Annotated in this window: 54 protein-coding genes and 1 tRNA gene (2 of these 55 running past the window's edge); 29 read left to right on the forward strand and 26 right to left on the reverse strand. The window is 70.3% G+C overall.

The features are described from left to right. The 5 genes from AB0J78_RS31005 to AB0J78_RS31025 all read left to right on the forward strand — a co-directional run. Positions 1-286: the end of an ABC transporter permease gene (locus AB0J78_RS31005; protein WP_363795187.1), read on the forward strand. The gene continues 725 nt to the left of window position 1, outside the view; the window shows 286 of its 1,011 coding nt (coding positions 726-1,011); the start codon falls outside the window, past its left edge; its stop codon occupies positions 284-286. Between the two features lie 6 nt (positions 287-292). Then, the gene (locus tag AB0J78_RS31010) at positions 293-1,225 is read left to right on the forward strand and encodes an ABC transporter permease (RefSeq protein WP_363795189.1); all 933 of its coding nucleotides are present in this window, start codon (positions 293-295) and stop codon (positions 1,223-1,225) included. A gap of 12 nt (positions 1,226-1,237) precedes the next feature. Further along, positions 1,238-2,236 carry an ABC transporter ATP-binding protein gene (locus AB0J78_RS31015; RefSeq protein WP_363795191.1) on the forward strand — a complete coding sequence of 333 codons (999 nt, stop codon included), beginning with the start codon at positions 1,238-1,240 and terminating at the stop codon, positions 2,234-2,236. Between the two features lie 144 nt (positions 2,237-2,380). Then, positions 2,381-3,463 carry an ABC transporter ATP-binding protein gene (locus AB0J78_RS31020; protein ID WP_363795193.1) on the forward strand — a complete coding sequence of 361 codons (1,083 nt, stop codon included), beginning with the start codon at positions 2,381-2,383 and terminating at the stop codon, positions 3,461-3,463. 79 nt (positions 3,464-3,542) lie between these two features. Continuing rightward, positions 3,543-3,719, forward strand: a complete 177-nt coding sequence (locus AB0J78_RS31025) for a hypothetical protein (protein WP_363795195.1) — start codon at positions 3,543-3,545, stop codon at positions 3,717-3,719. Between the two features lie 46 nt (positions 3,720-3,765). On the opposite strand, the gene AB0J78_RS31030 is transcribed toward AB0J78_RS31025, so the two are convergent. Next, positions 3,766-4,665: an EamA family transporter gene (locus AB0J78_RS31030; protein ID WP_363795197.1), complete on the reverse strand. Its 900-nt coding sequence runs from the start codon at positions 4,663-4,665 to the stop codon at positions 3,766-3,768. A gap of 72 nt (positions 4,666-4,737) precedes the next feature. On the opposite strand from AB0J78_RS31030, the gene AB0J78_RS31035 reads away from it, so the two are divergent. Then, the gene (locus AB0J78_RS31035) at positions 4,738-5,649 is read left to right on the forward strand and encodes a LysR substrate-binding domain-containing protein (protein ID WP_363795199.1); all 912 of its coding nucleotides are present in this window, start codon (positions 4,738-4,740) and stop codon (positions 5,647-5,649) included. Here the strand turns inward: AB0J78_RS31035 and AB0J78_RS31040 are convergent. Together AB0J78_RS31040 and AB0J78_RS31045 are read right to left on the reverse strand one after the other, a co-directional pair. Beyond that, positions 5,638-7,254: a hypothetical protein gene (locus AB0J78_RS31040; protein ID WP_363795201.1), complete on the reverse strand. Its 1,617-nt coding sequence runs from the start codon at positions 7,252-7,254 to the stop codon at positions 5,638-5,640. The two genes, AB0J78_RS31035 and AB0J78_RS31040, sit on opposite strands and share 12 nt — an antisense overlap. Further along, positions 7,251-7,463, reverse strand: coding sequence for a hypothetical protein (locus AB0J78_RS31045; protein ID WP_363795301.1), 213 nt, complete (start codon positions 7,461-7,463; stop codon positions 7,251-7,253). The genes AB0J78_RS31040 and AB0J78_RS31045 overlap by 4 nt, the downstream gene beginning before the upstream one ends. A gap of 434 nt (positions 7,464-7,897) precedes the next feature. Here AB0J78_RS31045 and AB0J78_RS31050 point away from each other — a divergent pair, with 434 nt between their 5' ends. Then, a complete protein-coding gene (locus AB0J78_RS31050) occupies positions 7,898-8,527 on the forward strand; it encodes a DedA family protein (RefSeq protein WP_363795203.1) in 630 nt (209 codons plus the stop codon). 214 nt (positions 8,528-8,741) lie between these two features. Here the strand turns inward: AB0J78_RS31050 and leuA are convergent, their stop codons facing one another. Continuing rightward, positions 8,742-10,535 (reverse strand): 2-isopropylmalate synthase, encoded by a 1,794-nt coding sequence (gene leuA / locus AB0J78_RS31055; RefSeq protein ID WP_363795205.1) that lies wholly within the window; start codon positions 10,533-10,535, stop codon positions 8,742-8,744. 250 nt (positions 10,536-10,785) lie between these two features. On the opposite strand from leuA, the gene AB0J78_RS31060 reads away from it, so the two are divergent. Both AB0J78_RS31060 and AB0J78_RS31065 read left to right on the forward strand, forming a co-directional pair. Further along, positions 10,786-11,136, forward strand: coding sequence for a hypothetical protein (locus AB0J78_RS31060; protein WP_363795207.1), 351 nt, complete (start codon positions 10,786-10,788; stop codon positions 11,134-11,136). 86 nt (positions 11,137-11,222) lie between these two features. Then, positions 11,223-13,082: an FUSC family protein gene (locus AB0J78_RS31065; protein WP_363795209.1), complete on the forward strand. Its 1,860-nt coding sequence runs from the start codon at positions 11,223-11,225 to the stop codon at positions 13,080-13,082. A 13-nt stretch (positions 13,083-13,095) separates the two neighbouring features. Here the strand turns inward: AB0J78_RS31065 and AB0J78_RS31070 are convergent, their stop codons facing one another. The 3 genes from AB0J78_RS31070 to AB0J78_RS31080 form a co-directional block, all read right to left on the reverse strand. Further along, positions 13,096-14,190: an aminotransferase class V-fold PLP-dependent enzyme gene (locus tag AB0J78_RS31070; protein ID WP_363795211.1), complete on the reverse strand. Its 1,095-nt coding sequence runs from the start codon at positions 14,188-14,190 to the stop codon at positions 13,096-13,098. A 223-nt stretch (positions 14,191-14,413) separates the two neighbouring features. Next, the gene (locus tag AB0J78_RS31075) at positions 14,414-15,037 is read right to left on the reverse strand and encodes a permease prefix domain 1-containing protein (protein WP_363795213.1); all 624 of its coding nucleotides are present in this window, start codon (positions 15,035-15,037) and stop codon (positions 14,414-14,416) included. Then, positions 15,034-15,363, reverse strand: a complete 330-nt coding sequence (locus AB0J78_RS31080) for a helix-turn-helix transcriptional regulator (protein WP_363795215.1) — start codon at positions 15,361-15,363, stop codon at positions 15,034-15,036. The genes AB0J78_RS31075 and AB0J78_RS31080 overlap by 4 nt, the downstream gene beginning before the upstream one ends. An 85-nt stretch (positions 15,364-15,448) precedes the next feature. On the opposite strand from AB0J78_RS31080, the gene AB0J78_RS31085 reads away from it, so the two are divergent. Then, positions 15,449-15,874, forward strand: coding sequence for a DUF2269 family protein (locus AB0J78_RS31085; RefSeq protein WP_363795217.1), 426 nt, complete (start codon positions 15,449-15,451; stop codon positions 15,872-15,874). Positions 15,875-15,877: 3 nt separating this feature from the next. Further along, a complete protein-coding gene (locus AB0J78_RS31090; protein ID WP_363795219.1) occupies positions 15,878-16,114 on the forward strand; it encodes a DUF3817 domain-containing protein in 237 nt (78 codons plus the stop codon). Positions 16,115-16,201: 87 nt separating this feature from the next. Here AB0J78_RS31090 and AB0J78_RS31095 read toward each other — a convergent pair whose 3' ends face one another. Beyond that, positions 16,202-16,792, reverse strand: coding sequence for a nitroreductase family protein (locus AB0J78_RS31095; protein WP_363795303.1), 591 nt, complete (start codon positions 16,790-16,792; stop codon positions 16,202-16,204). A 109-nt stretch (positions 16,793-16,901) separates the two neighbouring features. Next, complete coding sequence (locus AB0J78_RS31100; protein ID WP_363795221.1) at positions 16,902-18,014, reverse strand: hypothetical protein; 1,113 nt, start codon at positions 18,012-18,014, stop codon at positions 16,902-16,904. A 404-nt stretch (positions 18,015-18,418) separates the two neighbouring features. Between AB0J78_RS31100 and AB0J78_RS31105 the strand changes: the two genes are divergently transcribed. The 4 genes from AB0J78_RS31105 (at position 18,419) to AB0J78_RS31120 (ending at position 23,012) form a co-directional block, all read left to right on the forward strand. Further along, on the forward strand, positions 18,419-19,684 hold the full coding sequence (locus AB0J78_RS31105) for an aspartate kinase (RefSeq protein ID WP_363795223.1): 1,266 nt from the start codon (positions 18,419-18,421) through the stop codon (positions 19,682-19,684). Beyond that, positions 19,684-20,751, forward strand: a complete 1,068-nt coding sequence (locus AB0J78_RS31110) for an aspartate-semialdehyde dehydrogenase (RefSeq protein ID WP_363795225.1) — start codon at positions 19,684-19,686, stop codon at positions 20,749-20,751. Before AB0J78_RS31105 ends, AB0J78_RS31110 begins: the two co-directional genes overlap by 1 nt. 153 nt (positions 20,752-20,904) lie before the next feature. Then, positions 20,905-21,483: a Uma2 family endonuclease gene (locus tag AB0J78_RS31115; protein WP_363795227.1), complete on the forward strand. Its 579-nt coding sequence runs from the start codon at positions 20,905-20,907 to the stop codon at positions 21,481-21,483. Positions 21,484-21,539: 56 nt separating this feature from the next. Continuing rightward, on the forward strand, positions 21,540-23,012 hold the full coding sequence (locus AB0J78_RS31120; RefSeq protein ID WP_363795229.1) for a gluconokinase: 1,473 nt from the start codon (positions 21,540-21,542) through the stop codon (positions 23,010-23,012). 29 nt (positions 23,013-23,041) lie between these two features. On the opposite strand, the gene AB0J78_RS31125 is transcribed toward AB0J78_RS31120, so the two are convergent. The 3 genes from AB0J78_RS31125 to AB0J78_RS31135 all read right to left on the reverse strand — a co-directional run bounded on the left by AB0J78_RS31125 (position 23,042) and on the right by AB0J78_RS31135 (position 28,992). Continuing rightward, on the reverse strand, positions 23,042-25,174 hold the full coding sequence (locus AB0J78_RS31125) for a dynamin family protein (protein ID WP_363795231.1): 2,133 nt from the start codon (positions 25,172-25,174) through the stop codon (positions 23,042-23,044). Continuing rightward, entirely contained in the window at positions 25,171-26,982 is a 1,812-nt protein-coding gene (locus AB0J78_RS31130; protein WP_363795233.1) for a dynamin family protein, read from the reverse strand. The genes AB0J78_RS31125 and AB0J78_RS31130 overlap by 4 nt, the downstream gene beginning before the upstream one ends. A gap of 174 nt (positions 26,983-27,156) precedes the next feature. Next, positions 27,157-28,992 carry an IniB N-terminal domain-containing protein gene (locus AB0J78_RS31135; RefSeq protein ID WP_363795235.1) on the reverse strand — a complete coding sequence of 612 codons (1,836 nt, stop codon included), beginning with the start codon at positions 28,990-28,992 and terminating at the stop codon, positions 27,157-27,159. A gap of 301 nt (positions 28,993-29,293) precedes the next feature. Here AB0J78_RS31135 and AB0J78_RS31140 point away from each other — a divergent pair, with 301 nt between their 5' ends. Next, entirely contained in the window at positions 29,294-30,649 is a 1,356-nt protein-coding gene (locus AB0J78_RS31140; protein WP_363795237.1) for an Hsp70 family protein, read from the forward strand. Between the two features lie 121 nt (positions 30,650-30,770). Next, positions 30,771-33,230 carry a LuxR C-terminal-related transcriptional regulator gene (locus tag AB0J78_RS31145; protein ID WP_363795239.1) on the forward strand — a complete coding sequence of 820 codons (2,460 nt, stop codon included), beginning with the start codon at positions 30,771-30,773 and terminating at the stop codon, positions 33,228-33,230. Positions 33,231-33,356: 126 nt separating this feature from the next. Here the strand turns inward: AB0J78_RS31145 and AB0J78_RS31150 are convergent, their stop codons facing one another. Continuing rightward, on the reverse strand, positions 33,357-34,424 hold the full coding sequence (locus AB0J78_RS31150; RefSeq protein WP_363795241.1) for an alpha/beta hydrolase: 1,068 nt from the start codon (positions 34,422-34,424) through the stop codon (positions 33,357-33,359). Positions 34,425-34,595: 171 nt separating this feature from the next. On the opposite strand from AB0J78_RS31150, the gene AB0J78_RS31155 reads away from it, so the two are divergent. Both AB0J78_RS31155 and AB0J78_RS31160 read left to right on the forward strand, forming a co-directional pair. Continuing rightward, positions 34,596-35,153, forward strand: coding sequence for an NADPH-dependent FMN reductase (locus tag AB0J78_RS31155; RefSeq protein WP_363795243.1), 558 nt, complete (start codon positions 34,596-34,598; stop codon positions 35,151-35,153). Positions 35,154-35,235: 82 nt separating this feature from the next. Further along, a complete protein-coding gene (locus AB0J78_RS31160) occupies positions 35,236-35,775 on the forward strand; it encodes a DNA starvation/stationary phase protection protein (protein ID WP_363795245.1) in 540 nt (179 codons plus the stop codon). 43 nt (positions 35,776-35,818) lie between these two features. Here AB0J78_RS31160 and AB0J78_RS31165 read toward each other — a convergent pair whose 3' ends face one another. The 3 genes from AB0J78_RS31165 to AB0J78_RS31175 form a co-directional block, all read right to left on the reverse strand. Next, positions 35,819-36,886 carry an NADH:flavin oxidoreductase/NADH oxidase gene (locus AB0J78_RS31165; RefSeq protein WP_363795247.1) on the reverse strand — a complete coding sequence of 356 codons (1,068 nt, stop codon included), beginning with the start codon at positions 36,884-36,886 and terminating at the stop codon, positions 35,819-35,821. 159 nt (positions 36,887-37,045) lie between these two features. Continuing rightward, positions 37,046-38,881 (reverse strand): prolyl oligopeptidase family serine peptidase, encoded by a 1,836-nt coding sequence (locus AB0J78_RS31170; protein WP_363795249.1) that lies wholly within the window; start codon positions 38,879-38,881, stop codon positions 37,046-37,048. Positions 38,882-38,927: 46 nt separating this feature from the next. Further along, positions 38,928-39,464, reverse strand: coding sequence for a CGNR zinc finger domain-containing protein (locus tag AB0J78_RS31175; protein WP_363795251.1), 537 nt, complete (start codon positions 39,462-39,464; stop codon positions 38,928-38,930). A gap of 38 nt (positions 39,465-39,502) precedes the next feature. Here AB0J78_RS31175 and AB0J78_RS31180 point away from each other — a divergent pair, with 38 nt between their 5' ends. Continuing rightward, a complete protein-coding gene (locus AB0J78_RS31180; protein WP_363795253.1) occupies positions 39,503-40,450 on the forward strand; it encodes an EamA family transporter in 948 nt (315 codons plus the stop codon). Here the strand turns inward: AB0J78_RS31180 and AB0J78_RS31185 are convergent, their stop codons facing one another. From AB0J78_RS31185 to AB0J78_RS31200, 4 genes are read right to left on the reverse strand one after another with little or no spacing between them, the layout of a single operon-like run. Beyond that, complete coding sequence (locus AB0J78_RS31185; RefSeq protein ID WP_363795255.1) at positions 40,451-40,930, reverse strand: DUF1203 domain-containing protein; 480 nt, start codon at positions 40,928-40,930, stop codon at positions 40,451-40,453. 59 nt (positions 40,931-40,989) lie between these two features. Continuing rightward, complete coding sequence (locus tag AB0J78_RS31190) at positions 40,990-41,448, reverse strand: TspO/MBR family protein (RefSeq protein ID WP_363795257.1); 459 nt, start codon at positions 41,446-41,448, stop codon at positions 40,990-40,992. 48 nt (positions 41,449-41,496) lie between these two features. After that, positions 41,497-41,625 carry a hypothetical protein gene (locus AB0J78_RS31195; RefSeq protein WP_363795259.1) on the reverse strand — a complete coding sequence of 43 codons (129 nt, stop codon included), beginning with the start codon at positions 41,623-41,625 and terminating at the stop codon, positions 41,497-41,499. Positions 41,626-41,678: 53 nt separating this feature from the next. Next, complete coding sequence (locus tag AB0J78_RS31200) at positions 41,679-43,091, reverse strand: bifunctional diguanylate cyclase/phosphodiesterase (RefSeq protein ID WP_363795261.1); 1,413 nt, start codon at positions 43,089-43,091, stop codon at positions 41,679-41,681. A gap of 284 nt (positions 43,092-43,375) precedes the next feature. Here AB0J78_RS31200 and AB0J78_RS31205 point away from each other — a divergent pair, with 284 nt between their 5' ends. Further along, entirely contained in the window at positions 43,376-44,299 is a 924-nt protein-coding gene (locus AB0J78_RS31205; protein ID WP_363795263.1) for an AraC family transcriptional regulator, read from the forward strand. A 110-nt stretch (positions 44,300-44,409) separates the two neighbouring features. On the opposite strand, the gene AB0J78_RS31210 is transcribed toward AB0J78_RS31205, so the two are convergent. Then, a tRNA-Pro gene (locus AB0J78_RS31210) sits at positions 44,410-44,483 on the reverse strand. A 50-nt stretch (positions 44,484-44,533) separates the two neighbouring features. Continuing rightward, positions 44,534-45,496, reverse strand: a complete 963-nt coding sequence (locus AB0J78_RS31215) for a metallophosphoesterase (protein WP_363795265.1) — start codon at positions 45,494-45,496, stop codon at positions 44,534-44,536. A 69-nt stretch (positions 45,497-45,565) separates the two neighbouring features. On the opposite strand from AB0J78_RS31215, the gene AB0J78_RS31220 reads away from it, so the two are divergent. Next, positions 45,566-46,036, forward strand: coding sequence for a GatB/YqeY domain-containing protein (locus tag AB0J78_RS31220; protein ID WP_363795267.1), 471 nt, complete (start codon positions 45,566-45,568; stop codon positions 46,034-46,036). Between the two features lie 10 nt (positions 46,037-46,046). On the opposite strand, the gene AB0J78_RS31225 is transcribed toward AB0J78_RS31220, so the two are convergent. Both AB0J78_RS31225 and AB0J78_RS31230 read right to left on the reverse strand, forming a co-directional pair. Further along, the gene (locus AB0J78_RS31225) at positions 46,047-46,832 is read right to left on the reverse strand and encodes a siderophore-interacting protein (RefSeq protein WP_363795269.1); all 786 of its coding nucleotides are present in this window, start codon (positions 46,830-46,832) and stop codon (positions 46,047-46,049) included. 33 nt (positions 46,833-46,865) lie between these two features. Then, positions 46,866-49,274: a transglycosylase domain-containing protein gene (locus tag AB0J78_RS31230; protein WP_363795271.1), complete on the reverse strand. Its 2,409-nt coding sequence runs from the start codon at positions 49,272-49,274 to the stop codon at positions 46,866-46,868. A 252-nt stretch (positions 49,275-49,526) separates the two neighbouring features. Between AB0J78_RS31230 and AB0J78_RS31235 the strand changes: the two genes are divergently transcribed. After that, the gene (locus AB0J78_RS31235; RefSeq protein WP_363795273.1) at positions 49,527-49,826 is read left to right on the forward strand and encodes a WhiB family transcriptional regulator; all 300 of its coding nucleotides are present in this window, start codon (positions 49,527-49,529) and stop codon (positions 49,824-49,826) included. Positions 49,827-49,891: 65 nt separating this feature from the next. Here the strand turns inward: AB0J78_RS31235 and AB0J78_RS31240 are convergent, their stop codons facing one another. Together AB0J78_RS31240 and AB0J78_RS31245 are read right to left on the reverse strand one after the other, a co-directional pair. Next, positions 49,892-51,031: an ArsA-related P-loop ATPase gene (locus AB0J78_RS31240; protein ID WP_363795275.1), complete on the reverse strand. Its 1,140-nt coding sequence runs from the start codon at positions 51,029-51,031 to the stop codon at positions 49,892-49,894. Then, a complete protein-coding gene (locus AB0J78_RS31245) occupies positions 51,028-52,029 on the reverse strand; it encodes an ArsA-related P-loop ATPase (protein ID WP_363795277.1) in 1,002 nt (333 codons plus the stop codon). The genes AB0J78_RS31240 and AB0J78_RS31245 overlap by 4 nt, the downstream gene beginning before the upstream one ends. A 233-nt stretch (positions 52,030-52,262) precedes the next feature. Between AB0J78_RS31245 and AB0J78_RS31250 the strand changes: the two genes are divergently transcribed. The 6 genes from AB0J78_RS31250 to AB0J78_RS31275 all read left to right on the forward strand — a co-directional run. Next, positions 52,263-52,421, forward strand: coding sequence for a DUF4177 domain-containing protein (locus tag AB0J78_RS31250; protein WP_179717060.1), 159 nt, complete (start codon positions 52,263-52,265; stop codon positions 52,419-52,421). Between the two features lies 1 nt (position 52,422). After that, positions 52,423-52,881, forward strand: a complete 459-nt coding sequence (locus tag AB0J78_RS31255) for a RidA family protein (protein ID WP_363795279.1) — start codon at positions 52,423-52,425, stop codon at positions 52,879-52,881. 344 nt (positions 52,882-53,225) lie between these two features. Beyond that, positions 53,226-53,840 carry a hypothetical protein gene (locus AB0J78_RS31260; RefSeq protein WP_363795281.1) on the forward strand — a complete coding sequence of 205 codons (615 nt, stop codon included), beginning with the start codon at positions 53,226-53,228 and terminating at the stop codon, positions 53,838-53,840. Between the two features lie 26 nt (positions 53,841-53,866). Next, positions 53,867-54,922 carry a hypothetical protein gene (locus AB0J78_RS31265; RefSeq protein WP_363795283.1) on the forward strand — a complete coding sequence of 352 codons (1,056 nt, stop codon included), beginning with the start codon at positions 53,867-53,869 and terminating at the stop codon, positions 54,920-54,922. 48 nt (positions 54,923-54,970) lie between these two features. Then, the gene (locus AB0J78_RS31270; RefSeq protein ID WP_363795285.1) at positions 54,971-55,783 is read left to right on the forward strand and encodes an NUDIX hydrolase; all 813 of its coding nucleotides are present in this window, start codon (positions 54,971-54,973) and stop codon (positions 55,781-55,783) included. Further along, on the forward strand, positions 55,783-55,892 hold the 5' end (the start) of the coding sequence (locus AB0J78_RS31275; RefSeq protein ID WP_363795287.1) for an MBL fold metallo-hydrolase. Its footprint extends 682 nt past the window's final position; 110 of the gene's 792 nt are visible here — the first part of the coding sequence; its start codon is at positions 55,783-55,785; its stop codon lies off the right edge, out of view. Before AB0J78_RS31270 ends, AB0J78_RS31275 begins: the two co-directional genes overlap by 1 nt.

The raw sequence follows: 55,892 nt of genomic DNA on the forward strand, positions 1-55,892 counted from the left end.
CCTGGGGCAGATGGTGATCCGGCGCAGGCACATCCTGCACAACGCGATGCTGCCGGTGGTCACCACCATCGGTCTGCAGACCGGTGCGCTGCTCGCGGGCGCGGTGCTGACCGAGCGGGTGTTCAACATCGCCGGCATCGGGCAGGCCGTCGCGATCGGCTTCGAACGCAAGGACTTCCCGGTGCTGCAGGTGGTCATCCTGGCCTCCGCGATGGTCTACGTGCTGGTCAACCTCGTCGTCGACCTCTCGTACGCGTTGATCGACCCACGACTGCGGACACGGTGAGGGACGATGGTGCTCAACACGCAGCGCAAGGACAAGCTCGACGCGCTGGCGGAATCGGCCTCCGACGCCGGCGTCAGCCTCGCCGCGTCGGCCTGGCGGAGGTTGCGCCGCAACCCGGTCTTCATCGTCGGTTCCCTGGTCATCGTGGCGTTCGTGCTGCTGGCCCTGCTGGCGCCGGTGCTCGCGCCGCACGACCCGGCGCAACGCCTGCTGGAATCGCAGGTCTCCCGCGCGGAGAACACGATTCCGCCGTCGCAGCCCGGGTTCCCGCTCGGCGGTGACCAGTACGGCCGCGACCTGCTCTCCCGGCTGCTGCTGGGTTCCCAGCAGACGCTGCTGGTGGCGGTGCTGGCCACCGTCATCGGTCTCGGCGGCGGTCTGGTGCTCGGCTTGCTCGCCGGCGCCTTCGGTGGCTGGGTGGACGCGCTGGTCATGCGCATCGCCGACGTGATGCTGTCGGTGCCGTCGCTGCTGCTGGCGGTCTCGATCGGCGCGCTGTTCGCCGAGCAGACCCAGTTCACCGTGATCCTCGCGGTGGCGATCGTGCAGGTGCCGATCTTCGGGCGGCTGCTGCGCGGCACGATGCTGGCGCAGCGCAGCAGCGACCACGTGCTGGCGGCGCGGGCGCTCGGCGTGAAGGAGAGCGCGATCGTGTTCCGGCACATGCTGCCCAACGCGCTGGGACCGGTGATCGTGCAGGCCACGCTGGTGCTGGCGGTGGCCATCATCGACGCCGCGGCGCTGTCCTTCCTGGGGCTGGGCGCGGCCGACGACTCGGTGCCGGAATGGGGCCAGATGCTCGGCGGCGCGCAGGACATCATCGACTCGCATCCGCAGCTGGCGTTCTGGCCCGCGGGGTGCATCATCCTGGTCGCCTTCGGGTTCACGCTGGTCGGCGAGTCGCTGCGCGACGCGCTGGACCCCAAGCGACGCCGGTAAGGGGAGTTGGCAATGGCACTGCTGGAAGTTCGCGACCTCTCCGTGGTCTTCGCCCGCAAGGGCGAGCCGCCGGTGACCGCGGTGGACGGGATCTCCTTCGACGTCGAACCGGGCAAGACCGTCGGCCTGGTCGGCGAGTCCGGCTGCGGCAAGTCGGTGACCTCGCTGGCGATCATGGGTTTGCTGCCGCCGCGCGGAGCGGAGGTGTCCGGCTCGGTTACCTTCGACGGCACCGACCTGCTGACGCTGCCGAAGAAGGAGCTCGACGCTCGGCGCGGCAAGGACCTGAGCATGGTGTTCCAGGATCCGCTGACCTCGCTGAACCCGGTGGTGCCCATCGGGTTGCAGGTCTCCGAGGTCATCGAGCGGCACCGCGGTCTGCCCCGCAAGCAGGCGATGCCCGAGGCCGAGGAACTGCTGCGCAAGGTGGGCATCCCGGACCCGAACCGGCGGCTCAAGGAGTACCCGCACCAGCTCTCCGGCGGGATGCGGCAGCGGGCCCTGATCGCGATGGCGCTGGCCTGCAAGCCGCGGCTGCTCATCGCCGACGAGCCGACGACGGCGCTGGACGTGACGATCCAGGCGCAGATCCTCAAGCTGCTCTCGGAACTGGTCGCCGAGACCGACACCGCGCTGATCATGATCACCCACGATCTCGGCGTGGTGGCGGGGCTCTGCGACGAGGTGAACGTGCTCTACGCCGGTCGCGTGGTGGAACGCGCGGCGCGGCACGAGCTGTTCGCCCGGCCCAAGCACCCCTACACCGCCGGCCTGCTGGCCTCGATCCCGCGACTGGACTCGCCCCGAGGGCAACGCCTGTCGCCGATCACGGGTTCGGTCGCCGACAACATCCCGTGGGACACCGGGTGCGCGTTCTGCCCGCGCTGCCCGAACGCCATCGAGGTGTGCGAGCGCGAGACCCCCGAGGTCAGCGTCGACGCGGCAGCGCGCTTGCTGCGCTGCCACAACCCGGTTCGCGATCCGATCACGAACAGCATGGAGGCGTCATGAGCGAAAATCCTGTCCCCGGCGCTCGTGTAAGCCGACCGGGTGCGGGTGGCCCGCAGAACGGAGTGGCGTGATGAGCGAAAGTCCTGTCCTCGGCGCTCGTGTAAGCCGACCGGGTGCGGGTGGCCCGCAGAACGGAGTGGCGTGATGAGCGAAAGTTCTGCCCCCGGCGCTCAGGGCGTGAGCGAGGACGTGCTCGTCGAACTGAACGACGTGAAGGTGCACTTCCCGATCAAGAAGGGCGTGGTGCTGGACCGGACCGTCGGTCACGTCTACGCCGTGGACGGGGTGTCGCTGAGCATCAAGCGCGGTGAGACCTACGGTCTCGTCGGGGAATCCGGTTGCGGCAAGTCGACCCTGGGCCGCGCGGTGCTCCGGTTGGAGAAGCCGACCGGCGGTGAGGTCGTCTTCGACGGCACCGACCTGTCCGGCATGAGGGGCGAGAAGCTGCGCAAGATGCGGCAGCGGATGCAGATGGTCTTCCAGGACCCGCTGTCCTCGCTCGACCCGCGCCAGTCGGTGGAATCGCTGCTGGTGGAGGGCATGCGGGCGCACGGCCTGGCCGAGGACAAGGCGTCCACCGACGAGCGGCTGCGGGAACTGCTCGACGCAGTCGGGCTGCCGCCGACCGCGCTGCGCAAGTACCCGCACGAGTTCTCCGGCGGGCAGCGCCAGCGCGTCGGCATCGCCCGCGCGCTGTCGGTCGGCCCGGAGCTCGTGGTGGCCGACGAACCCGTTTCGGCCTTGGACGTCTCGGTGCAGGCGCAGGTGCTCAACCTGCTGGAGGACCTGCAGGAGGAGTTCGGCCTGACCTACCTGGTGATCGCGCACGACCTCGCCGTGGTGCGGCACATCGCCGACCGGGTGGGCGTGATGTACCTGGGCGGCATCGTCGAGGAGTCCACATCGGACGATCTCTACGAACAGCCGCTGCACCCCTACTCCAGGGCGCTGCTGTCTGCGGTTCCGGTGCCGGACCCGCAGGTCGAGGACGGTCGCGAGCAGATCCTGCTCACCGGCGACCTGCCCTCACCGGCGAACCCGCCGTCGGGCTGCCGGTTCCACACCCGCTGCCCGTGGCGGCAGGAGGAGCGCTGCGACACCGAACGCCCGGTCCTGCGGGAGATCGGAACGGGTCACCGGGTCGCCTGCCACTTCGCCGAGGAGATCCGCGACGGCGAGCTCCAGCCCCGCTCGGTGACGCCGGAGGCGGTCGTCCCGACGGCATGATCCTGGCTGTTTCCCGCGAGCCCGTTCCCTCGCGGTCGACGTCCACATAGGATCTCCGGCTGGGGAAGGGAGGTCGCGCGTGAGGTACAGCAGCGCGCTCCGGTGCTCGGCCTGCGAGCACCGGGCGATTCTGGACCGAACCGTCGCCACCCGGCTCGTCGCCGAGACCAACCAGGCGCTGGTGCTCTACGACTGCCCGGTGGGCAACGGCGTGCACGTCAAGAATCCAGGCTTCGAGAAGGGCCCGACCGCTTAGCGCGAAGTGGGAAATCGCTTCGCTCGGCGGTGCGGGCTTCCGACCGTCACACCGGTGTCGGCTCCAGCGCCGGTCGGCGACGGGCGATCCGCATGCTGCCCAGCAGCACCCCGCCGACGACCACCGCCCCGGCGGCGAGCTCGAACGGGTGCGGCCGCTCGCCGAGGATCAGCCACGCGGTGCTGAACCCGACCACCGGCACCAGCAGCGAGAACGGAGCCACCGTGCTCGCCGGGTACCTGCCGAGCAGCGTCGTCCACAGGCCGGAGCCCACCACGGTGGCCAGCAGCGACGTGTAGGCGAGACCGGCGAGCGCGGCCGTTCCGGTCGGGGAGTCCAGCACCGTCGCGACCGCGTGCCAGCCGGTCGTCGGCCCCTCGAACAGCGCGGACGCCGCGAACATCGGCAGCGGCGGCACGATCGCGATCCACAGCGAGAGGTGCAGCGGGTTCGGCGCTTCGGCCTTGCGGCTGCACAGGTTGCCCAGCGCCCACGAGAACGCGCCGCACAGCGTGATCAGCATCGGCAGCAGCGTCGCGGTCTGCGCGCGGTGCCAACCGATGGCGACCATGCCCAGCACCGCCGTGGTGATGCCCAGCACCTGCACCGGCGTGAGCTTCTCGCGCAGCAGCAACGCGCCCAGCAGGACGGTGAACGGCGCCGAGCCCTGCTGCACCAGCGAGGCCAGCCCGGTCGGCATGCCGATCTTCATCGCGACGAACAGGAACGCGAACTGCAAGGTCCCGAAGAACAGGCCGTAGCCGATCAGCCAGCGCCACTTCACCTGCGGGAACGGCACGAAGAACAGGATCGGCAGCAGCACGGCGAAGCGCAGCCCGGCGAAGAAGAACGGCGGGAAGTGCCCCAGACCCTGGTCCAACGCGATGAAGTTGCCGCCCCAGAACACTGCGACGACCACCGCCAGCAGGCGATCTCTCGTGGTCATACCGCTCAGCCTGCTGGGGCCGTCTGTGAAGAACAAGCAATACTATTTTCAAGTACTGTGTAGTATTCCTCTATGGACGTTCGCAGGTTGAGACTCCTGCGCGAGCTGGCCGATCGCGGCACGGTCACCGCGGTCGCCAATGCGCTGTCCTACACGCCCTCTTCGGTGTCGCAGCAGATCCGGGCCCTGCAGGCCGAGGTCGGGGTGCGGCTGACCGAACCGGCCGGACGCGGCCTGCGCCTCACCGACGCCGGCTGGGCGCTGGCCACCCGCGCCGACGAGGTGCTGGCCGCGCTGGACCGCGCCGAGGCCGAGCTCGACGCCCACCGCTCATCACCGCGCGGCGTGGTGCGCGTCGCGATGTTCCCCTCCGGCGCGTTCCTGCTGCTTCCGGGCGTGCTGCGGCGCATCGCCGAGCACCCGGAGGTCCGGCTGGAGGCTCGCGACGTCGACATGGTGCCGTCGGAGGTCCCCCGCCTCACGGCCGACTTCGACCTGGTCGTCACGCACCGGGACGACCAGGCCCCGCCGCACGACGGCGAGCGGGTCGCGGTCACGCCGCTGCTGCGCGAGCCGCTGGACGTGGCGATGCCGCTCGGGCACCCGCTGGCCGGCCGCGAACGCGTCGAGCTCACCGAGCTGGTCGGCGAACCCTGGCTCAGCGTCGACATCGGTTTCCCGGTCGACGACGTGCTGCGCTCGCTGGCGGTGCGCACCGGTGTGCGCCCGACCGTCGTCCAGCGCATCAACGACTTCCGGGTCACCGAAGCACTCGTCGCCGCAGGTCACGGCATCGCGCTGCTGCCCAGGTACACGGTGAACAGCTCGCAGCTCGTGATGCGCCCGCTCGCCGGGGTCCGCGCGGGCCGCAACATCGAGGTCGTCTCCCGCAAGGGCGCCACCGAGCGCCCGGCGGTGCAGGTCGCCCTCGACGCGCTCACCGCCGAAGCCCGCGCGCGGACGGAGGCCAACTCACCGGGGTGAGTTGGCGGCCGCCCAGCGGCAGATCGCGGCGAGTTCGTCGCCGTGCTCGGCGAGCGTGTCGTCCACGACGCCCACGACGGGCAGGTGGCCTTCGCGCACCACGTCCGGCGGCCGCGGGATGTAGCCCTTCTCGTGCACACCCGTGCTCCCCGGTCCCGGGGTGCCCTCGGCGAGGTGTCCGGTGGTGCGGGCGTAGCGCGACAGGACCCGGGGTTCGCGCAGGTCGCGGTCGGTGCCGAACCACTGTTGGCTCAACGGGAACAGCGCGCTGAGCGCGTCCCACCAGCCCTCGGCGGCCAGCACCAGCCAGGGATGCCGCCGGTGCAGCTCCTCGACCAGCAGCCGGTACCCGCCGAACACGTCGTGGCGGGGGTCGTTGAAGTAGTAGCCCACGGTGTCCAGGAACGCCGCGTCCACGCCGAACTCGTCGACCAGCGCGGAGATCGACTCCACCAGGTGCGCGCGGAACCCGGGCTCGGCGGGGTTGAGGAAGACCTGATCGCCCTCGCCGGAGCGGTCGGAGTCCCAGTCGGGCCGGTTGAGCAGCTCCACGTAACGGTCGGAGTCGTTGCGCATCACCGCCCGCTCCCAGTCCGGGTACTGCGTGACGTTGGCGCCGTGCCCGCCGAACATCGGCATCAACCGGAACCCCAGCTCGTGCGCGGTGCGGACGAGCTCGGCGAACCCCTCGTCGCCGCCGAGATCCGCCCCGGGCCGGTAGCGCGGGTAGGCGTAGTAGTAGCGGCCTTCCCAACCGGGCAGGTAGGCGAGCGCGCGACGCGGGTCGATGTGCTGCGCTATGAAGCGAAGGGCCTCGCCCATCTGCGGAAACGTGTTGAACACGTGGCCGGTCCAGTGCTGGCCGTGCAGCGTCACGACCAGCGCTGTGTCGCGCAGCCAGTCCGGCACGTCCGGCCGCGACTCCCACGGCCGCAGGCCGTGCGCGTCCTCGACGAACCGCAGGTGCTCGTCCAGGTCCTGGTCCGGCGACGAGGCGTCCTGGCGCAGCCGGATCTCCGGGACCCGGCACGTCGTCGCGCGCACCGACGCGGCAGGCACGTGCAGCAGCTCCACGATCGGCTCGGGGGAGTGGGCGGGTGTGTTGACGTGCAGCACGTGCCTGCGCACCGACGGGTCCCGGACGCTCAGCAGCGAGCAGTCGGACTCGGCACCGACGGCGACCCACGGCGTCGCCCAGTCCGGGCTCGGGTACTCCAGCTGGAAGCGCTCGTGGTGGCTGTGCGAGCGGCCGGTGTTCGGCGCCCACCAGCCGGCGCTCAGCTGCCGCTCCGGCAGACCGCGCAGCAGCAGCTTGACGGCCTTGATCGGCTCGGTGTGCTCCGCGATGATCGACCAGGTCAGGACACCGTCCCGGAGCGCGACGTCGACCTCGACGACACCGGCGTCGACGTGTTGCTGCTGCCCGAGCGCGGCGTAGCCGGTGCGCAGGTGCACTCGACCGGAGTCGACGAGCGGTTCGGCGGGCCGCAGGCCGTAGCCGTTGGTCGTGGTGAACACCTGCACCGACCAGCTCAGCGGCCCGCCCGGCACGGGGAAGCGCGGATCGCGGGGATCGAAGCTCAGATCGGTGTCGATCAGGCTCAAGTCGGCACCGACGCGTAGCCGGTCGCCTTCTCCACCAGGTAGGCCAGGCTGTCGGCTTCCTCAGCGGTGAAGATCAGGGTGTCCCCGGGCGGGAGCACGATTCCGACGCGGTCACCCATGACCAGCACGGTCACGTTCCCGCAGCCGTTCGACGTGGCGCACTCGATGCGCCACCGCAGCTGCTCCGTCGGATCTTCGGTCGGCCACATAGCCACATCACTGAACCGTGCGAACTCTCGAACATCAAGTTTCATAGACCGTTCGAGTGATGGTCTGCTGGAGGAAATAGAAGAGGAGAAGCGGCTGTGCCCCGACGTTTCCCCCGTCTGCGCCGCTTCTCCTCAACTAGTTCTCCCCCAGGGGGCCGTCTGCATCCCTGCGACGTGACTCCATGATGCCCGTTCGCGGCGGCGGGCAATACCGACTTTGGTCGAGTCCGTTCCCCGATTTAGCGTGAGGGTGGGCCTCGGCCGTTGGACCGTGCGGGCTAATGGGCCCCCGGGTCCGGCCCGCTCTGCCCTGTTGCCGGAGTCGTGCCCGTGACCGGCGATTTTCCGCCACCCGGTGCCCGGTGGCGGTCGAGCGGCAGTCCGTACCCTTGCAGGAGCCGAACTGCGCTTGCCCCCGACCAGAACGGATTTCCATGATCGAGTGGCTGAACACGATCCCAGCCGGGGTGATCTACCTGGTGGTCGCGGGGATCATCGGGCTGGAGAGCGTGGGAATCCCACTGCCCGGTGAGATCTTGCTGGTCAGCGCCGGTGTCGCGGCCTCGCACGGGGTCATCAACCCGATCCTGCTCGCCACCTTCGCCTCGATCGGGGCGATCGTCGGCGACTCGATCGGCTACGCCATCGGCAAGCGCTTCGGCCGCAAGCTGCTGACCTGGCTGGGCACCAAGCTGCCGAAGCACTTCGGTCCCAAGCCGCTGGCCCAGGCGGAGAAGCTCTTCGAGCGCTGGGGCGCCTGGACGGTGTTCGGCGGCCGGTTCGTGGCGCTGCTGCGCATCCTCGCCGGGCCGCTCGCGGGCAGCCTCGGCATGCCGTACCGCAAGTTCCTGCTGGCCAACGCGACCGGCGGCATCGCGTGGGCGGGCCTGGTGACCGCCATGTCCTACGGGTTCGGCCTGGTCGCGGGCCAGTGGTTCCACCGCTTCTCGTGGATCGGCCTGGTCATCGCCGTCGCCTTCGCCTGGTGGAGCACCCGCATCATCCAGAAGCGAGTGGAACGAGCCGAAGCAGCGGAAGAACCCCACCCGGCCCAATCCACCTGACCAGGCCACCGGCCGAGCGCCCACCCCTCCCGGGATCACCACCCGACCCCGGCACGGAGCTACCCGGAACACCCCGGTACTCGGTCCCCCGATCACGGCGGTGATCCGGCTGATGACCGGAACACCGCCGTGATCAGGACCCGGAACACCGCAGTATTCGGGTGCCGGATACGGCGGTATTCCCGGGTTGCCGAGCCGGGGACGGCTGGGTCGGTCAGCGAGAGGCCCGGTTGGCGGCCGAGACGACTGCGCGGAGCATGGCCGTGATGGTGGAGGTGTCCACTCCGACGCCCCAGAAGACGTCGTCGCCGACGGCGCACTCCAGGTAGGCCGCCGCACGCGCGTCGTCGCCCGAGGTGAGCGCGTGCTGGTGGTAGTCCAGGACGCGGATGTCGTAGCCCACCGTGCTCAAGGCGTCGACGAACGCCGATACCGGCCCGTTGCCGCGACCGGTGATCTCGCGCTGCTCGCCGTCCACGACCACCGACGCGGTGATCGTCTCGTCGCCGGACTCACCCGACGAGCTCTGCCGGACCAGCTTCAGCGGAGCGTTGGCCTCCAGGTACTCGGCGGAGAACGCCGTCCACATGTCGGCCGGGCTGACCTCGCCGCCCTCGCCGTCGGTGTGGGCCTGCACGGCCTTGGAGAACTCGATCTGCAGCTTGCGCGGCAGCTCCAGCTGGTGCTCGGTCTTCATCACGTAGGCCACGCCGCCCTTGCCGGACTGCGAGTTGACCCGGATGACGGCCTCGTAGCTGCGGCCCACGTCCTTGGGATCGATGGGCAGGTACGGGACCTCCCACGGGTGCTCGTCGACGGACCTGCCCGCCTTCTCGGCCTCGGCGCCCAGCGCGTCCAGGCCCTTGTTGATGGCGTCCTGGTGGCTGCCGGAGAACGCGGTGTAGACGAGCTCGCCGCCCCACGGGTGCCGCTCGGCGACCGGCAGCTGGTTGCAGTGCTCGACGGTGCGCTTGACGTAGTCGATGTCGGAGAAGTCGATCTGCGGGTCGATGCCCTGGCTGAACAGGTTCATGCCCAGCGCGACCAGGTCGACGTTGCCGGTGCGCTCACCGTTGCCGAACAGGCATCCCTCGATGCGGTCGGCGCCGGCCTGGTAGCCCAGCTCCGCGGCGGCGATGCCGGTGCCGCGGTCGTTGTGCGGGTGCAGCGACAGGATCACCGAGTCGCGGCGGGCCAGGTTGCGGTGCATCCACTCGATGGAGTCCGCGTAGACGTTCGGGGTGGCCATCTCGACGGTGGCGGGCAGGTTCAGGATGACCGGCCGCTCCGGGGTGGGCTGCCAGATCTCGGTGACCGCGTCGCACACCTCGACGGCGTAGGACAGCTCGGTGCCGGTGTAGGACTCCGGCGAGTACTGGAACCGGAAGTCGGTGTCCGGGTACTTGCCCGCCAGCTCCAGGGCCAGTTCGGCGCCCATCTTGGCGATCTTCTTGATGCCTTCGCGCTCCTCGCGGAACACCACGCGGCGCTGCAGGATCGACGTCGAGTTGTAGATGTGCACGACGGCCTTCGGCGCGCCCTCCAGGGCCTGGAAGGTGCGCTCGATCAGCTCCGGCCGGCACTGGGTCAGCACCTGGATGCGCACGTCTTCGGGGATGGCGCCGTCCTCGATGATCTCGCGGACGAAGTCGAAGTCGGTCTGGCTGGCCGCCGGGAACCCGACCTCGATCTCCTTGTAGCCCATCTGCACGAGCAGCTCGAACATGCGGCGCTTGCGGGCGGGCGACATCGGGTCGATCAGCGCCTGGTTGCCGTCGCGCAGGTCGACGGCGCACCACAGCGGGGCCTGGGTGATCCGCTTGTCCGGCCAGGTGCGGTCGGGCAGCGAGACGTCCTCGACGAGCTCGTGGAACGGCTTGTACCGGTGGAAGGGCATCGAGCTGCCCCGCTGCGGGTTCCACGAGGGCTGGCCGGCGGGCGCGGGCTTGGACGGCTTGCGCACTCGGCCGGTGAACGGGGCCTGCGCGTCGGGGGTGTTGCTGCTCATGAGAGGCGTTCTCCTGGTCGCTACCGGTTCTCGGACTGCATGGGAGACCGGCGCGTTCGTACCCCGCGACGAGGGGCCGGTCTAGGAGACCCCGTCGCGGCGGCGAAGCAGGAGAACGCGAGCCACGGAGCAAGGCTAACCGCAACAAGGGCCTGCAACGCAAGCGGCCTTTCCAGATCGTGGGACCAGGTGGCCGGTCGCGGGCGAAGAAGCTTGCCGATTTCGCCGGTTCTCGTGCCACACTGTGATCGTGACCGAGGAAGTTCGTACCGGCGCCCACGAGAGCGGTGTGCGACGCGCTGACCTGCGACGCGGGTGGGGCCGATTCGTCGACGTGCTGATCCTGGTGGTGCGCTGGGCCGGGCTGGTGTGCGCCTCGCTGCTGGCGATCCATGTGATCCTCACCATCGGCAACGCGAACCCGGACAACGGGATCACCCAGTTCGTGGCCTCCGTCGCCGATCCGCTCGCCCTCGGCTTCCAGGACCTGTTCACCCCGGCCGACCCGCAGCTGGCGGTCCTGCTCAACTACGGCATCGCGGCCCTCTTCTGGCTGGTCATCACCTCCATCGCCAGGCGGATCCTCGCCGCCCTGCGCTGATCCGCGCCGGCGCGGTGTGACGCACACCGTCATGTGATCCCGTCTTCGCGGAGACCGTCGCGGCGGCTCGGCTTGGCAGGATCGGGGTGGCCCCCGGTCGCTCGGCGTGGAGCGCAGGCCCCGCCGACCCGAAGGGATTGCGGTTGAACAGCGGCGCGCTCCCGAGACTCGAAGCACCTCCCTGGCTGCGGCGGATGCTGCGCCCGATCGCCATCCCGACGGACTGGACCCGCGTCGTCGCGGCGGCCGTCGGAGTCGGGGGCCCGCAGGTGGTCGGCCTGCTCACCGGACGCATCGACGAAGCCGTGCTGGCCTCGGTCGGCGCGTTGTGCGCGAGCTTCTCCGACGTCACCGGCTCCTACCGGTTCCGGCTGCGGCGGCTGGCGATCGCCGTGGTGCTCGGCGCGATCGGTTTCGCCGCGGGCGCGCTCGCCCCCGATCCGCTGTGGGCGATGGTGGCCGTGCTGGCGGTGTCGGTGCCGTCGGTGCTGGCCAGCAGGCTGGGGGAGCTGTGGTCCTCCGGCGGGGCGCACATGCTGACCTTCTGCGTGGTGGCGACCGGGCAGCGCTCCCAGGTGCTCCCGCTGCACGACCAGGTCGCCTGGTTCCTGGCCGGTGAACTGCTGGTCCTGGCGCTGGCGGCGGCGACCTGGCCGCTGCGCGGAACGGCCCCGGCCAGGGACGCGGTCGCGGAGGTCTTCACCGCGATCCTGCGGATGTTCGGGCCCGGCGAGACGGCCACCGCCCGGCAGCGGCTGACCAAGGCGCTCGACACCGCGCACGACGTGCTCATCGGTGGCGCGTCGATGTCGCGCAGCCGGGTGCGCGACCGGCTGCACCTGATCTACCTGCGCGCGACCCCGGTGGTGGAGGCCGCGGTGTCGGTCGCGCACGCCGGGATCACCCCGCCGCTGCGCACCCGCGAGGCGCTGGCGGGACTGGCCCGCTGCGTCCGCACCGGGGAGATCCCTCCCCGATTCGAACCGGGCTCGACCGAATCAGCACTGGTCAGGGCGCTGGACGAGGGGATCGCCGAGCTCGTCGACGCGTTCCGCGACGCCAAGCGCTCCCCGGCCCCGGGCAGGCAGCGGAAGCGGCTGAGCATCGGTGCCACGACCTGGTGGCAGGTGCTGCGGATGCTGCTGTGCCTGGCGCTGGCCGAGGGGTTCGCGCTGATCGCGGGCCTGGAGCAGGGCTACTGGATCGCGCTGACGGTCGCGCTCGTGCTGCGCCCCAACTCCGGATCGGTGTTCGCCCGGACCGTGCTGCGCGCGCTCGGCACGATCCTCGGCGTGCTGGTGGCGTGGGCGCTGCTGGCGCTGCTCCCGGCCGGTTGGTGGCTGGTGCCGTTCATCGTCGCCCTGGCCGGGAAGCTGCCGGTCGCGCTGAGCAGGCACTACGGGTTGTTCAGCGCGGTGGTGACGGCGCTGGTGCTGCTGCAGATGAGCCAGCAGGCGCAGTTCTACCCCGCGGCCAGGCTGGTGGACACCTTCGTCGGCTGCGCGATCGTGCTGGTGGTCGGGTTCCTGCTGCGCGGCGTGCGGGGCGGACCGTCGTTGCGGGACGGTGTCGCCGACGCGGTCGAGTCGGTGGCCGACTACCTGTCCCGCTCGCTGTCGGGCGCCGAGCACGGCCGTCCCGCGCTGCGCCGCCGCACCTACCGGCAACTCGCCGACCTGCGCTCTCGACTGCAGCAGCTGCTGATGAGCCCGGATCGCCACGCCGAGGCCGAGGCGTGGTGGCCGACCATCGCCGTGCTGGAGCGGGTCGTCGACGCGGCCACCGAGCAGGCGGTCCGGGCCGACGACACCGACCTGCAGCAGGCGCAGCGCCTGGTTTCCGCGATGCGCACGGTCAACCGCCGCCTGCGCGGGGACCCCGAGGTCCGCCCGGATTCCCTGCACGCCGAGATCGACGCGATCTACCAACACCTCGCCACGAGGTGACCGGGATTCCGGGTCAGGCGATCTCGTGGAGGGTGGCGTGCAGGCGTTCCGCGGCTTGCCAGACGTCGACGTGCGAGAGCCAGGCCGGGGCGAAGTTGAACCGGATCAGGTCGGGCTCGGCGAACTCCACCAGCACGCTGCGGTCCGACAGCAGATCGGTGATGCGCTGCGCCTGCTCGTGCCGCAGGCAGACCTGGGCGCCGCGCGGGGAACCGGCGGTGCGCACCTCGATCGCGGCCTCCGGGCAGAACTCGCCGATGCGCTCCAGGAACAGCTCCACCAGGCCCGACGTCTTCGCCGCGAGCGCTCCGACCGGGACGCCGTCGAGGTTGGCCAGCACGTCCCGCAGTTCGGCCGCCGCGAGGGTCGCGGCCGGCCCGGCGAAGCCGTCGGCGAGCGGGTGCCGCAGGCCGCCGGTCGGGGAGGACGCCATGTGCGGTTCGGCCACGAAGCCGAAGGACGGCGCGGTCGTGCTCCCGCCCAGGAACTTGTGCCCGCATCCGATCGCGAAGTCCGCGTCCCACCCGTGCAGGTCGACGTCCAGCGCTCCGGCCGAGTGGCTGAGGTCCCACAGCGTCAGCGCTCCGCCCCCGTGGATCCGGGCGGTGATCGAGCCGGCGTCGCGCACGGCGCCGGTGCGCAGGTCCACGTGCGACAGCGCGACCACCGCGATCTGATCCAGCGGCAGCGAGGCGAGCTCGTCGATGCCGTCGATCAGCTGCAACCGGCCGCCGATGTGGTCGGCGGCGGACTGGGCGAGGCAGCGGTCGATGCCGAAGCAGTCGCGTCCGACGGCGAGCACCGGCCGTCCGGGGCGGAGTTCGGCGGCTGCGACCAGGGCCTTGAACAGGTTGATCGAGGTCGATTCGGCGACGGTGAGCTCGCCGGCGGCCGAGCCGACCAGCGGGGCCAGGGCGTCCGCCGCGAGCCGCGCCTCGCGGCGCCACTCCGGCTCGCCGGAGGTGCGGCCGCTGCGCGGTTCCCAGCGGTGCTGGACGAACCGGCGCAGCCGCGCGGGCGAGGTGCGGGGCATCGGACCACCGCTGTGGCCGTCGAGGCGGATGACTCCGGGGACGAGGTCGTAGCGCAGGCGCAGTCCAGCGATCACGTCGGCGTCATCAAGCGCTTCCGCAGTCGTTCTGATACTCGTCCACACGAGTGAAGTCATACCGCATTACAGAACCACATGTAACCAAAGTGGTGATCGATTGCCGAAAATGGAAGCGGACATAATGCGACCGGACCATTGTTCTGGTCCGTTCAGCTCCGGTCAGTCGCAGTGGGGGATGTTCCCGTTGAACTCCCGCCGGTTCCGGGAACTCGCTACCTGCTCAGCGCGCTTGCTCCGCGCATTCCCGGCACGTCTTCGCCGAGTTCGCCAGCGCCGAGTGCGCGGCGACGGTCCCCGCGGCGATGATCAGCAGCAGCGGCCAGTTGTCGGCCAGCGGTAGTGCGGTGGCCAGGGCGATCGTGGTCAGCTGCATCGCGATGCTGGTCGCGGTTCCGGTCCAGGCCATGATCAGCGGCAGCCGGTCCGGCACCGAGAGTCGCCGGGTGATCAGCAGCGCGGCGCAGCCGACGACGGCGGCGGTGCCGGCGATGGTGGCCAGCAGTTGCGCGGTCTGCGACGGCGGGATGCCCTGATCGCGGCCGATCGTCCACGCCAGGTGCCAGCAGCCGAGCAGCACCGGCACGGTAGCCAGCAGCGCGAACGCGGTGTGCCGGGTCTGGGCGACGGTGAGCTCCCGCTGGCAGCTGGGCGCGACCTCGGCGGGCGTGCCGAACTCGCGCATCGCGTCCCGCACGGCCTCCTCGGGAGGCAGTCCGGCTTCGACGCGCGCGGCCGCGGTGTCGGACAGGCCGTCGCGGATCTCCTGCACCATGCGCGCCTTGGCGCGCGCGGGCCCGCGCAGTTCGGCGGCGAGCTCGTCGGCGTAGCTCTCGATCGCGTTCACGCGTTGCTCCCGGGATTGAGCACGGCGCCGATCGCGGCGGTGAACTGCCGCCACTCGGCGCGCTCCCCGGCCAGGCTGCGCCTGCCTTCGTCGGTGAGCCGGTAGCAACGCCGACGCCGTTCGCCGATCGATTCCCAGCTGCTGGTCAGCAGGCCGAGTCGTTCGAGGCGCTTGAGGGCGGGGTAGATGGTCCCGGTGCGCAGTTCGAGCGCACCGCCGCTGCGGTTCATGACCGCGGTGATGATCGCGTAGCCGTGCAGCGGTCCGGTTTCGAGCACGGCGAGCAGCAGTCCGTCCAGGTGCCCTCGAACCGCGTCCGCCTTCATGCGCCTCATCATATCGGGTGAAGGTAGGCAGGGTATATATTGCCTGCCAACCTATTGGTGCGCGATGACCCACGGAGGTCCTGAGATGACCGCGCTGCTGCTGTCCGTGCACGTCCTGGCGGCGATCGTGCTGATCGGTCCGATCGCCGTCGCCGCCTCGCTGTTCCCGCGTCACGCCCGCACCGAACCGGACTCGGGCGTTCCCCGGCTGCTGCACCGGATCTGCCGCGGCTACGCGCTGGCCGGTATCGCCGTCCCGGTGTTCGGCCTGGCCACCGGCCTGCAGATGGGCGTCCTGGGAGACCCGTGGCTGCTGATCTCGATCGTCCTGACGGTGATCGCGGCGGCCCTGCTGGCGCTGGTGATCCTGCCCGCGCAGGCGGCGATGCTCGCCGAACCGGTCGCTGCCGCCGCCAAGCGGCTGACCATGACCACCGGCGTCTTCAACCTGCTGTGGGCGGCCGTGGTCGTGCTCATGATCGTCCGCCCCGGCTCGTCGACGGGAGCCTGAGGCGTGCGCGTCCTCAAGATCGCCGCGGCGGTGGAAGCCCTGACCCTCGTGCTCCTGCTGGGCAACCTCGTCACGGTCCACGTGCCGGAGCTCAGCTCGCTGCTCGGCCCCGTGCACGGCACGGCCTACCTGATCACCATCGCAGCGGCCCTCGCCGCGATCCCCACCCGAGCCCGCTGGTTGTCCCTCATCCCCGGGATCGGCGGTCTCCTAGCCCTCTCCCGTCCCTCGGCCGGGTGAGGAATTCGAATTTCGCGCGAAATTGGAGTCGAATCTTCCGGGCTCGAACTTCGCGCGAAATTCGAATCCCACCTCGAAAACCGCAGGTCAGAAGAGGGGGGTGCCCCACGATTCGGTGAAGACGAGGTCGGTGAGCGGCTTGCGGACTCGGGGGCGGAGCTCCTTCTCCACGAGGCGTTCCGGCATGTCGTCCAGGTTGCCGAGGTCGCCGATCGCGATCGCCACCACGGGCTCGAAGTCGTCCGGGACCGCGAACTCCACGCGGGCCGCGTCGCGGTCGAAACCGGCCATCTGGTGCGCGTGCCAGCCCTCCGCCACGGCCTGCAGGACCAGGTTCTGAGCGGCCAGCGCGAGCCCGTACTCGCCGTAGGGCATCGGTTCGCCGTCGGAGTTGACCGACTGCGCGACGCCGATCGCGAGCGCGGCCGCGTCGCCGGCCCAGCCCTTGTTGCCGCGCGAGAGGGTGCCGTGGATGCGGTCGAACGTCGACTCACCGCGGCGCGCGGCGATGAACCGCGCGGGCTGCGTGTTGCCCCAGGACGGAGCCCACCGGGCGGCCTCGAACAGCGCCGTGAACTGCTCGTCGTCGATCGTCGCCGCCGGGTTCAGCGCGCGCGGGCTCCAGCGCTTCGCCAGCAGCGGGTGCAACGGAACCGAGGTGTCCGCGGTCTTGTCCAGTTCGGTCACCGAAACCTCCCGGCAGCAGAGTTCGTTCCTTGAACCGCGAGGACCAGCCTTGCAGCTTGGCCGCTGAGGTTCCACCACCCGCACCGCCGGGCGGGACGGGTCAGATGGCGTAGTCCCAGGCGGTCAGCGAGTAGGCGCCGAGCCAGGAGCCGAAGAACACCAGCAGCACCGCTGTGGTGACGGCCGTGGCCGGAGTCCTCTTGCTCAGTCCGATCGCGACCGGGATGAGCAGCGGGAACGCGGGCAACATCAACCGCACCTTGGAGTACATCAGGCCGTCCGAGCCCAGGTCCAGCACCAGCACGGCGGCGGCGAACAGGACCAGCGGCCACGGCAGCCGGTGCCAGACGCACAGCGCCAGCAGCACGATCGCCGCCAGCACCACCCAGACCGTGAAGGTCTCGAAGACCGACTTGTCCTCGGTCAGCGCCTCGACCACGAACTGCGCGGTCTTCGCGCCCCCGTCGAACGCCGACGACCAGCCGCGGGCCTGCAGCTCGAAGTAGCCGTTGATCTTGCCGGTCTGCAGCCCCACCCAGCCGATGTAGGCGATCATGCCCAGCGGTGCGAGCAGCACGGCCAGCCACGGCCGCCAGGAGTCCCGGCGCTGGACGATCGCGATCATCGCGGCCAGCCCGATCACCCCGACCAGGGCGGCGGCGGTGGGCCGGATCAGGCCGGCCGCCACGCAGCACAGCCCGGCCAGCGGCCAGTTGCGCTCGATCACGCCGATCAGCGCCCAGATCGACAGCGCGCAGAACAGCGCCTCCGAGTAGGCCATCGACAGCACCACCGACATGGGCGCTGCGGCGAACAGCACCACCAGCAGCAGCCCGACCCGGCGGGTGCCGCCGAGCCGTTCGCCCAGCCGCGCCAGGCCGTAGGCGGCGACGACGCCGCAGACCAGGCTCGCGGTGATCGCCGCGCCGATCGTGCTCACGCCCGGGACCAGCGCGATCGCCATGATCAGCAGCGGGTAACCGGGGAAGAACGCCAGCGGGGTTTCGGGGTACCGGTTCCCGAAGCCGTCGACCATGCTCCCGTTCACGCCGCCGTAGCCGTGGGCGGCGATCTCGGTGTACCACTGCCCGTCCCAGGCGTTGAGGTTGTCCAGCAGGGATTCGTCGTTGACTGCGGAGAGCCAAGCTAGTAAGAGCAGTCCCACCAGCCGAATTGCGAGGTAGACCACAGCCGGGGTCAGCGCGATGCTCATCCGGCGCTGCTGCGGTGTGCCCGGTCGCGTGCCGCCGCTCACTCGCGACGCTTGCTGTTTCCGCTGCGTAGCCGCAGTGTTTCCGGTATCCCCCAGGGGTGGTTCCAGCGCGCCCTGCGTGGTGGACAACCCTACGCTCCGCTCTTGTCGACAATCGCGTCCAACAGGGTAGACGTGACGTTCGTGATTGGGGTTCACCCCCGGTGGTCGGTAGGCTAGTCCGGCAGCGGAGCGACCTGGTAGAAGGCCGTTTCGGTCGTGATCGACCGACGCTGTCTCCCGCCGGTCGCGGGGCGGAGGGCGCATCCCACCGGGGATGTCCCACTGCTCTTCGTCCACCCGGTGTCAGCACGGGGACAACCCGTGCCCGGGACGGCCGCAGCGGTCGAGGAGGTTTGTTTCACGTGGCGCTCGTCGTCCAGAAGTACGGCGGTTCCTCACTCGAGAGTGCTGATCGCATCAAACGGGTCGCCGAACGCATCGTCGAGACCCGCAAAGCGGGCAACGACGTCGTGGTCGTCTGCTCCGCGATGGGTGACACCACTGACGAGCTGCTCGACCTCGCCAAACAGGTCAACCCGGCACCGCCGGAGCGGGAACTCGACATGCTGCTGACCGCGGGGGAGCGGATCTCCAACGCGCTGGTCGCGATGGCCGTCGAGTCGCTCGGCGTGGAAGCCCAGTCGTTCACCGGCTCGCAGGCCGGCATGATCACCACCTCGGCGCACCAGAACGCGCGGATCGTCGACGTCACGCCGGGCCGCGTCCAGGAGGCGCTGGCCGAGGGACAGGTCGCGCTCGTCGCCGGGTTCCAGGGCGTTTCGCAGGACACCAAGGACATCACCACGCTCGGTCGTGGCGGCTCGGACACCACCGCGGTCGCGGTGGCGGCCGCCATGAACGCCGACGTGTGCGAGATCTACACCGACGTGGACGGCGTCTACACGGCCGATCCGCGCATCGTGCCCGACGCGAAGCACCTCGACCACATCACCTACGAGGAGATGCTGGAGATGGCGGCGACCGGCGCGAAGGTGCTGCACCTGCGCGCGGTGGAGTACGCCCGCCGCTACGGCGTGCCGCTGCACGTCCGCTCGTCTTACTCGCCCAAGCCCGGCACGACAGTGTCCGGTTCAGTGGAGGACCTTTCCGTGGAACAGGCGATGATCACCGGCGTCTCGCACGACCGGTCGGAGGCCAAGGTCACCGTGCGCGGTGTGCCGGACAACCCGGGCGTCGCGGGCCGCATCTTCCGCGTGGTCGCCGACGCCGAGATCGACATCGACATGGTGCTGCAGAACGTCTCCGGCATCGCGTCCGCCAAGACCGACATCACCTTCACAGTGGCCCGCAGCAACGGTGCGGTCGCGGTGGCGGAGCTGGAGAAGATCTCCGGTGAGGTCGGTTTCGAGGAGGTCGTCTACGACGACCAGGTCGGCAAGGTCTCGCTGGTCGGCGCGGGCATGCGCTCGCACCCGGGCGTGACGGCCACGTTCTGCGAGGCGCTGTCCAACGCGGGCGTCAACATCGACATCATCAACACCTCGGAGATCCGCATCTCGGTGCTGATCCAGGACACCCAGCTCGACACCGCCGTGCAGGCCCTGCACGCGGCCTTCGAGCTCGGTGGCGACGAGGAAGCGGTCGTGTACGCGGGGAGTGGTCGCTGATGAGTTCCGCGCAGGTGGGTCCCACCTTGGCCATCGTCGGCGCCACCGGTGCCGTCGGCACGGTCATGATCGACATCATCAACAACCGCGACTCGGTGCCGTGGGGTGAGATCCGGCTGATCGCGTCGCAGCGATCGGCGGGCAAGAAGATCACCGTGCGCGGCGAGGACAACACCGTGGTCGCGCTGGCCCCCGAGGCGTTCGACGGCGTGGACATCGCGCTGTTCGACGTGCCGGACGAGATCTCCGCCGAGTGGGCCCCGGTGGCCGCCTCGCGCGGCGCCGTCGCGGTCGACAACTCCGGCGCCTTCCGGATGGACCCCGAGGTGCCGCTGGTGGTGCCCGAGGTCAACCCGGAGAAGGTGCACGAGCGCCCCAAGGGAATCATCGCCAACCCGAACTGCACGACGCTGTCGATGATGGCGGCGCTGGGCGCGCTGCACCGCGAGTTCGGTCTGCGCGAACTGGTCGTCTCCTCCTACCAGGCCGCTTCCGGTGCTGGTCAGGACGGCATCGACCGCCTCTACGCGGAGCTGGAGGCGGTGGCGGGCAAGCAGCTCGGCGTCCGCGCCGGCGACGTCGCCGACGCCCTGGCCGCGGCCGGTCTGTCCGCCGAGACCCCGTTCAAGGCGCCGCTGGCGCTCAACGTGGTCCCGTGGGCGGGTTCCCGCAAGGACGACGGCTGGACCTCCGAGGAGCTCAAGGTCCGCAACGAGTCCCGCAAGATCCTGGGGATCCCGGAGCTGAAGGTCTCCGCGACCTGCGTCCGCGTCCCGGTGCTGACCACGCACTCGCTGGCGGTGCACGCCACCTTCGAGCGCGAGGTGTCGGTGGAGCAGGCGCACAAGCTCTTCTCCGACCAGCCGACGATCGTGCTGGACGACGACCACGACAACGGCGTGTTCCCGACCCCGGCGGCCGTCGTCGGCGGCGACCCGACCCACGTCGGCCGCGTCCGCCAGGCGCTGGACTTCCCGAACACGCTGGACTTCTTCGTCTGCGGTGACAACCTCCGCAAGGGTGCGGCCCTCAACACCTACGAGATCGCCGAAACCCTCGCCAAGTGACCTGATCACCGGCACGACAAGGGCGCCTTCCTCCTGGTTACAGGGGGCGGGCGCCCTTGTTGTTGCTGAGCGGTGGATTCAAGAACCACTCGAACGTGCGTTTGTCCTTCGTGGAGCTTGGACCGCGTGATCGGCGCGGCTATTGGTGGAGGCATGTCCGTGATGACCTGGCCCGACCACCTGCTGACCTTGGTGGAGTTCGACGAACTCCCCGAGGACAACTCGCGGCGCTACGAGCTCCAGGAAGGCGTCCTCCAAGGGACCCCGAAAGCCGCTGGTTTCCACCAGTTCGTTCTCACTCGGCTCTCCGCTGCGCTCGACAGGATCCTGCCGGAAGACTGGGCGGTGATCAGCGAGCCGGAGGTCGTGATCACCCGCACTTACCCGCCCACGGTCCGGGTTCCTGACGTGATCGTGCTGGGATTGGATCGGATCCTGGAACGGCCGACGCGGTTCCACGCGCAGGACGTCGCGCTCGCCGTCGAGGTGCTGTCTCCCGGTTCGCGGCGCGTGGACAACCTGGTCAAACGATCCGAGTACGCCCAGGCGGGGATTCCCTTCTACTGGGTTCTCGACATCGCGGACCAGCCGAGGCTCGCTGCGCATCACCTGGTGGACGGCGTCTACAAGGAGAACTTCAACGGCACCGGTGTGTTCATGACCGGGGAGCCGTTCGACCTGCGGATCGATCTCGATGCGCTGGGCACGCGGATCGTGCCGAAGCGGGAGTGATCCTGGGCACGCCGCCTGGGCCGAGCGGGTGCCATCCGGGCGGATAGGTTCGTGGCATGAGCTCTGTCCCGGTCGTTCTGGGTGTCGATCTCGGCACCACTGCCACCAAGGTCGTCGCCGCAGGCACCGATGCGCGGGTGCTGCACACCACCGAGCGCGGCTATCCGCTGCGCACCGACGAGTCGGGTGAGGCCACCCAGGACGCCGCAGAGGTGCTGCGGGCGGCGATCGAGGCGCTGACCGACTGCGTGGCGTGGGCCCGGGAGCAGGGGCACGAGGTCGCGGGGCTGTCGTTCAGCAGCGCCATGCACACCCTGGTCGGGCTGGACTCCCGAGGTGAACCCGCCACGCGCGCGTTCAACTGGGCCGACACGCGGGCCGCCGACGTCGCCGCGCGGCTGCGCGCTGAGCCGGAGACGTCCTCGGCGCTGCACCGGGCGACCGGAACGCCCGTGCACACCCAGTCGGTCATGGTGAAGCTGGCCTGGCTGACCTCGGGCGGAGCCGACATCGGCGAGGTCGAACGCTGGTGCGCGCTCAAGGATTTCGTGGTCACCGCCTTCACCGGCGAGTTCGTCACCGAGCACTCGCTGAGCTCCGGCAGCGGTCTGCAGGACATGCACTCGCTGACCTGGCACGAGCCCGCGCTGGAGGTCGCGGGCATCCGCGCCGAGCAGCTGCCCGAACTCCGCGAGCCGACCGCCTCGGTCCCGCTTGCGCCGCAGGTCGCCGAGGCCGTCGGACTTCCGGCCGGGTTGCCGGTCGTGCTCGGCGGCGGTGACGGGCCGCTGGCCAACCTCGGTGTGGGCGCGGTGGCCCCCGGCGTGGCGGCGCTGTCGCTGGGCACCAGCGGCGCGCTGCGGGTGACGCGGGACAAGCCGGGCGTGGACGACCGCTGCCGCACCTTCAGCTACGCGATCGCCGACGGCCTGTGGGTGATCGGCGGGGCGGTGAGCAACGGCGGCGTCGCCGGCCAGTGGGCCGCGGAGGCGTTCGGCGTGGACGTCGCCGACCTGCTCGGCGAGGCCGCCCAGGTCCCGGCCGGGGCCGACGGGCTGATGGCCCTGCCGTACCTGCTCGGCGAGCGAGCCCCCTGGTGGGAGCCGGGCCTGACCGGGGCTTTCCTCGGTCTGCGCCGCTCGCACGGTCGCGCCGAGATGACCCGCGCCGTGATCGAGGGCGTCGCCCAGCAGCTCGCCCTGGTCCGCGACGCGGTCACCGAATCCGGCGCCGAGGTCCGCGCGGTGCGCGCCACCGGCGGTGGTTTCCGCAGCCGCATCTGGGCCGAGACCATCGCCTCAGCCCTGAACATGAACCTCGACCTCGCCGAGGGCAGCGGAGGCTCGGGTCTGGGCGCGGTCCTGCTGGCCTGGCGAGCTCTGGGCGAGATCGACTCCCTGGCCCACGCCGCGGAGCTCGTCGCCGTCGAATCCCGGGTCGCCCCGGATCCGGCCGCGGCGGACCTGCTGGCTCGCCGCCGACCCCTCATCGACGAGCTCCACCAAACCCTCCGCGATCTGTCCCTCTGACTTCGGACCTCCGGCCCGGTCTTGCGGGATCAGCCTCGGGAGTGGCGGCCCGAGGGGGTCGGGTCGACGTGGTGGGAGGGCTCGTCGGGGTCCGGTTTGGCGTGGCTGCCGGTGGGCTGGTTGACCGCGGAACGGGTGCGGGACTCGCCCTGCTCCGGCTCGGCGCGGCGCCGGCGGCCCGTGCTGGTGCCCACCTCGCGGAGCGCTCGGCGTCCGGTGGGGTGGTCGTTCTGCTGCAGGAACTGGGTGGCCGGGGTCTTCCCGGGGGTGTCCGTGCTGCGTGCCGACGTCGAGCCCTCGCGCTGGCGGGTGTGGGCGGCGGCCTGCTCCTGGCTGGCTCGCTCCGCTTCGGCTGCCTGGCGGGCCTGCTCCGCCTCCGCGGCCTGGCGGGCCTGCTCGGCTTGGCGGGCCTGCTCGGCTTGGCGGGCCTGCTCGGCTTCAGCGGCTTGGCGGGCGCGCTCGGCTTCGGCGGCCTGACGGGCTCGTTCCGCCTCCGCGGCCTGGCGGGCCTGCTCGGCTTGCCTGGCCTGCTCGGCTTCGGCGGCTTGCCTGGCCTGTTCCGCTTCGGCGGCTTGACGGGCCTGCTCGGCTTCCGCTGCGCGCCTGGCCTGCTCGGCCTCGGCCGCTTGCCGGGCACGCTCGGCCTGCGCCTGGGCGGCGCGGGCTTGTTGCTGGGCTTGGGCCGCCTGCTGCGGGTTCCCCTGGGTCTGGACCTGGTGCAGGATCACGCGTTCCGCGCTGCGCAGGACGGTGCGGACGGCGTCGCGGTGGGCGCGGTCGAGCATCGGGTTGACGGCCTGCTCGCGCCAGCGGGAGAGCGTGGCGGTGGCCTCGTCGGCGACGTCGGCGATCATCGCCGTCTCGTCCAGGCCGAGCCGTGCGTGCGGTGAGTCCCCGGAGGCGCCGAGCAGCCGCTTGGCCTCGGCCTGCAGCGGGCGGGCGAACCGGATCTGCCCGGAGTCCAACGCGGACAGGACGCGCAGCTCGTTCCACTCGTGGGCGTTGGTGAGCACGCGCTCGAACTCGCCGAGCAGCTGCTGCACCCCGGGACGCGGGTTGGCGCGCAGCACCATGTCCACCGCCAGCAGCGCGGATCGCGCCCGCAGCGCGTCCTGGCGTTCCACGAACTGCGAGTGCAGCGTCTCCTGCAAGGTCGTGAGACCGCTGGTCTCCAGCAGTTCCTGCTGCAGCTGCTGGGCCGTGCCGACCCCGCCGCGCAGCAGGTCCAGCGAGCGCGCGATGCCGTAGTGGCCGAAGCGCTCCAGCAGCCGCTGCCGGATCTCCGACGGCACGGCCTCCAGGCCCGCCTTGACGAACCGCTCCGCCGACAGCAGCAGCGTGTCCCGGTCCGTGTCGGAGAGCCGCGCCAGGTAGGCGAGGATCTTGAAGTCGTCCTCGGTCATCGTCGACGACGCCTGCCCGAGCAGGCCGACGACCGGGATGAAGTGCTGGGCGAACGCGCTCAGCGTCGGGTCGGCCCGGTAGCGGTCGGCGATCCGCTCGGCGGCGGCCAGCGCGTCGGCGCCGCCGTCGCCGGTCTCGTCGGCGCGGGAGAACGCGACGATGGTGTTGATCGGGACGCAGCGCGCGGTCTGCAGCTCGTTGACCGACTGCAGGAACTGCAGGTCGGTCTGGCGCGGGTAGCGGGTCAGGTAGAGCACCGCGTCGGACTCGGAGAGGATCTGCGCGAGCGCGGAGCGGCCGGTCTCCTGCACGGCCGCCGAGGCCACACCGGGTGTCTCGATCAGCGTGATGGCCTGCAGGCCCGGTGTCGGGGATTCGATGACCAGCCGGGATACCTCGTCCGGGCGCCAGTGCTGCAGATCGCGGATCGTCGCCGAGTCCAGTGTGGACACCGGAACGTTCTGCACCGCGCCGTGCGGGGTGTGCACCAGGATCTTCGGTTCCGGCCCGTACTGGTAGAAGGTCGTGACCTGGGTGCGCTCCTCGGCGTCGGTGGGCGCCAGGTCGGTTCCGATCAGCGCGTTGATCAGCGTTGACTTGCCCGACTTCACCCGCCCGCTGACCGCGATCCGCAGCGGTTGGTCGAGCCGTTCCAGGCGGTCGCGCAGCCACGTCGACGTGCGCGGATCGTCGCGGTAGAACGTCATCGTCCGCATCAGCAGGCCCTTGGCCCGCTCCAGCAGCGCCTCGGTGCTCATGCGGCGGTGATCCGGTTCTGCGTGAGCTGGGTGACCCGTCGGCGAAGCACGGTGATCTCCTCGAGCTTCTGCTTGATCTCCCGCGCCCGCTGGTCGCGGTCCACCGCGCTGCGCTCGGCGGAGCGCTTGATCGCCTGGATGGACTGGCTGATCTCCATCTGGGCGTCCTCGGTGATCCGGGTAAAGTGCTTGTGCAGCGCCTTGTGGATCGCGCGGATGGTGTCCTTCGAGTCCTTGTTGACCTGGAAGATCACCTGCTCGATGTGCCGCTGCACGTTGCTCTTGGCCTCGGTCTGGCGGCGGCGCAGCCGCATGTCCTTCTCTTCCTTGAGGCTCTTGGAGCCCAGCAGCACACCGGCCGAGATCGACACGACGTTCATCAGCGGCAGCCCGGCCATCGTGGTGATCAGGCCGAACATCAGCACGCCGCCGTAGGAACCGCGCAGACCGGTGAGGACCTTGTCGGAGTTCTTGTAGTCGGCGCCGGTCGGCAGCTTCGGGCCGGGGACCTCGTCGAGCGGGTCCGGCGCCAGCACCGGGTTCAGCTCGGGCGGGCGGCTGAGCTGCTGCGGTGGCATCTGCTCGGCGACCATCTCGGCGAGCCGCTGCTGGCGCTGCTCCAGCCAGCCGAAGGTCTCGCTGATCGCATCGGTGAGCCGGGCCTGCATCCACCGGATGAAGTCGTCCCAGATCATCAGCGGGTCGGCGACCTCGAAGATCTCGTTGACCTCGTGCAGCACCGCCCAGGTGCGTTCCCGGAAGTCGTACTCGATGTCGGTGAACAGCTCGGAGATGCCGTCGTTGAGCGTCTTCTGCCAGTGCTGCGAGATGCGGCGCAGGTCCTCGGCGCGGCGCTGCGCGGTCTCCAGCTCGACCAGCGTTTCGGCGGCGGTGCGCGGGTTCTGCGCGGCGAGCTCGGCGCGCAGCGAGTCGTTGATCTGGGTCAGCGCCTCGGACACGTTGTGCGCCACCAGCCTTCGCGTGAACTGCTCGTGCTGGCCGGCGAGTTCGGTCTGCAGGAACTCCAGCAGCTGCGGGAATCCCGACTCGGCGTTGAGGTTGGTGTTGCGCGACTGCATGGCGCGCATCCGGATGTCGGCCGAGACCGGGAACAGCTTCGCCGAGACGCCCGCGTTGCTCAGGTGCTTCCGGTTGACCTCCAGGACCTTCCGCCAGTGCGGGGTCCGGTCGATCTTGGGCATCACCAGCGCGATGTTCGGGCACAGCGCGGTGGCCTGCTTGAGGAACGCGAGCTCGTTGGTGGTCAGCTCCTGGGTCGAATCGGACACCATCAGCAGTGCGTCGGCTTCGGCGACCACGGAGAGTGTTGTGCTGGTGAGAAAAGATGAGACGCTCCCCACACCCGGGGTGTCCATCAGCGCCAGACCGTTCTGCAGCACCGCTCGGGGGATGCCGATCTCACCGCGGGTCACCGGACGGCCGTTCGCGACGGCGCGCTCCATGTGCTCGCGGACCTGGTCGATCGGGACCGGGGTGCGGTCGAGCGCGATCGGTCCGCGCGCCGGTTCCTGCTCGATGAGCAGCGCGGTCGGTTCGTCGGCGTAGCGCACCAGGGTCGGCACGGTCGTGGTGACGTCGTCGCCTGACGGGCACACGGGAGCGTTCACGATGGCGTTGACCAGCGCGGACTTTCCCTGCTTCGACTCTCCGACGACCAGCACGAGCTGGGTCGGGTCGAGGACTCTGGTTCTGATCTGGCGCAGGCGGCCATGCAGATCGGCGCGCTGCTGCTCGGCGCACTCGGCAGTAGCGCGATCGATCAATTCCACCAACGCCGTCTCGATCACGGCGGCCATTGTGTCGTGCCGTGGCGGTTAGAGAAACCCAATCGGTTGAACTCACATCGTTATCGCGCACTCGCCGTGTTGGTGAGGCACGAGAAATTTCCGAAATGTGAAAGATGCCGGGATCCGCTCAGGGAGCGGATCCCGGCATCTTCACGACTCAGTCGCGGAGAGCGATCAGAGCAGGCCGTCCAGCGGCAGCGCGTCCGTGGCGGTACCGGTCAGGTTCTCCAGCGGCTCGCCGACGATCGGGCCCGCGACCGGCAGGTCGCTCGGGGCCGGCAGGTGCGAGGCCACGTCGCCGACCGGGGCCAGCGGAGCGGCGTCCAGCGGCAGCGCCGAGGTGACGTCCTCGACCGGCAGCGCGTCGGTGGGCAGCGCGGAGGACAGGTCGTCGACCGGCAGCGCGGTGACGTCGCCACCGGCAACGGTGTCGGTCACGGAGCTGGCGAGGTCGCCGGCGACCGGGACGTTGCCAACCGCGTCGGTGACCGTGCCGGTCACGTCGCCGAGGGCCTCCGGGCCGACCGGGACGTTGTTGACCAGGTTGCCGCCAGCGGCACCCCCGGCAACGTCGCCCACGACCGGGACGCTGCTCAGCGCGCCGGTGGCGGTGTCGGCGACCTCGCCGGCGACCGGGACGTTGGAGACGGCGCCGGTGACGTCACCCGAGGTCACGTCGCCGAGGGCGTCGCCCACGACCGGCACGTTCGCGCCGGCGTCGGTCAGCGTGCCGGCCACACCGGTCACGTCGCCCGAGGTCACGTCGGAGACGGCGTCGCCGACGACCGGCACGGAGCCGACGGCGCTGGTGGCGGTGGAGGCGATGTCGCCCACGACCGGGACGCCGGCCACGACGCCCAGCGGGTCGCCGCTCTCGGCGGCGCCGGTGACGGCACCGGCCAGGTCGCCCACGACGGGGACGCCAGCAGCGGCGCCGGCCAGGTCGCCCACGACCGGCAGGCCGGCGGCGGTGTCGCTCAGGTTGCCGGCGATGCCGGTCACGTCGCCCGAGGTGACCGAGCCGACGACGTCGCCGACGACCGGGGCCTCGGAGACGGTGGAGGTCAGGTCACCGGCAACACCGGTCACGTCGCCCGAGGTGACGTTGCCGACGACGTCGCCGACGACCGGGGCCTCGGAGACGGTGGAGGTCAGGTCACCGGCAACACCGGTCACGTCGCCCGAGGCGACCGAGCCGACGACGTCGCCCACGACCGGGGCGTCGCCCGCGACCTGGGTGACGTTGGAGGCCACGTCGCCCACGACCGGGGCGTTGGTGACCACGTCGGTGACGTCGCCCGTGGCCACGTTGCCGACCACGTTGGTGACGTCGCCGTGCACCAGCGAACCGGCGGCCGACGCGACGTTCAGCGAGCTGTCGAACATGTGGGTCGCGGTGCTGGTGACCGAACCGACGGTGGAGGACAGGTCGAGGTTGTCACCGATGTTGACGGCGTTGCCCGACAGGATCTGGTTGCCCGAGAGCACGTCGTGCACGTTGACGACGTTGTGCGAGTCGACGTCGGTGTGCTCGATGTCAACGTTGGTCTCGCCGCTCGGCGCGGGGGCCGGGGCGGGCATCTGAGCGTCGACGTCGCCGCCGGGGCCGAAGTCGTCAGAGGGGGTGTTCTGCAGCATGCTGAGTTCTTCCTGCTCGTGTGGATGTGCGGGATGCAGTTCGCTGATCGCGACATGCTGGTTGCTCGCGGCGAACTTCTCGACGCTGCTCGAAAGCGAGCGGTCGTACGCGTTGACCACCTCGACCGGCGCGTAGTCGAGGACCAGCGACGTGGCTTGCAGCACGTCTGTCGCGCTCATTTCCCCGAGTCCGACCTGATCCAGCGTGGCTTGCGGATCAGCGTCGAAGGCCGACCGTGCGGCCGGATCGCTGACGAGGCGCGTGAGGAACTCGTGCAGCGTCGGTTCCGCGGACAGGCCGGAGTTGGAGTGCGTCCCGGGGTCGGAGATGGGGGACTCGGCCTGACCAAAGGCGTGCTGAGGGTTCGCCATCGTCGGACCTCCCGATGCTCAGCGGTACTCGGCTAGGTGGACCGAGTGAGGTCGTGCCGTTCCCTCACTCCTGTGTTGATCACAGTAGGGACGGGGCTCCCCCCCAGCCATCGGGTACGACTCCTAGTTATCGAGATCTCTATTAGGGGATCGGTTAGGTAGGCCGTTGGGGGGTAACTAGGGGAGTCCTGACCCGCTCCGTAATCGAATGCCGCTAAATTGTGGGCACCCCGGCCGCGCGCAAGACCCTCGATCGGGGAACCTGACAGGAACACGCGAGCCGGTGACACGAAGGGATTGCATGCCTTACGTCCTGGGCGTTCACCTGGGCGCGACGGTGACGACCGCCGCCACGGCCAGGCGCGACGGTGGCCGCTGGACGGCGACCGTTCCCGTGCCCTTGGCGACCAGCGGCCCTGTGGTGCCGACGGTGCTGTGCAAGGTCCAGGACGGATCTTTCGTGGCCGGGGAGGCCGCTGCCCGCCAGGAGATCAGCCACCACGAGTGGGTCGCCCGCGGTTTCACCAGCAGGCTCGGCGACGACCTGCCGCTGGTGGTCGGCAGCGAGTTCGTCCCGGCGCAGCGCTTGGTCGCCGCGATGATCGAGTGGGTCTCCGACGCGGTCACCCAGCGGCAGGGCCACCCGCCCGAGCACATCGCTGTGGCCCACAGCTCCAGCTGGGGCCCGCACCGGGTGCACCTGGTGCAGCAGGCCCTGGCCCAGCTCGGGATCACCGAGGTCACCTTGATCCCCGAGCCGATCGCCGTCGCCCTCGACTACGCGAGCAAGCAGCGGGTGGACGAACAGCATCCGCTCGTGGTCGCCAACGTCGGCGGCAGCGGCTTCGACGCCACCGTGCTGCGCCGCCGCCACCCCACCTTCGAGGTCGTCGGCTCGCCGCTGAGCACCGACCACCCTTCCGGCCAGGACCTCGACGACGCGCTGTTCGAGCTGGTCGGCGAGCAGTTCCCGGCGCAGATCGGCGAGCTCGACCCCTCCGACGTCAACCACCGGGCGGCGCTGGCCAAGCTGCGCGGCGAGTGCGTGCGGGCCAAGGAGGCGCTGTCGCACCAGGCCGGTGTGTCGATGTGGGTCGACCTGCCGGGCGTGCGCACCGAGTTCGGCATCTCCCGAGCCCGCTACGAGCAGCTGGCGCGCCCGCACCTGGAGCGGGTGCCGGAGCTGATCTCGCAGGCCGTGCAGTCGGCGTCGTTGCGCCCCGACGACGTCGAGACGGTGGTGCTGGCGGGCGGGACCGCGCGCACCCCGATGCTCAAGGAGCTGGTCGCCGAGCGGTTGCAGACCCCGCCGCTGGTCGACGTGGCCCCGGAGCTCACCGCGGCCGGCGGAGCCGCGCTGGCCGCGCAGCAGGTCCTGTCCACCGACACCGACCGGAGTTCGGTCGCCGAGACGAGCGTGCTGATGCGCATCGAGGGCTTCGACGCCGACGACGACGTCGACGACGAGCCCGAACCCGTCGAACGCCCGCCGATCGACGTCGAGCCGATGCCGATCGAGCCCCCCGACGAAGCGCGGGCGAAGCGCATGAAGATCATCAAGCTCGTGATCGCGGCACTGCTGATCGCCGTGGGCGTCGTGATCACCTTCATGACCAAGGACCACTCCATCACCGGTGTGATGGATCTCGTCAAGTAGCTCCGTGATCGCTATTTCGTTAACGGAACGGCATACCGCGCAACTGAATCGACCCCCACCACCGTCAGCCAACTGATCAGGACCGCAGGACCCAGGTGACCGGACGACAAGGAAGGCAGGCGTGAATCACCCGACGACATCCCGCGCCGCCCTGGTCCCGGACGGGCACGCGGCCGGATTGCGGTCGGCCATCGAGGCCTCCCCGGGCTCGCCGATCGTGGCCGGAATCCAGGGCGCAGGTGGGTTCGGCAAGACCACGCTGCTCGACGCCATCGCCGCCACCTACCGCGAGGCCGACGTGCCGGTGCTCGGCGTCCGGGACCTCGACCGCGCCGAGCACGGCGCGCTGCTCGTCGACGACGCGCACCGGCTCGACGACGAAATGCTGCTGCGGCTCAGCGAGATCGCCCGCCGGCCGGGGATCCGGCTGCTGGTCGCCTACCGGCCGGGTCCGCGCAGCGCGGCGCTGGGTGAGCTGATCGCCGAGCTCGGTGCTCCCGTGCTGCTCGCGACCCTCGGGCTGGACGAGATCGCCGAGCGGACCGCGGGCAGCGCGCTGGACTGGGTCGGTTGGGTGCAGACGCAGACTGGCGGTGTCCCGCGCTACGTCTCCCGGCTGCTGGCCGAGGCCGTGCCCGGACGCGTCGAGCTGCCCGCCCGCGCGCTCGACCACTTCCAGCACGACCTGGACCAGCTCGGCGAGGTCGGCTGGGGGTGCGCGACGGCGATGGCCGTCGGCGCCACCCCGCACCCCGACCTGCTCGCCGTCGTGGTCGGCACCGACAGCTCGACGGTCGGTGCCGTGGTGTCGGCCATGCGCTCCGGCGCGATGCTCGGCTCCGAGGACGTGCTGCTGCCGATCGTGCGCGCCGCGGTCCTGAGGTTGACGTCGTGGGAACTCCGGCTGCGCATCACGCGAAAACTGGTGGAACTCCAGCTCTCCCGGGGCGGCCCGGTGCTGCCGCTGGTCGCGCCGCTGCTGGAGGCGCCGATGGCGCTGCTGCCGGAAGCGACGCTGGCCACGGGCTTCGAGCGCGCCGGCGAGGAGGCCGTGCAGGTCGCCCCGCACCTGGCCGGGCGGATGCTCGCCGCCGCGGTGTCGGCCGGTGTGCCCGCGGGCTCGGTGGTCGCGCGCCAGGCTCGGGCGGCTGCCGTGGCCGGGAACCTCGACGAGGCGCTGCGGCTGGCCGACCGGGTGATCGTCGACGAGAACGCGCCGGACCGGGAACTGGGCGTCCAGGTCGCGGCAGGTGTGCTGGCGCACCGCGGGCTGCTGGAGCGCTCGGCGGAGCTGTGCCGCTGGTCCGCGGCGAAGCTGCGCTGGCCGGGGGACAGGGCGTTCGCGGCCGTCGGTCTGATCGGCGCGGGCCGGCTGACCGATGCCGAAGAGCTGCTCAAGACCGGCGACGACGCGGGACCGCCGACCTCGATGACCGGTGCGGCAGCCCAGATGGCCGCCGGCGTGCGCGAATCCGTCGTCGGATCGGCCACGACCGCGCTGTCCACGCTGGTGCGCGCGGCCTCGCTGTCCGAACCGCTGGGACGCGGTGTGTTCGTGCCCGACACCCCGGCGGCGGTGGCCGCGCTGGTCGCGCTGCACTGCGGTGAGCTCGACGTCGCGCAGTCCACGCTGGACCGCGCGGTGGAGACCGGAGCTGGAGGTGCCCTGCTGCACAACCGGCACCGGCTGCTCGCGGCCTGGCTGCCGCTGGTCAAGGGCGACACCGTCACCGCGCGCGCGAAGCTCCCCGAAGCGAGCGAGATGGCGGCCCGCGACCGTCTGATGGCCACCGCGATCGAGGCCGGGATCGCCAGCCGGGACAACGACATGACCGCCCTGGCCACCGCTCGCGCGCAGGCCAGGCAGGTCGCCGCGGAGCACTCGGTGGACCTGTTCTCGCTGCTGCCGCTGGGCGAGCTGGTGGTGGCCGCGGCCCGGTTGCGCGACCAGGAGTGGATCACCCCGTACCTGAACGAGGCCGAAGCGCTGCTGGAGCGGCTCGGCAACCCTCCGCTGTGGACGTCGATGCTGCTGTGGAAGCGGTTGCAGGCGGCCATCGTCCTGGAGGAGAACGACTCCGCGAGCCGCTTCGCCGACCAGCTCGACGCTCTCGCGCACCACAACGCGCTGGCCGCCGCGATGGCCGAGGCCGCCCGGATGTGGCTGCGGGTCCTCGGTGGCGAGGTCGATCAGGACGAGGTCGAACGCATCGCCCGCGGCCTGCACGGCGCGGGTCTGGCCTGGGACGGCGCCCGTCTCGCCGGGCAGGCCGCCATCCGCACGCACGACCGCCGCGCCATGCTCGCGCTCCTGGAGTGCGCCCGCGCCCTGCAGGGCAAGCCGCCGCGCCCCCGGGCGGTGAACGCCGGCGGCGCCGACTCGGAACTGCTCTCCGAGCGGGAGAAGGAAGTGGCCGAACTGGTGGTCGCGGGCCTGACCTACAAGCAGGTCGGCAAGCGCCTGTTCATCTCGGCCAAGACGGTCGAGCACCACATCAGCCGGATCAAGCAGCGGCTGGGCTCGGCGAACCGCGAAGAACTCCTCACCCGCCTCCGAGAGCTCCTCGCCGACCCCGAGTGACCCGGGGGCCCGGCGGGTGGAGCGTTCACCTGGGGCGGTTCTGGTCCGAACTGACCGGACACATCAGACGTCGATCATGGACGGTTCGGACCAAAACCGCCTCCCGGCGAGGAGGCTTTCCCCAGATCAGACCTTGTGCAGGTCCAGCGCCGCTCGGACCGTGCCGACGATCTCGAAGAGCGCTTCCTCGAAGCGGTTACCCACCGGGCGGATGTTGGCGAACCCGTGGATGAGGTCCGGGAAGCGCCGCGCCACCACCGGCACACCGGCGTCGGACAGCGCCTTGGCGTACGCCTCGCCCTCATCGCGCAGCGGGTCGAACCCCGAGGTCACGACGTAGGCCGTGGGCAGCTCGGTGAGGTCGTCGGCCAGCAGGACCGACAGCCTCGGGTCGCCGCGCTCGGACTCGACGGGCGAGTACTGGTCCATGAACCAGGTCATGTCGTGGTCGGTGAGCAGGAATCCGTTGCCGAACAGCTCCCGCGAGCGGCGCCGCCGGGTCGCGTCCACAGCCGGGTAGAGCAGCACCTGCAGCACCGGCTTCTGCTCACCCGATCGGGTCGTCTGGAGCGAGACCGCGGCGGCGAGGTTGCCGCCCGCCGAGTCGCCGCCGACGGCGATCGCGTCGCTGGAGGAGCCGAGGTCCGCGGCGTTGTTCACGGCGTAGTGGTAGGCCGCCAGCGCGTCGTCCAGCGCGGCGGGGAACGGGTACTCCGGGGCCAGCCGGTAGTCCACCGACAGCACCCGGATCCCGGTGTGCCTGGCGAGGAATCGGCACAGATCGTCGTGGCTGTCGAGGTCGCCGATGACCCAGCCGCCGCCGTGGTAGTAGACCAGCAGCGGACCCGTTTCGGTGAGGTCCTGGGGCCGGTAGAGCCGCGCGGGCAGGTCGCCGTTGTCGGTCGGGATGGTCCGTTCGGCGACGACCACGCCGCCCAGCGGAGCCGCTGAGGTGATCTTCGTCGCGTGCGCCATGCCGGCGCGGGCCTTCTCCGCCGTCGAGGCGGCCAGCCCGGTCTGGCCGGTCAGCCTCTGCAGCTTGAGCAGCAGCTGCGCGTCGAGCGCGAGTTCCTGTCCGTCGATCCGGATCGGCGGCCCCGCGATGAGGCGGCGAATGGTCTGGGGCAGTGCGAAAACGGCGCGCATCGCGGCGCCTTCGAGCGTCGGTTGCAGCGCTTCGATGACGTTGGGCATGGGCGTGACCTTCCCGCGAAGGTGATGGACGGCTAGTAGGTTACCCGCAAGTAGCCAAATTATCGGCGTCAGCTCGCCGATCTTGACCTCCAGCGGACTGGAGGTTCTAGCGTGACCTGCAGAGGCACATCGGGGGCGACAGTTCCCAGGTTCGGGTGAAAGGATCGGCACATGACGGTGACCGTGGTGGGGATCGGTGGCTCGGTCCGCCCCGACTCGCAGTCCGAGCGCGTGCTGCACACCGCGCTCGAGGGCGCCAGGGAGTCGGGGGCGAAGGTCCGGGCGATCACCGGTGCCGACCTGGCCCTGCCGTTCTACGACCCGCACGTGACCGACCGCTCCCCGCTGGCCACCGAACTGGTCGAAGCGCTGCGCGGCGCCGACGGAGTGCTGATCTCCTCGCCCGGCTACCACGGAACGGTGTCCGGCCTGGTCAAGAACGCCCTCGACTACGTCGAGGACCTCCGCGGCGACTCCCGCCCCTACTTCGACGGACGAGCCGTCGGCTGCATCGGCGTCGCCTACGGCTGGCAGGCCACCGTCACCACGCTGCAGGCGCTGCGCTCGGTCGTGCACGCGTTGCGCGGCTGGCCGACCCCGCTCGGCGGGGCGGTGAACTCGGCCGAGACCCGCTTCGGCCCTGGCGGCGCGTGCGACGACGAGAAGGTCGGCGCCACGTTGCGCACCATCGGGCGACAAGTGGTGGAGTTCGCCGAGCAGCGGGTGTAATCGCCCGAAGTGCGCGGGTACCTCCTGGGCAGCACCCTGATTCCGGTCTGCACGTTCTCGTCGAGGAGGTTGTGCGAAACCCATGGCTCAGAAGAGTGCATCCAAGGCCGCTCCGAAGAAGAGCGCGCCGAAGAAGAGCTCCGCGAAGAACGCGGCGCCGATCACCAGTCCGCTCAGCAACTCCGACCGCGACATCACCGGTCGGGTGCTGCAGGACACGCTGCTGGACCTGATCGACCTGCACCTGGTCGCCAAGCAGGCTCACTGGAACGTCGTCGGCAAGTTCTTCCGCGACGTGCACCTCCAGCTCGACGAGCTGGTCAACTCGGCGCGGGGTTTCGCCGACGACGTCGCCGAGCGCGCGGTGACCATCGGCATCTCGCCGGACGGTCGCGCCTCGACCGTTGCCAAGGGCTCCGGACTGCCGGACTTCCCCGCCGACTGGCGCACCGACGGGCAGGTGATCGAGGCGATCGTGGACACCCTGGGCGAGGTCGTGGCGCGCTTGCGCAAGCGCATCGACGAAACCGACAAGACCGACCTGGTCAGCCAGGACCTGCTGATCGCCATCTCCAGCGACCTGGAGAAGTCGCACTGGATGTGGCAGGCCCAGCTCGCCTGAACGAGCGGGTGGGGAAGTTCGGCCGAGCTTCCCCACCCGTTGCTCAGCGGGCTCGCTCGTACTGGACGGGCCAGATGTTGTCCGCGCGCAGCCGGTCCGCCGCGTGCAGCGGCCAGTGCGGGTCGCGCAGCAGCTCGCGGGCGAGCAGCACCGCGTCGGCCGAACCCGAGGCGACGATCTCCTCCGCCTGCTCCGGAGCGGTGATCAGGCCGACCGAGGCGGTCGAGACCTCGGCGTCCAGCTTGATCTGCCGGGCGAACGGGACCTGGTAGCCGGAGCGCACCGGGATCTTCGCGTCCGGGATCGCACCGCCGGTCGAGGCGTCGATCAGGTCGACCCCGCGCTCGGCGAGCAGCTTGGACAGGCGCACCGAGTCGTCGCCGGTCCAGCCGCCCTCGGTCCAGTCGGTCGCGGACAGGCGGGTGAACAGGGGCTTGCCCTCCGGCCACGCGGCGCGCACCGCTTCGGTGATCTCCAGCAGCACCCGGACCCGGTTCTCGAAGTCGCCACCGTAGGCGTCGGTGCGGTCGTTGACCAGCGGCGAATAGAACTGGTGCGCCAGGTAGCCGTGCGCGAAGTGCAGCTCGACGACGTCGAAGTCGGCCTCGTCGGCGCGACGCGCGGCCGCGGCGAACTTCTCGGGCAGCTCGGCGACCTCCTCCGCGGTCAGGGCTCGCGGAGCGGCCAGGTCACCGAAGGCGTTGCCGGTGGAGCTGACCGTCTGCCAGCCACCCTCCGACTCGTCGACGGTGGCGCCTCCGGCCCACGGCTGGCCGGTGGACGCCTTGCGGCCCGCGTGCGCGAGCTGGATGCCGGTGGCGGCGCCCTGCGCGTGCACGAAGTCGTTGATCCGGCGCCACGCCGCGACCTGCTCGTCGTTGTAGATGCCGGTGTCGTTCGGGGTGATGCGGCCTTCCGGCACGACGCCCGAGGCCTCGGCGATGACGAGACCGGCGCCGCCGATGGCGAACTGGCCCAGGTGGACCAGGTGCCAGTCGTTGGGAACGCCGTCGGTCGCCGAGTACTGGCACATGGGCGAGACCCAGGCGCGGTTGCGGACGGTCAGATCACGCAGCTTGATCGGTTCAAACAGATGGCTCACACCGAGCATGACGACCGCGCGGAACGAGATATTCCGCCCCGGCCAGGGGCCTTCCTCACAACCCCGCAAGGCACCGCGCCTCCAGGCAGGGGCTGTCGAATTTCGCGCGAAATTCGAGTCCTAACTCTGGCACTCGAACTTCGCGCGAAATTCGAACGGGCGCGGCCCTCAGGCGAGGCCGACCGCCCGCTGGGCGAAGTGGACCTCGGTCGCGACCTGGCGCAACGTCTCGGCGACGACCAGCGAGCCGTGGCCGGCGTCGTAGCGGTAGAACTCGAACGGGATCTCCCGCTCGCCCAGTCGGTCCAGGTAGTTGAGGATCTGCTGGATCGGGCAGCGCGGGTCGTTGTCCCCGGCCAGCACCAGGACCGGGGCGCGGACCTGGTCGATGTAGGTGATCGGCGAGGCCGTCTCGTAGACCTCCGGGATCTCCTCCGGGGAACCGCCGAACAGGGCGCGGTCGTAGGCGCGCAGCGGCTCCATCTCGTCGGCGAACGCCGAGACGTAGTCGGCCACCGGAACGCCGGCGACACCGCCCGCCCAGCGCTCCGGTTGCGTGCCCAGGGCGAGCAGCGTCAGGTAGCCGCCCCACGAGGCGCCCGCGACGACGCTCAGGGCCGGGGTGGTCAGCCCGGACTTGATCGCCCAGTCGTGCACCAGCGCCACGTCTTCGAGCTCGGTCGTGCCCGGCCTGCCCTCGATGGCGTCCCGCCAGGCCGAGCCGTAGCCGGTGGAACCCCGGTAGTTGATCTCCACGACGGCGAACCCGGCGTCCAGCCAGGCCGCGCGGTAGGCGGAGAACCGGTCCTCGTCGGCCGCGTGCGGGCCGCCGTGCAGGCTGAACACCGTCGGGATCGGGCCGTCCTCCGCGCCCTCGGGTCGTGCGACCAGCGCGTGCACCGCGTCGTTCGGGCCGTGGGGGACCTCGACGAACACGTCGGTCACGGGTGCCGTGCCCGGCGGCCGCTCGCCGGGCGGGGTCAGCAGCACCCGGTCGTCGCCGGTGGCCGACACCGTGCGCACCAGCGACGGGGTCGCCGCCGAGGACCACACGTACTCCACGGCGTGGTCCGGCCGGACCGAAGCGCCCGCGACGGTGCCGGGGGGAGTGGCGAGCTCGGTGAGCTCACCGGAGTCCAGGTCGTAGCGGTGCATGGTGGTGCGCGCGTGCTGGGTGTGCGCGATCAGCAGCGCCTCGCCGTCGGGGTACCAGTCGGCGGAGACCTCGCCGGGCAGGCCCAGTTCGATCTCGGTCTCGGTGTCGGTGACGACGTCCCAGATCAGCAGCTCTTCCTTGCCGCGGCGCTCGTGCAGCACCAGCAGCCTCGGGTCGCCGGTGACCGGCGCGAACTCCAGCGCGTCCAGCGACTTGCCGGGTCCGTCCCACTTCTCGGCGACCTCGGATCCGTCGGTGCGCAGCACCCGCAGCGCGGGGTGCCGGGAGTCGCCGTGCTCGGAGTGCGAGATGACGAGCATGGTCTCGTCCCAGGACATCGCCGACAGCCCGCCGTCCTGCTCGTGCTCGTAGAGCACCTCGGGCGCTCCGCCGTCGCGCACCACCCACACGGTGACGCCGTCGTCGGTGGACATGCCGAGCCCGGTCACCGAGCTGCCCAGCTCCAGCCCGGCCGGGTAGCCGGGGTGGGTTCCGGGAACGGCGGGCTCGGGGTCACCGGCCTCGAACGGCTGGACCTTCCAGCTGCCGAACTCGTCGCCGTCGGTGTCGTCGAACCACCAGATGTCGCCGCCGTCGACCGACAGCGTCCCGTGGAAAGTCCCTTGTGGACGATCGGTGACCTGCCGGTGCTCGTCGGAGTCGCGATCCCAGGCGTAGATCTCCCAGGTGCCGCTGAAGTTTGACACGTACAGGCTGCGCTGCGGCGCGTCCCGGGCCCAGTCGGGCAGGGACACGCGCGGGGCGGTGAACCGCGTCCGCCACCTGGTCTCGCGTTCCGGGTCGTCGAACAGCGCGCTGGGGATCTTCGCCTCGGGATAGGTGCTCACGTCCCCGATACTGCCCGATCGGCTCGCCGGGTGCGTGCACCCGGTCTCAGCGGTTCTTGCTGCGGGCCCGGTAGGCGGCGACGGCGTTGCGGTTGGCGCAGGCGGTGGTGCAGAAGCGGCGGGAGCGGTTGCGGGTGAGGTCGATGACCACGCCCTGGCAGTTCTCGTCGGCGCACAGCGACAGCCGGGACATCTCGTCGAGCCGCACGACGTCGACCATCGCCATCGCGACCTCCACGATCACCCGGCGGGCCAGCGGGGCGTCGGTGTCGATCGCGTGCAGGTGCCAGTCCTCGCCGCCGTGCCGCACGAGCTGGGGGAGCGCCCCGGCTTCGGCGAGCATGGCGTTGACCAGCTCCGCCGCCCGGTCGCGGTCGGTGGTGAGCAGGTCGCGCAGGACGGGTCGCAGCGCGCGGAGCTCGTTGAGCTCGGCCTCGTCGCGGTCGTGGCGCCCGGTGTAGCGGTGCTCGGCGAACCAGGCGTCGACGGCCTGCACGGTGGTCAGCGAGTCGGGGTCCTCCGCGCTGTTGACCAGTGCGACCGCAGCCTGCAGCGCCGCTTCCGTGTCATGGCCAAAAATCATGTTGACATATTACACCCTCGTCCATAGCGTCATTTGCCATGACACGGTTAGCAGATGACAGCGCTGGTGTGCGCGCTACTTCGAGGCTCGGCAGCGGGCTGCTGCTCGCACTGCTCTCGGCGGCCTCGTTCGGCATGGCGGGTGCGTTGGCGCGCGGTCTGCTCGAAGCCGGTTGGAGCCCGGGCGCGGTGGTGCTGGTGCGGCTGAGCGTCGGCGCGCTGGCGCTGGCCCCGTTCGCGCTGATCGCGCTGCGCGGCAGGTGGTGGCTGCTGCGCGCGCAGCTCCGCCCGGTTCTGATCTACGGCGCGCTCGGCATGGCGGGCACCCAGTTCTGCTACTTCTCCGCGGTGAGCACGATGGACGTGGCTCCCGCGCTGCTCATCGAGTTCACGGCACCGGTGGCGATCGTGGGCTGGTTGTGGGTGCGACGAGGGCAGCGGCCGCGACCGCTGACGGTCCTGGGGGCGTGCTCGGCCATCGCCGGACTCGTGTTCGCGCTGGACCTGTCCTCGGGCGCGGACATCGCGTGGACGGGCGCGGCGTGGGCGTTCGCGGCGATGATCGGCAACGCCGCGTACTTCCTGATCTCGGGCGAGACCGACGGCGCCCTCCCGCCGATCACCCTCGCGGGCGCGGGCCTGGCCCTCTCCGCGGTCATCCTGGGGGTGCTGGGTGCGATCGGAATCCTGCCCATGCACGCGAATTTCGACCCGGCCGTCTACGCGATCGGCGAAACCCCCTGGTGGGCACCGCTCGTGGCGCTCGGTGTGATCGCCGCCGCCATCGCCTACGCGACGGGCACGGCGGCGACGCGACGTCTCGGGTCCCGCCTGGCCTCCTTCGTCGCCCTCATCGAGGTCCTCGCCAGCGCCCTGTTCGCCTGGCTGCTCCTCGACCAGCAGCCGGGCCCGGCGGTGATCGTCGGCGGCCTGCTGATCATCACCGGAGTCGTCCTCGTCCGCCTCGGAGACCGGGACGTGGCCTGATCACCGCCGCACCTCGAAGAGGAAGCACCCGAACTCCACCGCGCGGACGTGCACGAGCGCCACGGCCGGATCCATCAGCAGGTCGGAAGCCGTCTGCTCGGAGAGCCCGGTGTTGCCGTCCAGCAGGCAACCGCCCAGGATCCGGCCCTCGGCGCAGTAGGCGCGCAGCACCCGCCGCGACCCCCGGATCTCCTCCGGCCAGCCGGGATCGTCCGGCCCGGCGCAGGTGTCCGCGTGGATGAACACCGGCCCGACCTCGTCGTAAGCCCCTGGCGCGGCCCCGCTCTCGGCGGCCCACCGCCGCAGCGGCGCGTAGCTCACCAGGGCCACCCGCTCGCCGGCGCGCACCCGCCGCAGGCAGCACCGCAGCGGTGCCCCTCCGGCCTCATCGACGAACGGCTCGATCCCGCGTCCCGCGTCGTCGACGGTTCGCAGCTCCGCCAGAACTCCCTCTGCGATCGGCAGCACTCGAAGGTCCATGCCTCGATCGTCGTCGCCGGAGGCACCCGGATCCGGCGGGAATCGGCCGTCGCAACGGCTCAGGGGTTGCGGCGGGCGATCGCCGTCGACAGCGCGGTGGCGAAGGCGCACCACGCCACGTAAGGCGCCAAGGCGGCCCCGGCTCGCGCATCGGCCCGCGCCGCCCGCGCGAGCAGGTCGACCGAGCTCGCGGTCAGCGCGGCCGCCTCCACCGCCGCCCACGAGGGGCGCCGCGCACCCCAGAAAACCCAGGTCCACCCGGCGTTGAGCAGCAGGTTCGCGGCCAGGGCAGGCGCGAAACCAGAACGCTGGGGGAGCTTGGACAGCGCGACCGCCGAGGACACGGCGATGTCGGCGTACAGCGCGGTCCACACCGGCCCGAACACCTGCGGAGGCGGCTGCCACCGGGGCTTGCGCAACTCGCGGAACCACGCCCCATCAGCGTCCACCGCACTCGCCCCGACGACCGCGGTCGCCGCGACCGCAACCCCACTCCCGACCAACGCACGCCACCGCATCCTGCGATTGTCACCCCGCAACCACCAATCCGCCCCGCGCACGACCGGCTACCGCTCGGTCAGACCTCCTTCACGACGACGGTCTCCGGCGAGGACCGCGCGCTCGGTGACGGCGAGGTGCTGCGCCCGCGTGATCGCGACCGGCCGCGACACCACCCGGATCAAGCACGGCGACACCCCGACCTCCGGCTCTGAGGCATGTCAGCGACTGCCCGCACCAGGGGCTTCGGTCAGAGGCAGCGGAGGGAGTTGTGCCGCAGGAGCGTTCGCAGGTCTGGTGGGGTGAGCGCTGGTGCGAAGAGCCAGCCTTGGTACGCGTCCACGCCGAGTTCGTGCAATGCGCGGAACTGAGCCGGGGTCTCCACTCCCTCCGCGATGCAGAGGCGTCCTGTGGAGTGGCTCATGTCCAGGACGGCGCGTGCGATCGCGTGGTCCGAGGGATCGGTGTTGATGCCGGACACGAACCTCCGGTCGATTTTGATCAGGCTGACCGGCAGGGTCTTGAAGCCGATCAACGAGGAATAGCCAACGCCGAAGTCGTCCATGGCGAACCGGACGCCCCGCTCTGTCAGCTCGCGCATCGCGCGTTGGGTGCGCGGCGACAGATCGGTGCACGTGGTCTCGACGAGTTCGAGCACGAGTCGATCCGGCCGGATTCCGCTGTCCTCGATGATCTCGGTGACCTCGTCCGCGAAATCCGGTTGATCGGGGCGCAGAGCTGCGAGGTTGACCGTGACCGAGACCGACTCGGGCCAGGTCGCCGCCTCGCGCACGGCGGTGCGGATAACCCAGCGGTCCAGGTCGTGCAGCAGATTCCCCTTCTTGGCGGTGGGGAGGAACTCGCCCGGGGCCAGTTCGCGACCCAGGTGGTTCCAGCGGACGAGCGCTTCGGCGAACTGGACGGTGCCGGCGCTGTCGAAGATGGGCTGGTAGCGCAACGACAGTTCGTCGTTGCGGAGGGCTTCCCGCAGCTCGGCTTCGCGATGCAGGTGCGTGTTGGCGTCGTTCATCAAGGACTCATCGGCCAGGCAGATCTGCCCAGGACCGCTTCGCTTGGCCTCGAACAGCGCTGCGTCCGCGAAACGCAGGAGATCGTCGCCGTTGGAGCCAGGAGGTGAGCGGTCGCTCGCCGCAGCCCCGATCGAGGCGGTGATGCGGACATCGAGCCCGCCATGCACGCGGACAGTGCTGCGCAGCAGGTGTGACACGTGAGTGCTCAATGCCTCCAAGCCCCCGACCGCCGCCACATCAGGGCAGACGACGAGGCACTTGTCGCCCGAGAGCCGAGCCACGGTGCAGCTCGCGGGTGCACTGCTCTGCAACTGCCCGGTCAAGGTCACGATCAGCTCGTCCCCGGCTTCGTGCCCCAGCGCGTGGTTGACCCTGGAGAAGCGGTTGATGTCGCAGCAGAGGACGGCGACGATCCGGGAGCCCGCGTCCTTCAACAGGTCCGTGAGAAGGTCGCGGGCCGCGATGCCGTCCGGCAGCCCGGTCAGCGGATCGCGGCCGCTCGCCCTGTGGCGGGGGCCCTCGGATGAGGACCGAGGACCGGATCCTGCTCTGAAGGGGTTGATCGGGCTTCGTCCGCCGGGGAGTGCATGGAAGCGCGGACCCGTCGCCTTGGTGGCGTTGGAACCGGACACGATTACCTCCCTCCTCCTCCGCACACCGATCAGTGCGCTCAACTGTGCGAACCGTCGTGCTGCACTGGACGATGCCTCGACTCGCGTGGCGCGAATAGAACGCACGTGCGCCTTGTCTAGGACGGTCTTGCTCTGTTTGGCAGCGTCCGGGAGGTCGCCAGGACCGATCAGCGATCGATTGCTCCCACGTCAACTTCTTCGCAGCTCAAGCCGCGGAGAACGAGGGCTGACAAGCAGTCCTGCGGCGGACTAGCCTGATGTATTGGTCCGTATGGAGTAATGCGATGTCAAATCTGATCACACCGGATGAAGTCCCGAACTGGGTCCCGGGTCAGCTGACGGTCCGCAATCCTGAGAAGGGGTGGTCGGGCCTTTCGGTGCGCGGCTACCGGTACAACGGCTCCGACGTCGAAGTCCCGGCGGTGCGGGACTTCGTGATCGTGGCCTACCGCGAAGGGCACACCGACATGCGTCGGCGGGTCGAGGGGCGTTGGTCCAGCGCCGACGTCGGGCCGGGGGACGTCTCACTGCTGACCCGGGCAGCCGATTCGAGGTGGGTGTGGTCGGAGGACCTCGACGTCCTGCTCGTGTTCCTCACCGAGCAGGAAGTCGTGGAGACGTGCCGGCAGATGTACGACCGCGACCTGTACGACGTCGAGGTTCAGGACGTGTTGCAGGCGAGCGACCCGGGCATCCACCGGACGGCGCTGCTCGCCGCTCGCGAGGCGGCTTCCGGTGCGGTCGGGAGCCAGTTGATGATCGACTCGTTGTCCTGTCAGCTCGCGGTGCAACTCCTGCGCAGCTACGCGCACATCCAGTTCCGGGAGGCCGGAGCGGGCGACCGCCTCACCTTCCAGCAGCTGCGCCTCGTGCGCGAGTACATCCGCGAGCACCTGAACGAAGACCTTTCCTTGCAGGACCTGGCAGGAGTGCTGGCGCTGAGCAAGTTCCACTTCGCCCGCCGCTTCCGCAACGCCACCGGCACGACACCGCACAGGTTCGTGTTCCAGGAACGCTTGGAACGCGCGCAGGAGCTCATGCGGGGAAGCGGGACGACGTTTGCGGAGATCGCCAGGGTGTGCGGGTTCGCGGATCAGAGCCACATGAATCGGCACTTCCGCAAGCGGTTCGGAACCACGCCCACCCGATACCGGCAGGAAGCAGCGGCCCAACCCAATTCCGCGCAGCGAAGGCTGCACAGGCCTTGACGTGAAGTCGTGGCGCGAAGAAGGACGTTTCCAAGACCTTCGCCCTGTCAGCGGCCGATCTGGGCGTAGAAAAAGGGCCTGGTCAGAAAGCTCTGACCAGGCCCTTCTTGTCGGGGTGGCGGGATTTGAACCCACGACCTCTTCGACCCGAACGAAGCGCGCTCCCAAGCTGCGCCACACCCCGATATCCAGCTCTGAGGCATCTCGGGTGCTCGCCTCAGAGCTGGATATAGCTTAGCGGATGCTCTCGCCCGCTCCGTAAGGGGTCCTGCTTTCGGCGTTCTCCCTGGTCATTGCCGGGTTTTCGGTCCGAGGCAGCAAGGTCAGCAGCGTTGCTTCCGGCGGGCACGCGAAGCGGACCGGGGCGTACGGCGAGGTGCCCAGGCCGGCCGAGACGTGCAGGTGCATCCGCTCGCCCCAGGTGGAGGCGCCGCGGGCGCGGGTGCGGTCGATGTCGCAGTTGGTCGTCAGGGCGCCGTAGCCCGGCACGCGCAGCTGGCCGCCGTGGGTGTGCCCGGCCATCACCAGGTCGTAGCCGTCCTCGGCGAAGCTGTCCAGCACCCGGGGCTCGGGCGAGTGGGTGATGCCGAGCTTGAGTCCCGCGTCCGCCGGGGGGCGGCCCGCGATCTCCTCGTAGCGGTCCAGGTGCAGGTGCGGGTCGTCCAGGCCGGCGACGTGGATCTTCGTGCCGTTGACGTCGATGTCGTGGCGGCGGTGGGTGGCGTCGAGCCAGCCGTGCTCGGTCATCGCCGCGCGCAGGTCCCGCCACGGCAGCGGCTCGCCGTGGATGCGCTTGGTCTTCGCCGACGGGAGCAGGTAGCGGGCCGGGTTCTTCGGCTTCGGGCCGTAGTAGTCGTTGCTGCCGAAGATGAACACCCCGGGCTTGGACAGCAGCGGCCCCATCGCGCGCAGCGCCGCCGGGACCGCCTGCGGATGCGCCAGGTTGTCGCCGGTGTTGACCACGAAGTCGGGGTCGAGGTCGGCGAGCTCGGCGACCCACCGCTGCTTCGACCGCTGGTTCGGCATCATGTGCAGGTCAGAGATGTGCAGCACCCGCAGCGGGGGTGTGCCCTCGGCGAGGACCGGAACCGTGGCCTGGCGCAACGTCCAGTGCCGCCGTTCGATGGCCGCCGAGTAGGTGAGCGTCGCGGCGCCGACCGCGCCCGCGCTGAGCAGAATCCGCCCGAACTTGTTCACCTTCCCAAGCCTACGTCTCGACAGGGGTCGGCGGCCCGCCGCCCGCGTCCCTGGCGCGATAATCGGCGCATGGCAGAGCTCAAGGAAAAGCTGCGCGCGGACCTGTCCGCCGCGATGAAGCAACGCGACACCGCCGTCACCGGAGTCCTGCGCATGGCGCTGGCCGCCGTGGGCAAGGAGGAGGTGTCCGGCAAGCAGCAGCGGGAGCTCTCCGACGACGAGGTGCTCAAGGTGCTGTGGAAGGAGGCCAAGAAGCGCGACGAGGCGTCGGAGGCCTTCCGCTCGGCCGGTCGTGACGAGCAGGCCGACTCCGAAGCCTCCGAGGCCGAGATCTTGCGCCGCTACCTGCCCCAGCAGCTCTCCGACGACGAGCTGTCCTCGCTGGTCACCGAGGCCATCGCCGAGGTCGAGGCCGAGTTGGGCGAGCGTCCGGGCATGAAGCAGATGGGCCAGGTCATGAAGGCCGCCAACGCCAAGGCCGCGGGCCGCGCCGAGGGCGGCAAGGTCGCCGGGATCGTCAAGGCCCAGCTCCAGGGCTGAGCCTCCCGGTTCAGTCGTCGGAGGTGTTCTGGCGCCAGTAGGCGAGGGCGTAGAGGTGGCGGCGGTCCAGGCCGAGCTCGTGCTGGCAGTGCTCGCGCAGCCGGTGGACCGCCTCGGCCTCCGCGCCGACCCACACGTAGGGGTCCGGGCCCAGGTCGGTGTCGCGGACGGCGTCGAGGAGCAGGTCGCCCTGGCCCGCCGGGACGCCGTCGCGGTGGAGCCAGCGCCAGGTGACCTCGGCCGCCGAGCCGATCCGCTGCTCCTCGGATTCGTCGGCGACCTCGGCGAAGACCCGGGCTCGCGCCCCGGCGGGCAGCTCTTCGAGGATCGCGGCGATCGCCGGAAGCGCCGTCTCGTCGCCGATCAGCACCAGCGGATCCGCGGCGGGATTCGGCTGGTAGGCCGGGCTGGGGCCGACCGTGACGATCTGGTCGCCCGGTTCGGCCTCCGACGCCCACTTGCTGCCCGGCCCGTCGTGGTCGTGGACCACGAAGTCGATCGCCAGCTCCCGGCGCTCGGCGTCGAAGCTGCGAACCGTGTAGGTGCGCTGCCGGGGCTGCTCGTCGCGGGGGAGGGCGAAGACCTCCTCGCGGGTGCGCCCCAGCGGCATCGGCTTGCCCTGTTGCGGCAGGCAGAGCTTGATCCGCTGGTCGCTGCCGTTGCTGACGAAGTCGGCCAGCTCGTCCCCGCCGAGGACCAGCCGCACCACGCGCGGCGTGATCCGCTCGGTCGACCGCACCTCCACCAGGCGGTAGCGGGACCGGGCACGTCGGGTGCTCGCCTGCGCTCTCGTCACGCAGGCGAGTTTACGAAAACCCGATTCGCCCGGTCACCGGCCCGGCGGTGAACCCGGTGGACCGTCCGGCGGGAGCGCCGGTGGTGCCGGTGGCTGGCCCGCGACCGGCGGCGGGGCCTCCGGCGGCGCTGGCCGGTCCGTCGACGGCGGCGGCACGTAACCGGTGCTCACCGACAGCGTCACCAGTTCGCCCGGCAACGCGAAGCCGCGCGGCGTCTGGCTGGTCACCGTGCCCTTCTTGCGCTGGCTGTTCACCGAGCGCTCCGAGACCTTGTAACCGGCCTTCTCCAGGGTCTCCTTGGCGCGCTCGTTGGTCAGGCCGACCACGTTGGGCACGTGGAACTCGTCGCCGCCGTTCTCGTAGCGGTCGGTCGTCGGCGGCAGCGGAGCCACCGGCAGTCCCTCGTGCACCACATTCATCGCGTCGAACCAGGTCCGCGCGGGAACCTTGCCGCCGTAGATGTTGCCGCCGTTGGCACCGCAGAGCCGTGGCGGATCGCTATCGCAGATGCCTTGCGGCGAAGTGCCGTCGCTGAAGGTCAGCACCGAACCGGCGTACTGCGGTGTCGCTCCGAGGAACCCGGCCGACTGGTGGGCCTCGGTGGTACCGGTCTTGGACGCCACTGGACGGCTCCAGCCCGCGCCACTGGCCGCTGCGGCTGCCGTGCCGCCGCCGGTGTCGTCCTTGCTCATGCCGATGGCCAGCGCGTTGGCCATCTTCTCGTCGACGGCCTGCTCGCACGGGTCCTCGGTGATCGACACCGGGTTGCCGTTGCGGTCCTGGATCTGCTCGATCGGCGTCGGCGGGCACCAGGTGCCGCCGCTCATGATCGTCGCGCCGACGTTGCTCAGCTCCAGAGGACTCGCCGGGGCGAACCCGAGCGTGAACGCGCCGATGTTCTTCTGCTTGACGTCCTCGGCCTGGGACGGACCGCCGGAGCCGTTGGGCGTGACCGGGTTGCCCGCCGAGGTGTTGTGCAGCAGCGTTTGGCGCATGCCCAGCCGGGTCGCCATGTCCACCGTGGGAGCCAGCCCGACCCGCTCCTGCAACGCGACGAACGCGGTGTTCGGCGAGGTCGCCAGCGCCATCTGCAGCGTGCGCGGTCCCGGCGCCACGCCTTCGGCGTTGCCGACCGTGTAGGGCCGGGTGCCGTTCTTGTAGACCTGCGAGGTGTAGGACCCGGGCGACTGGATGGTGTTGTAGATCCCCATCCCCTTCTCCAGCGCCGCCGCTGCGGTGAACACCTTGTAGATCGACCCGGCTCCGAACTTCGCCACACCGCTGGGCAGCGCGTAGGAGGTCTGGCCCTTCGACGCGTCGATGCCGAAGTCGCGGTTGGCGACCAGCGCGCGCACCTTGTGCTTTTCCTTGCCGGGCTCGACGACGCTCATCACGTTCGCGATGCCCTTGGTCTCCTTCGGCACGCCGCGCTCGGCGGCGGCCTTGGCGGCGTCGGTGGCGCGCTTGTCCATCGACGTGTGGATCGTGTACCCGCCGGTCTTGAGCTGCTCCTCGGTGAACCCGGCGCGCTCCAGGTAGTCGATGACGTAGCGGCAGAAGAACCCGTCGGACGGGCCGGCTCCGACGCAGCCGTTGGGGATGTTCTGCAGCGGTGTGACCAGGCCGAGCGGTGCGTTGCGGGCCTCGTTGGCTGCTTCCGGGGTGATCCGGCGCTGGTCCTCCATCGCCTTGATCACCAGGTTGCGCCGGTTGAGCGCCTCATCGGGGTTGCTCTCCGGGTTCAGCTTGCTGGGGCTGTTGACCATGCCCGCGAGCAGCGCCGCTTGAGCGATGGTCAGCTTGTCCGGCGTGGTGCCGAAGTAGGTGCGCGCGGCGGCGGAGATGCCGTAGGCCTGATTGCCGTAGGGGACGACGTTGAGGTAGCGGGCGAGGATCTGCTCCTTGCCGACCTGCTTGTCCACCTGCAGCGCGATGCGGATCTCCCGCAGCTTGCGGCCCGGGGTCTGCTCGATCGCCTTGGCCTGCTTGACCGGGTCGTCGGCGGCGACCACGTGCACCAGGTAGTTCTTCACGTACTGCTGGGTGAGGGTGGAACCGCCCTGCGCGATGTCGCCGGACATCTGGTTGGTCACGGCGGCGCGCATGGTTCCGGCCCAGTCCACGCCCTGGTGGTCGAAGAACCGCCGGTCCTCGATGGCCACGATCGCCGCCTTCATGGTGTCGGCGATCTGGTCCGGAGCGGCCGGTGTCCGATCTTGGTTGAACAGGTAGGCGATCGGCCTCCGATCCTTGTCTGTGATCGTCGTCACAAGCGGCGGTTCCTTGGTCATCATGTCCGTGGAAATGCTGTTTACGGCGTCTCCAGCACGGTTGGAGACCACTCCGAGTGACCCCGCAGTCGGGAAGAGCAGCCCCGCAACCAACACGCCAGCCAGCACACACAGACCGAAAAGCTTCAACAAGCCGTCTCGGGCACGCACGCAGCCAGCCTAAATCGCGCACGCGGTGTGACGGAGTGTCACGCACCAACTCCAACCGATGTAGTGAGTGTGAAAGATAACGGGACGACAACCGTCGGTTGGTTGTGGAACCGCTGGGCTCTACAGTCCGTCTACGTCCAGCGACAGCACTGTTGCGGTTCGGCTCCCGACTTCCGAACCGCGGCATCCGGTGCCGGGGGGCTCCGGACGAATACAGTCGCCGACGATCCAGTGAGGAGCTGGGGGAACTCTATGTTTGAGCAGGGGGACTGGCGGGTTAACGCCGCATGTCGAGACCAGAACCCGGATCAATTGTTCGTCCGCGGGGCTGAGCAGCGCAAAGTGCGAATGGTTTGTTTTGGCTGCCCAGTGCGGACGGAGTGCCTCAGCGAGGCGCTAGACAACAAGATCGAATTTGGTGTGTGGGGTGGAATGACCGAACGCGAACGCCGGGCGCTGCTGCGCCGTCGTCCGGATGTTCGTAACTGGCGCGAATTGCTTGAGGCGGCGCGTCAGGATTACTCCGATATCGCCGAGTTTCAGGTGAGCTGATCCCCGAGAAATGATCAGGCCGGGCGTGAACGTTGAAAACGTTAATGCCCGGCCTGATTTTTGGATTATTCCCCGGCGAGCCGGCGGCCGATCTCCCGCAGACCGGCCAGATCGTGCACATCGGACGGCAAGGCCGGGACACCGACGAGTGACACCTCCGGGTGCGCTCGGGTGAACCGTGCGAGCATCCGCTTCTCCCGGTCGGCGATCGCCACCCGGTCCTCGTGCACCCGCAGCACCGCCGCCGCCAGCGGAGCCGAACCGGCGGCCTCGATCTCGTCGGCCACCGCCGCGGCGCGGTTGCCCGCCAGCTCGGCGACCACCGGGTGCGTCCGGTTGGCGACCAGTCCGACCAGCGGCATCGACTCCCCGGCCAGCCGCTCCACGAAGTAGGACGCCTCCCGCAGCGCGTCCGGCTCCGGCGCGGCGACCACCAGGAACGCCGTTCCCGGCGAGCGCAGCAGCCGGTAGGTCTGCTCGGCGCGCTGCCGGAACCCGCCGAAGGTCGAGTCGAAGGCCTGCACGAAGTTCGCGGCGTCGTTGAGCAGCTGCCCGCCGATGATCGTCGACACGGCCTTGGCGAACATGCCGAACGAGGCTCCGACGATCTTGCGCAGCCCGCGCCCGCCCGCGCGCGCGGGACTGGACAGCATCTTGATGAGCCGCCCGTCCAGCACGGTCGACAGCCGCTGCGGCGCGTCCAGGAAGTCCAGCGCGGAGCGGCTGGGCGGGGTGTCGACGACGATCAGGTCCCATTCGCCGGAGGCGGCGAGCTGCCCGAGCTTCTCCATCGCCATGTACTCCTGCGTTCCGGAGAACGAGGTCGAAATGGTCTGGTAGAAGGGGTTGTTCAGGATCTGCTCGGCGCGTTCGGGCCCGGCGTGCATCTGCACCATGTCGTCGAAGGTGCGGCGCATGTCCAGCATCATCGCGTTCAGGTCGCCCGCGGGCTCGAAGCCCTCCAGCGACACCTGCTTGGGCGTGTTGCCGAGCTCCCGCAGGCCCAGCGCTTGGGCGAGCCGCCGGGCGGGGTCGATGGTGAGCACGACCGTCTTGCGCCCGCGCTCGGCTGCCCGCACCGCCAGCGCCGCCGCCGTGGTGGTCTTGCCGACCCCGCCGGAGCCGCAGCAGACGACGACGTGGGTGTCCGGGTCGTCCAGCAGCGCGTCGACGTCGACCTGGGCCGGCCGCAGCGGTTGGCTCATCGGTGGCTCCGGATGCCGTGTTCGGTGAATATCTCGGCGAGCTCGTAGAGCTCGGCGACGTCGATCCCCGCGGTGAGGTCCGGCAGCGAGACGGTCGGCAGGTCGGTGGCGGCGAGCTGGTCGCGCGCGGCGTCCTCGGCCCGGTGCCGGATGGCGTGCTCGATGGTCTCGTGGACGAGCCCGTCGAGGGTGTCGTCGTCGACCTTCAGCCCGGCGGATTCGAGTCCGGCGCGCACCCGGTCGGCGTCGACGCGGCCGTCGGCGGCGGCCGGCACCGATCGCGCGGGCAGCCTGCCGGGGCGGACCCGGTTGAGCACGACCGCTCCGGGCCGCAGATCGGCGGCGTCGAGCTCCTCGACGGCTTCGAGGGTTTCGCGAACCGGGAGCTCTTCGAGCAGCGTGACGACGTGGACCGCGGTGTTGCTGGAGTGGACCAGGCGCACCACGCCGTCGCTGTGGTCGCGGATGGGTCCGACCTTGGCGAGGTCGGCCATGGCGCGGGTGACGTCGAGGAACTTCACCACCCGGCCGGTCGGCGGGGCGTCCACGACGACCGCGTCGTAGACGTAGCGGCCGCGTTCGTCGGTGCGGCCGACGCATTCCTTGATCTTGCCGGTGAACAGCACGTCCCGGAGGCCGGGCGCGAGCGTGGTGGCGAACTCGATGGCGCCCATCTTGCGCAGCGTCCGGCCGGCGAACCCGAGGTTGTAGAACATCGACAGGTACTCCAGGAGCGCGGGCTCGGCGTCGATGGCCAGCGCCCGCAGCTCGCCCCCACCGGGAGCCGCGGCGATCCACTCCTCGGAGTAGGGCAGCGGCGCGCTGTCGAAGAGCTGCGCGATGCCCTGCCGCCCCTCGACCTCGATGAGCAGTACCTTCTTGCCGCCGGTGGCAAGCGCCAGCGCGAGCGCGGCGGCGACCGTGGTCTTCCCGGTCCCGCCTTTACCGCTGACCACGTGCAACCGCGCCTGGTTCAGCTCCCCGTCCCATGAGGTCACGAGATCAGCGTAAGTCCCCGTTTCCGGATTTGGAGAGTGACGGTGGTCGTTCTGCGTAGCGGTGCGGGTAGGGGAACCTGAGGAGCTCCGTGGACTCCGGGCGCCACTCCTGATGTATGCCAATACACGGCGTCGCGGCGTCCTCGCCACGAAGCTCCTCAGAACCCCCGGCGGTGCGAGGTGCGTAGGTGGGCCAACGGCTACGCCGTTCAGGAAGAACTAGGCTCCACCCCATGCAGAAGTGGGAGTACGCCACCGTTCCGTTGTTGAGTCACGCGACCAAGCAAATCCTCGACCAGTGGGGCGAGGACGGCTGGGAGCTCGTCGCCGTGCTGCCGGGTCCGACCGGTGAGCAGATGGTGGCTTACATGAAGCGGCCGAAGGAGGCCTGACATGGGTCGGTGGACGGATCGCCTGGCGGAGCTGGGCATTCCGCTGCCCGAGGTGGTCAAGCCCGTGGCCGCTTACGTGCCTGCGGTGCGGACGGGTTCGCTCGTGTTCACCGCGGGCCAGGTCCCGATGGTGGCCGGTTCGCCGGCGGGCCTGGGCAAGGTGGGCGCTGAGGTCAGCACCGAGGAAGCGCAGCAGTACGCCCGGATCTGCGCGCTGAACGCGCTGGCCGCGGTCGATTCGCTGGTCGGCCTGGACTCGATCGTCCGGGTGGTCAAGGTCGTCGGTTTCGTGGCGTCCGCTGAGGGCTTCACGGGACAGCCGGGTGTGGTCAACGGCGCTTCGGAGCTGCTGGGCGAGGTCTTCGGCGAGGCGGGCCAGCACGCTCGCTCGGCCGTGGGTGTCGCGGAGCTGCCGCTCGGCGTGCCGGTTGAGGTCGAGTTGGTCGTCGAGGTCGAGTGAAGTCGGCATTTCGGACCTGATGCGCGGCGTCGCCCTACGCGGGGTGACGCCGCGTTTTCGTTCGGTGAGCGCGCCGTGTTCGCCGGTAGCGGAGACGTGATTTTTTCGGTGGCGGGGCTCCGGCGGGCGACTACGACAAGTACGCTGCGACCATCCTCGATCTTCGTTCGCCAGATCCGGTGTAGCCCAGATGGGGGATGTTGATTCCAACGCGTTGCGTTTGGGTCGTTCAGGTGAATGTTCGACCCGATCAGTAGCACCAAAGTTCACCTGGAAGGGTGCAGCTGCGTTCGGGGGAGCGGCGGCTGGACCCGGAACCGGAGTACTAGGCATGGAGGGGCGCCGTGGCAGTGCGTGAAACCGATCTGCTGTGCCACGAACTGTTGCTTCGGTTGGCCGGCAGGTTGCCCGACCGGCACCTGTGGCGATACCGCGACTGGCTGGCCGGGGGAGCCGCCGAGGTCGTGGCGAGGCTTCTGCCGGGCACGCTGGTCCGCGAGCGCATCGCGCTCGACGACGACGATCACCGGCTGCTCTCGGACGCGCTGCTGCCGCTGGGCGCCGACCCGGCGATGGTCAACGCGATCCTGCCCGCGGTCGTGGACACCACGCCGCACTACTCGTTCACCACCGAACGTCCGACCGAGAACGTCGGCGACTCGGCGGTGCTGGTGCTCGGCGCGACGCTGCGCGGTCGCGCCGGTGTGCGCGAGGTGCGCAGCACCTGGCGGCGCCGCGACTCGGACGCCCCGAAGCTCGTCGTGCTGGTGTCCGCCTCGGACGACTGCGTCGAGCTCGCCGGGGAGATCCAGCGGGTGCTGCGGGCGCTCGGCGACTCCACGCCCTGCGTCGAGGTCGTGCCCAAGGACCTGGAACCCACCCCGTACCACCGGATGGCGATCGAAGAATCGGCGCTGGTGTGCGTGGGAGCTGAAGAATTCGCCGGTCGCCGCGGCTGAGCGGTCGGCAGCTAAAGGAGGCATTCGTGGTGGACGTTGCAGAGGCCGCCGGGCCGGTCGACCGGCTGCACAGCCTCTTGCTGGCCATGACCGGGCGCGTCGATGACGACGGCGTCGACGGCGCTCGCGAGCTGCTCGGCATGGGCTTGCCCGATGCCGGTGCGGAGTACCTCGCCGGGTGCCTGCTCGCCGGGCAGATCGAGGTGACCGCCGCGGAGCAGTACCACCTGCGCCGGGTGCTCGACGAGACGCGGTCCAACCGCCAGCTCGCCGACCGGCTCAAGGTGGTCGAGTCGCTGCTGCCGGAGAATCACAAGTTCAGCGCTCCGCACACCGACGACACCGATCTCGAGCTGGCTCTCAAGCAGATCGGCGGACGTCTCGCAGGACTGCGCGGAATGTGGATCACCAACCGGACCACGCCAGCGGGCACCAGCTACGGCGCGGTGCCGCAGGGCGTGCTGCTGGCCGAGGTCGGCCCCGACGGTTCCGGGCCCGCTGTCGCCTTCCAGCTCGTCTCGGCCCTGCGCCGGGCCGGTCTGCGCTACGCGGTCGACGTCTTCGCCACCGGCGCCGACCTGCCCGAATACCACCGCGACGCGCTGTCGACGGCCCGGCGGGTGCGGTTAGAGGTAGCGCCCGCGGAAAGGGCGGCGCCCCCGGTGGTCCCACGCCCGGAGCAGGTCGTCGAGCGCAGACAAGCAGAAGAGCCCCCGGCTCCACCGCCCGCGCAGCCGGCCCCGGTGGAAGAACCTCGGCCGGAGGGGGTGTCGCACGCTGTGGCCGAGCCGCAGCACGAGTTTCCCGGTGAGCCACCAGAGGACGCACACCCCGAGACAGCGGCCGAGCAGACGGGTGTGATGATGCGCGTCCCCGCCGCGGTCGACGCCAAGTTGACCGATCGGGAGCGCAACCTGCTGCGCAAGCTGCACGAGGAGCTCGCGCACCGCGAGCAGGACGGGCCGGCGAAGCGCCAGCCCAAGGCCGAGGACGGCCGCACCTCCACCATGCCCGGTGGCACCGGTGGGTTCCCGCCGATCTCGGCGAACCAGCAGGTGTACACCTCGCAGCAGCAGCGCTGATCCTTCAGACGGTGTTCGACCGCCGGTCGCCGACATAAGGTGGCGGGCATGGATCGTTCGCTGCCAACGGGATTCGCGCCCGAGGACCGGCCGGACAAGCCCGTGCGCCCCAAGGACGCGGCAACCGTGGTGCTGCTGCGAGACGGCCCCTCGGGGCCCGAGGTGTTCCTGCAGCGCAGGGTCAAGGGCATGGCCTTCGCGGGCGGGATGACGGTGTTCCCCGGCGGCGGTGTCGACCAGCGAGACGCGGACACCTCGGTCGCCTGGAGCGGACCGGAACCCGAGTGGTGGGCGCAGCGCTTCGGCTGCACGCCGGAGGTGGCCCGCGCTCTGGTGTGCGCGGCGGTTCGCGAGACGTTCGAGGAGTCTGGCGTGCTGCTGGCCGGGCCCGATGCGTCGACCGTCGTCGAGGACACCGGCGGCTATTCCGCGGCCCGCCAGGCCCTGGTGACCAGGGAGGTTTCGCTCGCCGCCTTCCTCGCCGAGGAAGGTCTGGTGCTGCGCGCCGACCTGCTGCGCCCGTGGGCCAACTGGCTGACGCCCGAGCAGGAGCCGCGCCGCTACGACACCAGGTTCTTCCTGGCCGCGATCCCGGCAGGCCAGCGCGCGGACGCCATCACCACCGAGGCGGCCGAGGCGTACTGGGCGACGCCGCAGCAGGCGCTGACCGACTTCCGCGAGGGCCGCTGCCACCTGCTCCCGCCGACCGAGGTCACGCTCACCGAGCTCACCGAGGCCGACGACCTCGCGTCCGCGTTGAACGCCGAGCGGACGCTGACCAAGATCATGCCGAAGCTGATCGAGCGGAACGGCCGCTGGCACGCGGTGCTGCCCGGCGAGCCCGGATTCGAGGAGGCCTGATGCAGCACCCCGCCTACGGCGAGCTCCGCCCGGTCACCTCCTACGCGTCGGTGCTGCTGGCCGAGAACCCGAACCCGATGACGCTCGACGGCACGAACACGTGGGTGCT

Origin of the sequence: Saccharopolyspora sp. NPDC049426 (genome assembly GCF_040676935.1) — a bacterium.
Taxonomy (GTDB): Bacteria; Actinomycetota; Actinomycetes; order Mycobacteriales; family Pseudonocardiaceae; genus Saccharopolyspora.

Excerpts from the sequence above, each read along its gene's own strand:
- AB0J78_RS31120 (WP_363795229.1), top strand. The coding sequence starts at position 21,540 with ATGAGCTCTGTCCCGGTCGTTCTGGGTGTCGATCTCGGCACCACTGCC.
- AB0J78_RS31160 (WP_363795245.1), top strand. The coding sequence starts at position 35,236 with ATGGCTCAGAAGAGTGCATCCAAGGCCGCTCCGAAGAAGAGCGCGCCG.
- AB0J78_RS31050 (WP_363795203.1), top strand. The coding sequence starts at position 7,898 with ATGATCGAGTGGCTGAACACGATCCCAGCCGGGGTGATCTACCTGGTG.
- AB0J78_RS31020 (WP_363795193.1), top strand. The coding sequence starts at position 2,381 with ATGAGCGAAAGTTCTGCCCCCGGCGCTCAGGGCGTGAGCGAGGACGTG.
- AB0J78_RS31165 (WP_363795247.1), bottom strand. The coding sequence starts at position 36,886 with ATGCTCGGTGTGAGCCATCTGTTTGAACCGATCAAGCTGCGTGATCTG.
- AB0J78_RS31220 (WP_363795267.1), top strand. The coding sequence starts at position 45,566 with ATGGCAGAGCTCAAGGAAAAGCTGCGCGCGGACCTGTCCGCCGCGATG.
- AB0J78_RS31125 (WP_363795231.1), bottom strand. The coding sequence starts at position 25,174 with ATGAGCACCGAGGCGCTGCTGGAGCGGGCCAAGGGCCTGCTGATGCGG.
- AB0J78_RS31185 (WP_363795255.1), bottom strand. The coding sequence starts at position 40,930 with ATGGACCTTCGAGTGCTGCCGATCGCAGAGGGAGTTCTGGCGGAGCTG.
- AB0J78_RS31035 (WP_363795199.1), top strand. The coding sequence starts at position 4,738 with ATGGACGTTCGCAGGTTGAGACTCCTGCGCGAGCTGGCCGATCGCGGC.
- AB0J78_RS31240 (WP_363795275.1), bottom strand. The coding sequence starts at position 51,031 with ATGAGCCAACCGCTGCGGCCGGCCCAGGTCGACGTCGACGCGCTGCTG.
- AB0J78_RS31235 (WP_363795273.1), top strand. The coding sequence starts at position 49,527 with ATGTTTGAGCAGGGGGACTGGCGGGTTAACGCCGCATGTCGAGACCAG.
- AB0J78_RS31110 (WP_363795225.1), top strand. The coding sequence starts at position 19,684 with ATGAGTTCCGCGCAGGTGGGTCCCACCTTGGCCATCGTCGGCGCCACC.
- AB0J78_RS31080 (WP_363795215.1), bottom strand. The coding sequence starts at position 15,363 with ATGAAGGCGGACGCGGTTCGAGGGCACCTGGACGGACTGCTGCTCGCC.
- AB0J78_RS31155 (WP_363795243.1), top strand. The coding sequence starts at position 34,596 with ATGACGGTGACCGTGGTGGGGATCGGTGGCTCGGTCCGCCCCGACTCG.
- AB0J78_RS31250 (WP_179717060.1), top strand. The coding sequence starts at position 52,263 with ATGCAGAAGTGGGAGTACGCCACCGTTCCGTTGTTGAGTCACGCGACC.
- AB0J78_RS31140 (WP_363795237.1), top strand. The coding sequence starts at position 29,294 with ATGCCTTACGTCCTGGGCGTTCACCTGGGCGCGACGGTGACGACCGCC.
- AB0J78_RS31100 (WP_363795221.1), bottom strand. The coding sequence starts at position 18,014 with ATGAGCATCGCGCTGACCCCGGCTGTGGTCTACCTCGCAATTCGGCTG.
- AB0J78_RS31205 (WP_363795263.1), top strand. The coding sequence starts at position 43,376 with ATGTCAAATCTGATCACACCGGATGAAGTCCCGAACTGGGTCCCGGGT.
- AB0J78_RS31010 (WP_363795189.1), top strand. The coding sequence starts at position 293 with ATGGTGCTCAACACGCAGCGCAAGGACAAGCTCGACGCGCTGGCGGAA.
- AB0J78_RS31150 (WP_363795241.1), bottom strand. The coding sequence starts at position 34,424 with ATGCCCAACGTCATCGAAGCGCTGCAACCGACGCTCGAAGGCGCCGCG.
- AB0J78_RS31115 (WP_363795227.1), top strand. The coding sequence starts at position 20,905 with ATGTCCGTGATGACCTGGCCCGACCACCTGCTGACCTTGGTGGAGTTC.
- AB0J78_RS31015 (WP_363795191.1), top strand. The coding sequence starts at position 1,238 with ATGGCACTGCTGGAAGTTCGCGACCTCTCCGTGGTCTTCGCCCGCAAG.
- AB0J78_RS31045 (WP_363795301.1), bottom strand. The coding sequence starts at position 7,463 with ATGTGGCCGACCGAAGATCCGACGGAGCAGCTGCGGTGGCGCATCGAG.
- AB0J78_RS31270 (WP_363795285.1), top strand. The coding sequence starts at position 54,971 with ATGGATCGTTCGCTGCCAACGGGATTCGCGCCCGAGGACCGGCCGGAC.
- AB0J78_RS31190 (WP_363795257.1), bottom strand. The coding sequence starts at position 41,448 with ATGCGGTGGCGTGCGTTGGTCGGGAGTGGGGTTGCGGTCGCGGCGACC.
- AB0J78_RS31135 (WP_363795235.1), bottom strand. The coding sequence starts at position 28,992 with ATGGCGAACCCTCAGCACGCCTTTGGTCAGGCCGAGTCCCCCATCTCC.
- AB0J78_RS31085 (WP_363795217.1), top strand. The coding sequence starts at position 15,449 with ATGACCGCGCTGCTGCTGTCCGTGCACGTCCTGGCGGCGATCGTGCTG.
- AB0J78_RS31030 (WP_363795197.1), bottom strand. The coding sequence starts at position 4,665 with ATGACCACGAGAGATCGCCTGCTGGCGGTGGTCGTCGCAGTGTTCTGG.
- leuA (WP_363795205.1), bottom strand. The coding sequence starts at position 10,535 with ATGAGCAGCAACACCCCCGACGCGCAGGCCCCGTTCACCGGCCGAGTG.
- AB0J78_RS31180 (WP_363795253.1), top strand. The coding sequence starts at position 39,503 with ATGACACGGTTAGCAGATGACAGCGCTGGTGTGCGCGCTACTTCGAGG.
- AB0J78_RS31255 (WP_363795279.1), top strand. The coding sequence starts at position 52,423 with ATGGGTCGGTGGACGGATCGCCTGGCGGAGCTGGGCATTCCGCTGCCC.
- AB0J78_RS31175 (WP_363795251.1), bottom strand. The coding sequence starts at position 39,464 with ATGATTTTTGGCCATGACACGGAAGCGGCGCTGCAGGCTGCGGTCGCA.